Here is a 42,275-nt window from a genome sequence, read left to right as displayed (position 1 = left end):
GGTGTTTCTGGTGTTTCTGGTGTTTCTGGTGTTTCTGGTGTTTCTGGTGTTTCTGGTGTTTCTGGTGTTTCTGGTGTTTCTGGTGTTTCTGGTGTTTCTGGTGTTTCTCCAGAATCGGTCTCGCCGGTTGAATCGTCAAGCTTTTCTGTCGATTTTTCAGCTGGATCGTCAGCTTCCTTTTCAGCAGTCGTTGCTTGTTCGTCGACTTTTTCCGGTTCTTTTTCTGGTTCTAGCGTGAATGCTTTTTTAATGCGATCAAATAATCCCATGTCTTACCTCCTAGGCGGTTTCGTGTTCTTCTAACGAGACGGATACGATCTTCGAGATGCCTGATTCTGCCATTGTTACGCCGTATAACCGGTTGGCTTGGGTCATGGTGCCCTTGCGATGCGTAATAACGATAAATTGCGTCTCACTCTCATAGCGTTTCATAAAACGACCGAAGCGATCGACATTGGCTTCATCCAATGACGCTTCCACTTCGTCCAAAATACAAAACGGTACGGGCCGCACTTTTAAAATGGCAAATAACAACGTAATCGCCGTTAATGCGCGCTCGCCACCTGATAACAGGCTAAGGCGTTGTAGTTTTTTGCCAGGTGGTTGTGCAATGATATCAATCCCACTGGTTAATAAAGCAGATGGGTCCGTCAAGGTTAATGACGCGTGCCCACCACCAAACATCATTGGGAAGATTTCTTCAAAGGCCGCTGCGGTTTGGTCGAAAGTTTGCTTGAAGCGTTTTTCAACTTCTGCATCCATTTCAGCCATTGACGCTAATAATTGTGACTTGGCATCCAATAAATCGGCATCTTGTTGCATTAAGAAATCGTAACGTTCCTTAACCCGTTGATAATCCTCAATAGCCGCTAAATTGACAGTCCCTAAATCAGCTAAGCCTAATTTCAAAAGTTTGAGTTTTGATTTCAATTGGTCATTCGTTAAATCGGAAGCTTGTAAATCCGATTTAGCCGCTTCATAACTCAACTGATAATCTTCGCGCAATGTCGTTAAGCGTTGGTCAATATTAATCTTAACACGGTTTAAAGCAACCGCGTTTTGTTCTTGCTCAGCTAAAGAATTCCGTTGCAATTGGTAGACACGCGTTGCGTTAGCTTGTAACGTTTGTTGCGTGGCCTTCAGCGTTTCTCGTGCCGTCCGTTTTGTTGCCAATTCGGCTGTAAGTTTTTGGATCAGTGCTTTAGTGGCCTTCAGTTGCGTCCGCCGTTCTTTTTGCGTCATCGCATCTTCAGAATCAGCTTGTTGCAATGCGGCGAGCGCTTGTTGGCTTGTCTCAAGTTGTTGCTTTAAATCGTTAGCCAATTGCGTGGCATCGGTGAGCTTTTCTTGTACATTTTTTTGTTCGGACTGCGCAACTGCCAACTTCGTTTCCAAAGCGGTTTGTTGTTGGCGAATCTGTTCTTGGCTTTGATCAAAATGTTGTAGTTGTTCATTGGCCGCACCCAAGTCCGCTTTTAACTGCGTGAGTTGTGCTTCAATCTCGGTAGCTGCTGCTTGTAATTCGCCTTGGCGTTTCAAGTCCACGTCGTAACTTTGTTGTTGTTGTTGGACTTGATAATCGGTCGCTTGTTGTTGGCGTTCGAATTGCGTAAGACGTTCGTTTAATAACGTCAACTCATTTTTTTGTGTTTGGTAATGCGTCTTAGCTGTTTCAAAGGCGCCTTGTTGTTGTTCGAGTTGCGCCTGTTGCTCTGCCAAATCTTGGTGTAAAGTTTGTACCTTGGTTTGCTTTTGGTCCAAGGCCAATTGCATTTTACTAATTTGTTGTTCCAAATCAGTTAATGTTTGCTTCCGAGCCAATAAACCACCATTATTTTGGCGATTATTATGTCCCCCAGTCATTGAACCCCCTGGACTTAAAATATCACCTGCTAAAGTGACAATTCGGTACCGATGTCCTGTCAGACGGCCAATCTTAATTGCTTCTGTCAATTCAGTGGCGATAATTAAATTCCCCATCAAATGCATCATGACTGGGCTAACAGCATCGTCGAACTGAATTAAATCGCTCGCGATCCCGATAAAACCAGGTTCTGTTTGTAGTTGGTTCACCAAACTGCTTGGTAAAGTCCGCGGTTTCACGACATTATTCGGTAAAAAGGTGGCCCGACCCAGTCGATTACGTTTCAAATAATCGATTGCTTGTTGCGCCGTCTTTTCATCTGTCGTAACAATTTGTTGTAATTGTGCCCCTAATGCTAATTCAATCGCTTGTTGATAGTCGTTAGGTACCGTCATTAATTCAGCAACCGCACCCAGTAAACCAGGTAATTGTTGTTTTTGCTTCAAGACCGCTTTGACACCTTGATAAAAGCCGGCGTAATCATCGTTTAATTCAGCTAAACTGGCTTGTTTGGCTTTTGCCTTTTGTAAAATGCCAGAGGCTTGGAACCAATTATTTTGTTCCGTTTGATATTGCTTTTGTGTCGCACTGATTTGTTGTTGTAATTGACTTAGTTGCGTTTCTAAAGCCGCGTAGTCTGTTGCTAATTGGGCAACTTGTGCTTCTTTGGCCGCCTTGTCAGCTTGCATCTGTGTCAATTGCGCACTGGTTTCATTGATTGAGCTATCTTGGCGCGTTAATTGTGTCTTCGTTTGTAGCAAGGCTTTTTCTAGATATTGTTGTTCGTTGCGATTGGTTGTTTGGGCTTGCATTTGATCGATGTAGTCTTGGCGGATTTGTTCAATCTTCGCCTTTAATTCGGCCTCACTACCTGATGCTTGTCGTTTCAAGGTCGCTAACTCATTTTTCAAGTTAGTTAGTGTTGCGACTTTTTCTGTGTACGTTGCCTTAAGTGCGATTTGTTGCTGCTTAGCCGTTGTTGACTGCGTTTCTAATTGGGCGATTCGATCGACCAAGTTTTGGCGATTAGCATCAGTATAGCTAGCCCGTTCCTTAGAAACATTTTCTTGGCCCTGTAAATTTTCAGCCAAGCGACTCTTAACCAACAAGGTTTCATTGGCCGTTTCAATTTCTTGATCCAACGTTGCGACTTCCTGTTGATTATCGGCCAACGCCGTATTGGTTTCTTGAATCTCACTTTCAATCTCGCCTAGTGCCTTAGCGAGTGTCTTGGCTTGGGCTTGATATTGGGTTTGATCTGCTGCTAATTGATCAATTTCAACGACCAATAATTGCTGATGTAAGGCGTTAAATTGCGCTTTTTGTTCCAAATAATCTTGTGCAATACTGCTTTGTTCTTTAAGCGGTTCAACTTGCCCCTTTAGTTCGTAAACAATATCGGCAATCCGACTTAAATTTTCATCGGTTTGATCTAATTCTGATTGGGCCTTTTTCTTTTGTTGTTTATATTTTAAAACACCGGCAGCTTCTTCAATAATATTGCGCCGATCCTCAGGTTTACTGTTAAAGATGGCTTCAACCCGACCTTGCGAAATAATTGAAAAAGATTCTCGCCCTAAGCCAGAATCCATAAATAAGTTGACGATATCCTTTAATCGACAACTTTTTTGATTTAAATAAAACTCACTATCACCGTTACGAAATAGGCGACGCGTTAACGTCACATTATCTAGTTCTTGATTTAAATAGTGGTCACTATTATCGAAATTCAACGTGACTTCGGCGCGGTTCATCTGAGGCCGTAAATCAGTACCGGCAAAAATAATATCGGGCATCTTTTCGCCACGCAAGCTCTTGGCCGATTGTTCGCCCATCGCCCAACGAATTGCTTCTGTGATATTACTCTTACCGCTCCCGTTCGGGCCGACAATGCCGGTTAAGCCGTCTGAAAAATTAATTTCTGTCTTATCAGCAAATGATTTAAAGCCTGATAAGACTAATGATTTTAACTGCATGCACTAAACTCCCTACACTAACTTGATAATCGCAATTATGCTTTAAGTTGTTCCAACGCTTTTTTAGCCGCTGCTTGTTCGGCAGCTTTCTTATTGCGACCCACACCAGAGCCTAATACCCGATCGCCAACTAACACATCCACTTCAAATTGACGGTCATGTGAAGGGCCAACTTCCGCTAACAATTGATAGTCGATTTCGATTTCGCCATCTTGTTGTAAGAATTCTTGTAAGTTCGTTTTGTAATCTGTTTGATCTGAGAATTCACCGGCTTCAATCTTGGGAAAAATGACTTGTGAAACAAAATCAACGACAGCGCCGCGACCTTGGTCTAAGAACAAAGCGCCATTGAAGGCTTCAAATAAATCTTCCAAAAGTGTCGCCCGGGCGCGGGCCCCATTTTTCTCTTCACCTTTCCCTAAGCGAATGTAACGGTCAAAATGAGCTTCTTTTGAAAAGCTACTGAAACTCTTCGTGCAGACAATTGCTGCTCGTAAACGTGTTAACTTACCTTCTGGCCAGTCAGGATACTTTTTGTAGAGGTATTCTGAGACCGTAATTTCCATAACGGCATCGCCAAGAAATTCCAACCGTTCATTGTCCCGCAAGCCTAACTCGCGATGTTCATTAACGTAAGACGAATGTGTGAACGCTTCGTCCAAAAGTGCTAAATTATTAAATTCAATACCATAACGGGCGCGAAGCTCGCTGACTAGTGCTGCATCCAAAATTAAATACCCCATTTCAACTGATTAATCTTTCACTATTATACCGTTTATACGGCTAAAAAAACAGCGCCGAACGCCGGTATTCCGAATTAAAGGCGCATAAAAAAAACGTCTGTTCTGAAATATTTATTTTAACACGCAAACAAATATTTCAAAATAGACGTTTCTCATTTAATTAGCTTGTTGCACAAGTGTCGCTAAAGCTGATTGGTAAGACGCAACTTCCGCTTCAGTCGCATAAACATAGTGTTCAGGCGCGACTTCTCGTAATTGGCGATCACCATCGTCACTTTCAATTGAACTATCGTAAGGCATCCGGCGACGTTGGCGCTCAATCTTAGGATCAGGCAACGGCACAGCCGATAATAAGCTTTGCGTATACGGATGGAGTGGGCGATCGTAAATATCGTCCGCTGATGCCAATTCCATAATCTTACCGTTGTGCATAACGGCGATGCGATCACTAATGTATTTCACCATCGATAAATCATGGGCGATAAAGAGATACGTGAGGTTTTGTTGTTCCTGAATCTCTTTCATCAAGTTGACAACTTGCGCCTGAATCGACACATCCAAAGCTGAGATTGGTTCATCAGCAATGATAAATTTGGGTTTGACGGCTAAAGCGCGGGCAATTCCAATCCGTTGCCGTTGCCCGCCAGAGAATTCATGCGGATAACGCGTTGCGTGATCCTTATTGAGTCCGACTAAATCGAGCAATTCATTGACGCGCGCATCACTTTCGGCTTCATTTTTGACCAAATGATGAATGTGCAATCCTTCAGCAATGATATCTTTGACCTTCATCCGCGGATTAAGCGATGCGTATGGATCTTGGAAAATCATTTGAATTTCTTTGCGGAATTCTTTCATCTGGCGACTGTGTTCCTTGATTTTACTGATATCTTGCCCATCAAAATTAATTTCACCACTAGTTGGGCTGTAAAGCCGGATAATACTGCGACCAGTCGTACTTTTACCCGAACCAGACTCGCCAACTAACCCGAATGTTTCACCTTCGTAAATCTCGAAGGAAATATCATCGATGGCCTTCACTTCGGATTTTTTGCCCGGGTTAAAGTATTGTTTTAAATGTTTGACTTCAACTAAGACTTTACGTTGCTGTTTATCCATCTGACAGGCCTACTTTCTTATTTATAATTTAAAGAACGTTATGTTTTTTCATCAAAGCTTGGATTGCTGCGGGCGGTTCAACCGCTGGTGCATCTGGATGCAATAACCAGGTTGCCGCAAAATGCGTTTTGGAAACTTCAAAGAATGGTGGTTCTTCTTCCACATCGATTTGCAGTGCGTACGGATTCCGAGGTGCAAAAGCATCCCCTTTAGGTGGATCCAACAAATCTGGTGGCGTCCCAGGAATCGCCTCTAACTTACCCGCCGTTTCGAGTGTAGGCATCGAATTTAATAAGCCCCAAGTATACGGATGTTTGGGTTCATAAAAGACTTCGTCCACCAAACCGTATTCGATAATCTTGCCGGCATACATCACCGCTACTCGATCCGCAATCCCGGCCACAACGCCTAAATCATGGGTGATAAAGATGATTGACGTTTCAATTTTACGTTGTAGTTCTTTCATCAAGTCGATAATTTGCGCTTGCACTGTTACATCCAAGGCAGTTGTTGGTTCATCCGCAATCAAGATTTGCGGATAATCAACAATCGCAATCGCAATCACAATCCGTTGCCGCTGCCCACCAGAAAATTGGTGCGGATAATCTTTCATCCGTTCTTTGGCGTTCGGAATGCCGACTAATTCTAACACGGTTTGGGCCCGCTTCATCGCATCTTCTTTGTTCATCGTTTTGTGAACCAATAAGGGTTCCGCCACTTGCTTGCCGATTGTCATGGTTGGATCAAGCGAGGTCATCGGATCTTGGAAGATCATCGAGATGTCGCTCCCGCGAATCGCATCCATTTCACGTTCTGGTTTTTTCAATAAATCATCGCCATGATAGATGACGGTCCCGGCTTTAACGTGGGCGTTACTGGCCAGCAACCCCATAACGCTACGCACGGTTACCGATTTACCTGATCCAGATTCGCCAACAATGGCTAGCGTTTCCCCTTTTTTAAGGTTAAAACTAACATCCCGAATTGCGTGGACGTCACCTGCATAGGTCTTAAAATCAATACTTAAATGATTAACTTCTAAAATATTTGCCATTTGACGACCTCCAACTATGAGACCGCGAACGGTCTTTTTTCGTAATTTGAAACGTGCTTATTGAAACTGACTTCTGCGCTTAACGACCTATTGCAAACAATCGGCTATACCGATTATTCACAACACTAAGTTAATGCTCAAAGTCAAACCGTTCCAAACGCACTCTTTTTGAAACGTGCTTTCATTAACAGCTTTCTGCGCTTTGCTATGAATTGTAAACAACCGACTATGTCGCTCATTCACAACTCTATGCAAATGCTCAAAAGCTATCGTTAATGACACACTCTTTTTGAAACGTGCTTTCAAAAGCATATTCCTGCGGTTAGCGACACAAGGCAAACGATTGCTTGCAGCAATCATTCGCCTTGCTATGCTAATCCTCGAAATATAATCGCTTTTGACGCACTTTATGATTTTGGATCAAATGCGTCTCTTAGGCCGTCTGCTAGTAAGTTGACGGCAATCATGATGACACATAAGACTGCTGCTGGGTACCACATTTGATAGGGTAAGAATCGAAAGGCTTTTTGCCCGTCAGATAATAAAGTCCCTAGCGATGCGTTAGGTGCGGGAATCCCAATCCCGATAAAACTCAAGAATGCTTCGAAGAAGATCGCACTCGGAATGGTAAACATCGTTTGAATAATAATCGTTGATGATAAGTTAGGAATTAAATGTTTCATCGCGATCTTGAACGGTGTCTCGCCTAACGTTCTAGCCGCGAGCACAAATTCTTGTTCCTTCAGTTGGAAGGTCTGCGCCCGAATCAGTCGGGCCATCGTAATCCAGCCGGTAAAGCCGATCGCAATGACGATTGATAAAAGCCCTGGTCGTAAAATTAACATCATCAGCACCACAACAATTAAGTTGGGAATTGAAGAGATAATTTCAATAAACCGTTGCATGAACGTATCAATCCGACCGCCCCGCCAACCGGAGATAATCCCGTATGGAATCCCAATCAACAAATCAACGAGCGTTGCTAGGACCCCAATTAATAGTGATAAACGTGTCCCATAAAGAATTCGTGAGAATAAATCCCGGCCGAGGTAATCAGTGCCTAAAATGAAATACTTGCCTTTAGGGACACCAGCTTGTTGATATTTATCAACTTTAACGCCGGAGACGTCCGTCTCACCCTTAAAGCCTGGTAGTTGACCGTCACCAATTTTAGGTGGGAGGTTGGCATACGCCACATTTTGCGTATTGGGATTGTGCGGTGCAATCACGGGCGCCAATGCGGCTGCGATGATGATGATCAACAGTACGAATAGTGAGACCACCGCCACCTTATTTTGCTTCAAACGCCGAATTGCGTCTTGCATAAACGTTAATGAGGGTGCACTAATTTTTTCTTGTTCTTCATGTGTATCTTTATTAAGTGGTTTAAAAGATCCTGCTGTTAGCTTCGCATCTGCCATTTAACGTGCCCCCTGACCGTCGCTTAATCGAATACGAGGATCGATAATCCCGTATAGAATATCAACGACTAAAATAATAACGGTTAATAAGAATGAGTAGAAAATCGTCAAGCCCATGATGGTTGGATAATCATTGGTCATGATTGATTTAACAAATTGTTCCCCAATACCAGGAATTGAGAAGATATTTTCAACAACCAATGAACCAGTCATTAAGTTGACCGCCATTGGACCGATGATTGTCACAACCGGAATCATCGAATTACGAAGCGCATGTTTGGCAACTGTTTGCCATTTAGAGTTCCCTTTGGCCTTAGCCAATTCGATGTAATCACTACTCAAGACATCGACCATTTCAGTTCGCATAAAGCGGGCTGTATTGGCCAATGGCGCTACTGCTAACGCTAACGATGGTAGGATACTAGATGACCAACCATCCCATAAGGCGATTGGGAACATTTGTAATTTGAAGGCTAAGAAGAATTGGAGTAAAACGGCTAAGACGAAGTTGGGAATCGAAATTCCTAGGATTGAAAAGAACGTCGCCACGCCATCCACCCAAGTATTCTTGCGAATTGCCGCGACTGCCCCTAATAAGACCCCTAAAACGGACCCTAAAAGCATGGCTTGGGCCCCGATTTGAAGTGAGGGTCCTAAACGCGTCATGATGAGGTTGGCAACCGGTTGATTATTAAATTGGAAAGACGTCCCAAAATCACCGTGCAACAAACCACCTAGATAAATAATATATTGTTGGAACAGCGGCTTATTCAAACCGTATTGTTCGTTCATAATTCTTAATTGATCAGCGCTCATCTTTTGTTGATTCGTATATGGCGTCCCAGGCATCAGTTTCATCATGAAGAACGTCACAGAAGCGACAATGAATAGCGTTAATACTAGGTAAAAAATCCGTTTAATCAAATATTTACTCATAAGTTCGCTCCTAACAAAAACGGGCTTCATTGTTTTTCAACGCCGAAACCCATCTTTTATAAAGTCAGTTTATTTTTTTAAATAAAGTGAGACATTATTGTAACTTCCAGAAGGACCGTAATCTAATCCCTTAACACTTGGGTTAGTGAGGTAGGCACGTCCTGATTGATACAATGGAATGACACCAGATTCTTTATTCATAATATCTTGGGCTTTGATGAGATTTTGCCATCTTGCTTTATCGTTATTGGCATTTTCTGTTTTACTTGCTTTGATTTGAGCATCGAATTCAGGATTATTCCACTTACCTTTATTGTTGTCACCACCAGTCACGAATAAGTCTAAGAATGTAATTGGGTCTGGGAAATCAGCATTCCAAGCACTGACAACCATGTCGAAATCACCGTTATCCGAACGTGTTAAACGTGTCTTAAATGGTACGTTGGCAAGGGTTACCTTCAAACCAGGTAAGTTCTTTTCAAGCGTATCTTGAAGATATTCTGCTTGTTTCTTAGCAGTATCCGTATCATCACCTAATAATGTGTAGTTAAACGTCTTACCCGTTTGACCGGTTTCAGCTAGCCCTTCCTTCCAAAGCTTCGTTGCTTCTTTAGGATTATAGGTTGTATTTTTCTTGCCCTCGGCATTTAATTCACTCGTGAAATCTTTTTTAGTCGTTGGGTCAAAACTCATGCCTTTTGGCGTTAATGAAGCTACTGGTGCAGAACCGTCACCTAACACTTGGTTAACCAACTCTTTACGGTTAATCGTCATTGAGATTGCCTGTCTGATCTTGGCATTCTTGAAGATTGGGTTCTTAGCTTGGTTAACTTGCATATAGAATGTAGCAGCTTGTTGTTGTGTTGAATAATGAGAATCATTCTTCATTTGTTTAGCAGTATCGCCACTGATATTTGTGCGATCAAGCTTATTACTTTGGAATAAGTTCAAAGCAGTTGAAGGATCTTTAACCACTTGGTATTTCAAAGTTTTCACTTTAACAGCTTTAGCATTCCAGTAGTTAGTATTTTTAACTTCTTTCCAAGCACTATCTGGGCCGTTCCAACCAGATAACTTGTAAGGGCCGTTGAAGACTAATGTCTTAGCATTTGTCCCATAACTCTTACCGGCTTTCTTAACAGCATCTGGATAAACTGGGAAGAATGTTGAACTGGTCATTAATTGACTGAAGTATGGAATTGGTTTTTCTAAAGTAACTTGTAATGTGTGTTTATCTTTGGCAACTACCCCTAATGAACTAACGGGTTGTTTACCTGAAGTGATGGCTGCTGCATTTTCAATACCTTCATAAATGTAAGCATATTGTGAGCCAACTTTTGGATCAACAACTCGGCGCCATGCATAGACGAAATCTTCCGCTGTCACAGCCTTGCCATTACTCCATTTTGCATCTTTACGTAATGGGAAAGTATATGTTAAGCCATTATTAGTTGGTTTAACCACTTTCGTCGCAATCGCCGGTTTAATGGTCTTACCTTCATAACGGTAAAGACCTTCCATCGTGTCCGTTAACGCCTGCGCCCCAATCACGTCGGTGTTCAATGCAGGATCCATCGTTGAAATCACATCGGTTGTTGAAAAACTAACCGTATCTGCTGAACCTGCATTCTTGCTACTTGAAGAACCACACGCTGCCAATAATAATGTTATCGCCACCGTCGTTACACCTAATACTAAACCCTTTTCTCGTCTCATGTGGACACTCCCTTCAGTTGTTAAAAATAATCATACCTGATTGAAAATGAAAAGTAAATAATAAAGATTAAAATATTCTAATTTAATTTAGTTGAATTACCAACGCTCGTGATTAAAAAATTAGAATCTCTCATAAATAATAACGATTATTATGTGAAAACACTCATTTTAAACCGTCTATTCTTAACCCTGAAAGGATTGACAAGTTTAATCATAGCGCTATTTTGTAACTTCGAAAAGTTTTCTGTCTTGTTTGGGGACAAAAAAATAGGAAGGGTAGCCAAAAGTGACTTTTAGCTACCCTTCCTATACTAAACGTGGGCTATTAGTCATATCCTTGTGGTTAACGTCGCATGTCAAACGATTGCTGCGCAATCATTCACCACTCTTTGTTAATCCGCAGGATATACCCAACTGATAGCACACTCTCAAAAAAAATAGACCGTGAATTATCACGGTCCAATTGACTACTTTATTTGGTCTTCGCTTTAATGTATGCAACGGCATCTGCCACTGTTGCGATTTTTTCAGCTTCTTCATCTGGAATCTCGGCACCAAACGTGTCTTCCAATTCTAAGACGAACTCAACAATATCAATTGAATCAGCATCAAGATCTGCTTTAAAGTTCAATTCATTTGTGACCTGGTCTTGGGTCAATTCAAATCGGTCAGCAATAATTGCTGCAATCTTATCAAAGATTTCTTGTTCACTCATGTTAAAAACCTCCAAATTGAAACACTTTCGCACCTAATTATTTTGGGTATCCAGTGATTATACATAACTTCCACGTTTCTTTCAAGCAATCGATTTTATGCCTGCGAAAGTCATTGTAACGCCTTTGAAAGACATTGTCTAGCTATTTAATTAGAATTCTTTTGCGCAGCTTGGTCACTGAAATAATCGATGACTTTTTGAACCGTTTGATTAGCTAACATCACATGAATTTGTTTAACCGTATAGTAGACTGTACGTGCATCGGCAGCCCCGTGCGCCTTGATAACGGGTGCTTTCAAGCCAAGTAAAACAGCCCCGCCATAAATGGACGTATCAAATCTTTCTCTGATACCCCCGACACTCCCTTTTAATAATAGGCCACCAATTTTTTCTTTGACCCCAGCATCCATAATCGCGTGTTTCACTTGTGACATGACGATTGTGGCAGTACCTTCGATTGCTTTTAACGTTGCATTGCCAGTAAAGCCATCCGTCACAACAACATCAGCAACACCTTTTAATAAATCATTAGCTTCAACGTTCCCGACAAAATTCAAATCTGGATCATCCACTAAAAGTTGGTACGTTGCCTTATGCAATTCGTCACCCTTAGTCGCTTCTGTCCCGTTATTCAACAATGCGATTCGTGGATTTTCGATGCCCCGGACGTCTTTAGCATAGAAATTACCCATTAAACCGTATTGATGCAAGTGTTCTGGCTTAGCTTCAGCATTGGCACCAACGTCTAACATATTGAAACCTTGATCAGAATTAATCGATGGTAAAGTGGGCATTAAACCTGGACGATCGATTCCTTTTACCCGGCCGATAATAAATAACCCGGCTGCTAATAAGGCCCCTGTGTTCCCTAATGAGAAGAGTGCATCTGCTTGGCCATCTTTAACCGCTTGAGCGGCTAAAACCATTGAGGCCTGCTTCTTACGACGAATAGCGCGGACTGGTTCGTCATCACTCGCAATTTTTTCTGTGGTATGCACGATTGTTAAGCGCGTCATATCATCGATTAAGGGTTCAATCTGTGCTTGATCGCCATATAGAATAAAATCTAGGTCCGTAAATTCTGAACGGGCTTGTAAAACCCCTTCGATTACTGATTGAGGCGCGAAATCGCCGCCCATTGCATCAACTGCTACTTTCATGCTACTTCCTCTTCTTTCATTAATCTAATGTTTGATAGTTTTGTTTTTGTTGTGCGAGATACGCTTTTAAAGGCGCGTACGCCGGTTGGCTAAAAGTAGGATCAACCGTGAAGATTTTTTGTACTTCTTGTTGTGCGACCTGTAAGCTGACAAAATCAGCGACTGGATCACCAACCTTGAAGACTGGTAATCCCGATTGCCGATCGCCAAAGACCTCACCAGGGCCTCGTAATTCCAAATCTTTTTGCGCAACAACAAAACCGTTGGTCGTTTCGGTCATGATCGTCATTCGATCTACACCTTGTTGATTCTTAGGATCGGCAATCAATAGACAGTAGGCCTTTTTCTTACCCCGACCAACCCGGCCACGCAATTGATGAAGTTGGGCTAAGCCAAACCGGTCAGCATCAAAAATCATCATCACGGTCGCATTAGGCACATCGACCCCGACTTCAACAACGGTCGTTGAAACCAGTAGTTGAATCTCGTTATTTGAAAAAGCCGTCATAATCCGGTTTTTCTCATCATCCTTCAACTTACCATGTAATAGTGCCACATGGTACTGCGGCTCAAACCGCTCCGCCAAAGTCGCGTATATTTCTTCCGCATTTTTGAGATCCATTTGTTCCGACTCCGCAATTAACGGCGTAATCGCAAAAACTTGCGAGTTGTCAGCTAATTGTTTTTGAACAAACGAGAGCGCTTGTTCAACCTGGTTACTACGCACCCAACTGGTTTCAATTGGAATCCGACCTTTAGGTAACTCATCGATGGTCGAAACATCCATTTCGCCATAGGCGGTAATCGCCAAAGTCCGCGGAATCGGTGTCGCTGTCATTGCCAGCATATCAGGCTGCAAGCCTTTTTCACGTAGCATGCGCCGTTGATTGACCCCAAATCGATGTTGTTCATCAATGACGGCAAAGCCTAACTTATGGTAAACCACGGCATCTTGAATAAGTGCGTGCGTGCCGACAATGATATTGATCCGACCGGATTCAATATCCGCCAACAACGTCCGGCGCTCCTTGGCGGTTGTCGAACCAGTTAGTAACCCAACCGTCACATTCATTGGTGCATAAAGCTTTTGTAGGCTCTGATAATGTTGTTCCGCCAAAATTTCGGTGGGCACCATTAAGGCCGCTTGGAAACCGGCCGTCACCGCAGCAAACATCGCAATCGCCGCGACAATCGTCTTCCCAGACCCAACATCCCCTTGTAAAAGGCGATTCATATGTGCCGGTGCCTTAAGGTCTAAACAAATTTCGTTGACCACCCGCTTTTGAGCATCCGTTAAATCAAACGGTAATGTCTTAATAAATTCCTTGAGGGCTGCGTTTTGATAAGGCAGTGCTAAGCCATTTTCAACATGGCGGTCTGCTTGTTTAATCGCCTGCAACTGCAGTTGATACAAGAAAAACTCGTGGAAAATAGCAGTCCGTCGAGCCTGCTTTGCTTCTGGATAGCTTTCCGGAAAATGCATTCCGGCAATCAGTTCCACTTCAGAAACTAATTTATACCGCTCACGAATATCAGCTGGAATCAAATCCGGAATGACACTTTGATAATTATCAAATGCTTCGCGAATCAATTTCACGAGCGTGCCTTGACGCACGTTTTTATTGGTTGAATAAATCGCCGCGAACGAAGGATTATCAGCCGATTGAACCGCTAAAACCTTCATCCCGGTTAAACTATTCCGTCTAGCATCCCATTTACCATAAACAGCAATATCAACACCGGCTTCAAATTTATCCTTCAAGTAAGGTTGGTTGAAAAAAGTCACCATAATGACATCATGATTAATCAATAACCGGACGTTTAGCCGTGTCTTACCCGGTCCCCAACGACTGACGACTGGATCAGCAACAACGGTTCCTTTTAAGGTAACCTTTTCCTGATCGACCGCTTCTGAGAGATCCTTAACCTTTAAATCCTCGTAACGAAACGGAAAATAATACAATAGATCACTGATTGTTGCGATTCCTAATTGATTGAGGGCTGTCAAACGCTTCGGGCCAACACCCGTTAAAACAGTCACAGAATCCGTTAAACTTAACACTGACAGCACCTCCGTTTTTTGATGACTTAAACGTGCTTTTCAAACCATCCTTCTGTGGCTAGCTATGTCCCGCAAACGAATGACTTCATCACTCATTCACTGGACTAGGCTAGTCCTCGAATGATAACCGGTTTGAACGCACTTCTTTTTTAACGTGCTTTTTGAAACTGACTCTTGCGCTTAACAACATTTGTCAAATCAGCGATTGCATCACCAATTCGCCAAATTAAGTTAATCCTCAGAGTCAAAACGTTTCAAACACACTTCTACTAAAAAACAGGAATCAGGTATTTTTAATAGCCCCATTCCTGTTTTATTTGATTAATTATTCAACTGAAATTAAATATGGATAAACAGGTTGGTCACCTTCGTGAATTTCAACTTCCAATTCATCGTCTTGGGCCATGATTGCATCACTAATTGCTTCAGCTTCTGTCATATCACCGTCTTCACCAACGATAATTGTGACGATTTCACTGTCTTCATCCAACATGGTTTGAACCATTTCGATGGCAGCTGTTTGGCGATCAGCAGTTGAGACCTTAATCTTACCGTCGATAATCCCCATGTAATCGTCTTTTTTAATTTCAAGACCATCAAGCGTTGTATCGCGAATGGCTTGTGTCACTTGACCACTAATTACCGTATCAAGTGCTTCAGTCATTGCTACTTGGTTAGCTTGCAATTCTGCAGAAGGGTCAAATGACAAGAGAGCTGTCATCCCTTGTGCGATTGTCCGACTTTGAACAATTTCAACCGGAATTTCAGCAACTTCGGCAGCTTGTTCCGCCGCTAAGAAGATGTTTTTATTATTTGGTAATAAAATAACTTTCTTCGCGTTAGCTGCTTGAATGGCATCCAAAATATCTTGCGTACTTGGATTCATTGTTTGACCACCACTTAAAATATAAGTGGCCCCTAAACTTCTGAAGAGTTCTGCCACACCAGCACCAGCTGAAATCGCAATAATCCCAGTATCAACTGGTTCCGCTTGAACGGGTGCTGCTTGTTGATCATTTTCAACAATTGTATCATGTTGCAAGCGCATGTTGTCCACTTTGATCTTCATCAATGAACCAAAATGTTGGCCATAAGCCATCACTGTTCCTGGATGTTCTGTATGCACATGGACTTTAACCACTTCATCATCGGCAACGACTAATAATGAATCGCCAATACCATTTAAATGATTTCTGAATTCATCGTAGTCAAATTCGCGATCAACAGTAGTACCATCGCCAAGTGCAACCATGATTTCTGTACAGTAACCATTTTCGATTTCTTCAGTCCCCATTTGTGCTGTTTGGTGATGGTTAGCGTTAACCATTTCATCCATTTCAGCTTCATCGGGTGTATAAAGATCCTTGGCAGGTGCTTGACCTGTTAAACCTTCTAAGAAACCTTCATATATGAAAACTAAGCCTTGGCCACCAGAATCGACGACGCCGACTTCTTTTAAGACGGGTAATAATTCAGGCGTCTTCAATAAAGCCTTCTTAGAACCTTCAACGACCGCTTCAACAACTGCACCAATATCATCTGTTTGTGCAGCGACTTTGGCACCAGCTTTAGCACCTTCACGCGCAACTGTTAAAATAGTCCCTTCAACGGGTTTCATAACTGCTTTGTACGCTGTTTGAACGCCACTTGTAAAAGCATCTGCTAAATCTTGGGCCGTTAAACTTGTTTTTTCTTCCATACTCTTTGAAAAGCCACGGAAAATTTGTGAACTAATCACACCAGAGTTACCGCGGGCACCCATTAATAGACCCTTAGCTAAACTCTTTGATAATTCACCAACTGCTTGCGCATTATTTTCATTAACCGCCTTAGCACCACTTTGAAAAGTTAAACTCATATTAGTTCCTGTATCCCCATCAGGTACCGGGAAAACGTTTAATGAATTCACAAATTCTGCATTTTTAGTTAAGCGATGTGCAGCAACACGCATCATTGCTTGAAACTCGGTTGCTGTAATTTCAGTAACTTTCACGAATGTTCCTCCTCGAACGAAAACAAATAGAACTGGCTTTAACCACCAGCTCCGCTCATTATTTTAGTCTTCTAATACACGTATACCTTGAACATAAACATTAACTGAGTTTGCACTAACACCCAACATTGTTTCAAGATTATATTTCACTTTACTTTGAACATTACGGCAAACTTCTGAGATCTTAATGCCATAACCACAAATAATATAAACGTCGATTGCCACGCCATTTTCTTCTTGACGAACAACAACGCCCCGATTGTAATTTTCACGATTTAAAATTTCATTTAAATTGTCACGAATTTGATTCTTGCTTGCCATACCAACGATGCCATAAATATCAGTTGCAGCACCGCCAACGACAGTGGCAATCACATTATTCGTAATATCGATATCGCCGTATTGGGTCTTAATTTTAACAGCCATTAAAATAGCCTCCTTGTGACATACTTAATGTTATTTTAGCATAGCTCCGATAACTTTCAAAGTACTTTAACGAACCTGTATTGCTTAGTATAACGCATGCTTTTATTAGATACTACCCTTAAAAAATGACCTGTCAAGTAATTTTCCTTGTAAGAGTTCTTGCATTAGCTCAACTATTATGGTAAATTGTTTAAGTGAATTGTGTAAGCCGGTGTGCATGCATGCAACTATTAAGACTAACTGAATCATATTATGTTTCTCGTTAATTCTTCTACCGGCTTTACTAAAAGGAGGAATAGACCATGGCAAAAGACGTTATTACCGGCCGTAAAACATCATTTGGCAACAAGCGTTCACACGCTTTGAACGCATCTCGTCGTTCTTGGAAGCCAAATTTACAAAAAGTACGTATCTTAGTTGATGGCAAACCTAAACGTGTTTGGGTTTCTGCTCGTGCTTTGAAATCAGGCAAAGTTACTCGTGTTTAATTTCGTTTCTTAGATTGTCTTCGGACAATCTATTTTTTTGCGCAAAAATAGAGTGCGTTGCCAGTGGTTAGCTTTTGAGCATTTGCATAACTTGGCGAATTGGCGATGAAATCGCCGGTTTGACAAGTGTAGCAAAGCGCAGAAAGTTACTGGCAAAAGCACGTTTCCATCAAAAAAGGCTCGACAAAATAAATTTGTCGAGCCTTTTTATATTCGAATTTTAATGGCTTAAACGTGCTTTTTGAAACTGACTTCTGTGCTTAGCGTCACTCGTCAAATAACTGCTTGCAGCAGTTATTCGCCGAGCTGTGCTAATGCTCAAAGTCAAACCGTTTCAAACGCACTCTTTTAATCCTTACTTTGAATCACCGCTACGATGCCCGTTTTAAAATTAAAATGCGCTTTTTCGCCGATGAATTCGTTGCTAGCCCACGAAATTGGGACCGTCGTATCAAAATGTGTGAGTGGATATTTCTCATCTACTAAATTTAAATCCGTCGTTGGCACGAGCGGGATAAACGCGAGGTACTTTTTATCAGCCTCTTTTGTCAGCTCATACGTCCCTGGCGCATAGAATTGAATCGTATTTTGCCGGTCACGCATCTCAATGCGATTGAGGACCGTTCTAAAGCGTTCTTCGACCGCCATAAAGAGATTGGCTAAGAAATGGTCAATTCGGCCTCCAGTCGCACCGTAGACCACCACACGGTCAGCCTGTAGTTCTTCAAAGGCAATCGATAACGCTAATTGCGTATCTGTTTCGTCTTTTTCAGCTTGAACCGAACGAATATCACTGACCGCCGCTAGTACCTGTTCTTTTTCAGCCGGGGTAATGGAATCAAAATCACCGACCGCAATCGTAGGTGTCACGCCTTGTTGCAATAGGCGTAACGTCCCACGATCGGCCGTAATCCATTGTCCTGGGACCGTTGTGATTGTTGCTAATTCCGATGCCCACTGATCAACTGGACCACCTGCCAATAAATTAACGCGCTTCATTAGCAGCCTTCTTAAGGGTTTCAATTCGTGTTGCTAAATCACCAGCAAATGTGTATGAACCCGCTACAAAGACATCAGCGCCCGCTTTGGCACAGGCCGCGATTGTTTGGTCGTTAACACCACCGTCAACTTCGATTGTAAAATCAGCATCAGCGTGTGCTTCACGATAAGCCGCTAATTCAGCGACCTTCGTTAACATTGCTGGAATGAATTTTTGACCACCAAAACCAGGATTAACCGTCATTACTAAAACTTGATCAACCAATGGTAAAACAGATTCAATGTAGCTCACTGGAGTCCCTGGATTGATGACCACCCCAGCTTTAACACCAGCATCTTTGATCATTTGAAGACCACGATAAAGATGTTCTGTTGCTTCTGCGTGAATCATGATTAAATCAGAACCAGCTGTTATGAATTGTTCAATGTAGCGTTCTGGTTGTTCAACCATCAAATGAACATCTAAGCCTAGTTGTGTTAGCGGACGAATACCGCTGACCACTTGGGCGCCAAAAGACATGTTAGGTACAAACATGCCATCCATAATATCAATATGCAATAGGTCGGCACCTGCTGCCTCAAGGTTTTGAACATCCCGTTGTAAATTCATAAAATCTGCGCTTAAAATCGAAGGTGCGATTTGTGTCATTTTAAAAACTCCCATCCAATTTCTTATTTTGATTTCTTATAAACAGGCCGGATATCCTTTAATTCGGCCCGGAATTGCAAATAGTTCGTATAGCGACTTTGCATAATTTCACCAGCATCAACGGCCGCTTTAACCGCACATTTAGGTTCCATCACATGTTGGCAAGTTCTAAACTTACAATCTTGTCCAATTTCTCTAAATTCAGGATAACGACTCACTAAAGTTTCACTCGTCACATTTAAAATGCCCAGTGATGAAAATCCTGGTGTATCGCCAACCAATCCATCGTTCAATGGAATTAGTTCGATATGGCGCGTCGTATGCTTCCCACGGTTTAAACTTTGTGAAATTTCAGCCGTTGCTAAGTTCAATTTAGGATCAATGTGATTAAGCAGTGTTGATTTACCAGCCCCTGTTTGTCCCGTAAAGACGGTCGTTTTATCAGGGAATGTGTCTTCAATCGCTTGAATAATCTCTGGTGTAAATGCCGTTCTGGGTGCAAAAGTTGGATAACCCACTTTTTCATAGTAATCCAAATATTGCTTAATCTCTTGATATTTTTCGTCAGAAATCATATCGGTTTTCGTCAAATAAACGAGGCCTTGAATATTCAAACTTTCTAAATAAATCAAGAAACGATCTAATAAGTTTAACGAAAAATCAGGTTCGACTGCCGAAACAATGACAACTGCCTGATCGATATTCGCTACTGGTGGTCGAATCATTTCATTTTTGCGGTCTAAAATTTCTAAGATATAGCCGCTTTCTGTTTGACTTTCACTTTCAAATTCAACGAAATCGCCGACCAATGGCGTAATTTTCCGTTTTCTAAAATTACCTCGAGCCCGTGTTCGATAAATTTTGTGCTCACTTTGTACATCATAAAACCCACTGAGGGCACGAATAATCTGTCCGGTCTGCAATAGGTCACCTCCCATTATTTTCTAACCTGTTCTGTGGTTATCTACTAAAATTGCTTAATCCTCCCGTAAAATACGGTAGTAACTTATTTTATCTAAAGATTACTTTGATTGAACGCTCGATTGACTACTTTGACTAGCTGAACTACTGATCGATTCACTTGCTGATTCGCTTTCCGATTCACTCTCTGATTCGCTCTCTGACTCACTCGCGCTACTTTCACTCGATTGACTTGATTCAGGCGCACTCGACTCGATAACTGAATTTGAACTCGACGTCACAATAGAATGATGTTCAGTTGGTTGCTCGCCTTTTGAAAGGATAACGCTTACGCTATCACCTTCTTGAACCATTGTACCACTTGCAGGCGATTGACTGATTACCATTCCTTCAGAAATACTTGATGAATATTCTTCAGAGAATACGACCGTTAAACCATTTTGTGCAGCATAGTCTTGAATCCCTTGCTTTGTATAGTTGCTTAGATTATGCAATGCAAAACCAGGTTTGCCGCTGCTGACTGTTAAGGTAATCGTCGTTTTACTTGGAACGACCCTTTTGCCAGCCGCAATACTTTGATCGATAATCAACCCAGGACTCACTTCAGATGAACTTTGGTATTTCCGTTTAACGGTCAAGCCCTTATCCTTCAAAGCATCCCGAACATCACTATATGCTTGGTTCGTATAGTCTTTAATCTTATACTTTTGGCGTCCTGAACTGACAATTAAATTAACCGTACTTTTTGATTTTACACTCAGGCCCGCTTTAGGTGTTGTTCGAATGACGTGGCCCTTACTGTATTTCTGACTCGTTGTTTTTTGAACCGTGCCGACTTTCAGTTTTTTATCGGTCAAAGCAGATTCCGCATTTTGTTGTGTCATATCCGTTAAATCAGGGACGGTTACTTCGCTCCCCTGAACTGCAAAAGCAATCACCGTTGCTAATAACAGCAATAAAACAACACCGCCACCTAGTAGCCACCACTTACGCTTAGACTTAGCTGGCTTTTTAACCTTTTTCTGAGTTGATTCTGCTTCTTTAACTTGTTCCTCATCGTTGTTGGTTTGCGTAATGCCTTCTGGATCTAGTGCAGGAATCACCTTAGTCTCACTCAAATCATCCGCTTTTGATGGCACACATTTAGGTTCGTGCGCACGACTAGCTGATAAAGAAGTTGCTAAGTCAGCCATCATGGCATCAACACCACTATAGCGTTCATCCGGATCCTTGGCAGTCGCTTTTAAAACGACATTTTCCAGGGCTTGCGGAATACGTGGATCATAGTTGCGTACTGGTGGGACTTCATCTTGGAAATGCTTAATCGCAATTGAAACAGCGGACTCGCCTTCAAAAGGCACCATCCCCGTCAATAACTCATAAAGCACAATTCCTAACGAGTAAATATCAGACCGTTTCGTCGCCATCGAGCCTCTTGCCTGTTCCGGTGAGAGATAATGCACAGACCCCAACAACGTGTTGGTCTGAGTCATCGCTGTTTCGCTGAGCGCAATCGCAATCCCAAAGTCACTAATCTTAACATTGCCGTCTTCATCAACCAAAATATTTTGTGGTTTTAAATCCCGATGAATAATATTATGCGCATGTGCGTTTTGAACCGCAGATAAAATCTGCGTCATAATATCAATTACACGTTGATAAGGAATTGGAAAGTGTTCCACGATATATTTCTTAAGATCGGTGCCCTTAATATATTCCATAATGATGTACTGCATACTGTTTTCTTCACCAACATCGTAAATACTAACAATATTCGGATGATTTAATTCAGTCGTTGCCAACGCTTCTCGCGTAAACCGTCGGACTGTATCCGGATCATTTCGGAGATCTAATCGTAAAACTTTAACTGCCACTTGCCGGTCTAAAATTAGATCCTGCGCCAAATAAACATTAGCCATGCCGCCTTCACCAATGGGCCGAATAATCTTATAACGCCCCGCTACAGCGTACCCTGTTTCCATCATGGCGTAGGCACCTCACCTTCGTGATGTAAGATGAGTGCCGTAATGTTATCCATGCCGCCAGCTTCGTTCGCTTTTTGGATTAAGGCGGCACATTTTTCTTCCAGCGTCATCTCTGCCATCAAGGTTTGTTGCACTTGATCGTCATCGACCATATTGGTCAACCCATCTGTACATAAAAGTAAGTAGTCATCTGGTTCGAATTCATAAATCGTCACATCTGCATCAACCTCTTGAGAAACACCCAGTGTGCGCGTGATGATATTCTTTTGAGGATGATGCTTAGCGGCTTCTGCCGTTAATTCCCCTTGCTTAACCAGTTCATTGACCAATGAGTGGTCTTCCGTTAATTGACGTAACGTATTGCGTCTGAGACGGTAAACGCGGCTATCGCCGATATTAGCGACTAAATAGTGCGTCCCGGAAATTAAGACTGCCACTAAGGTCGTGCCCATCCCCGATAAATCGTCATATTGATTCGCTTTGGCTAAAATATGTTGGTTTTCTCTTTGTAATTCAAAAATCAACCACTTAACCATCGCTTCAATATCAGTATCATCTGTTTTTTCAAATTCATGTCCGATATGGGAAACAGCCATTTCAGAGGCCACGTCGCCTCCTAAATGACCGCCCATTCCATCGGCAACAATTGCAAATTGAACACCGCGTTGATTAGTATAAAAACCAACATAATCTTGATTATTCTGTCGCTGTTGACCGACATCTGTTTGATATGCAACTTCCATAAAAAATCACCTCAATTGTAGTTATGCCCGTCGTTTCAAACAAGCGATGAAAAAGCCGTCTGTTTGGTAATCATCTGGATAGATTTGGACAAAAGGACTTGCTTGATTCTGCGCTAATGGTAATTCAAGTGGCACTGGTTCAATTTCAAACTCCGGATGGTTAGCAACGAAGGCCGCCACCACTTGTTGATTTTCTTCCGGAACAATCGTGCATGTACTATAAGTTAGGCGTCCGCCGACTTTCAAAGTAGGCGCCACGGCATCTAGAATTGCTAATTGGATTCGTTGTAGATTCATCAAGTCCGCTGGTTGGCGGCTATATTTAATTTCTGGTTTTCGGCGCATTAGTCCTAAACCTGAACAAGGTGCATCGACTAGAATTTTATCGAAATGTGCCTCACCAAACTGTTCGCCCACCTTACGTGCGTCTAGTGCTTGAGCGCTAACAACATCTTCAACATGGAGCCGCTTCGCATTTTGTTCAATCAAGCGGACTTTATGGTCATGAATGTCTAAGGCCGTGATTTGACCGCCTTGTTGCGCATCCAAATAAGTTGCCATATGCGTTGTCTTGCCACCAGGTGCGGCACAAGCGTCTAATACTTGGTCCCCTGGTTGAATGTCTAAACTAGGTGCGACTAACATTGAACTTTCATCTTGAATCGTATAATCGCCCGCTTCAAATAACGCACCACTGGCCAAATGACCGCCTTGTGCGACCAAACCAACCTTAGCAATCTGACTCGGTTGGAGGTCATTAAACTGCGGTTGTAACTCAGCCAATACGGCATCAACCGTATTGATCCGCGTATTAACTCGCAATGAAGCGTTGGCTGGTTGGTTAATTGTTGCGAGCAATGATTCGAGTTTATCATCCCCTAAATCAGCTTGCAGCTTTGCCACCAACCATTGCGGCACGCTGTATTGCACGCTAAGACGTTCAATTGGATCAGCAATCGCATTGAGATCCGGTAAACCACTGCGTTGTAACTGCCGCAAAATCGCCGTCACGAGCTTAGCAACCCCCGCATGCCCCATTTTTTTAGCAATTTCAGTTGCTTCGTAGAAAATAGCATGTTCTGGCACGCGATCCAAATAAACTTGTTGATAAACCGCGGTTCTGAGAACTTGGCGAACCCAGTTGTCCATTTTCTTCGGCTTTTGAATGAAAGGTGCTAGATAATAATCCAACGTGTATTCATGCTGAATAACACCGTAAACAAGCTGCGTTAAAAAACCAGCATCTTGTGGGTTTAATCGATTCTTATTGATTACTTGATCTAATGCCAAGTTTGAATAACTATTTTGTTTGGCAATTGCCGTCAATATTTCAACAGCTAAGTAGCGCGGTGTCTTATTCGGCATCTTGCACCACCACTTGTTGACCGACTGCTAGTTGCTTGCCAACCCCATTTAAATAAGATTGCACTGGCATCTTGGCTTTACCGGCCGGTTGAATTTCAGTGATTTTTAAAACAGTCCCGTTACCGGCAGCTAATTCGAAATCTTTTTTATTTAGCGCGACAACTACGCCGGCGGCTTGATCAGTTGTTGTTTCTGCAACTGTCGCTTGCCAAATCTTAGTCCGTTGGCCATTAACGGCTAACCAAGCCCCTGGTTGAGGCCGTAAAGCGCGAATTTGGTTAACCAACTGTTCAGCAGGTTGGTTGATGTCTAATTGTTCTTGTTCCTTGGTAATGTTATACGCAAAGGTCACTTGCACTTCATCTTGCGGTGTCCGAGGGGCTGTTTGTGCAATAATCCCAGGTAAAGTCTTTAATAAAAGATCCCGACCAACATAGCTTAACTTATCGAATAAACTACCGGTATCGTCTGTGGCTTCAATTGGAATACTAGCTTGTTCGATCATATCACCGGCATCCATTTTCTTAGCCATGTGCATGATGGTAATCCCGATTTCTGAGTCGCCATTTAAAACGGCGTATTGAATTGGGGCGCCACCACGGTATTTAGGCAATAATGAGCCATGAACATTAATCGCAGCGATTTTAGCGGCTTCTAATAATTTTGTTGGTAAGAATTGACCGTAAGCTGCCGTTACAATTAAATCCGGTTGTAAGGCAATCACGTCAGCCAGTTCAGGGCTGCCACTGAGTTTTTCTGGTTGGAATACTGGTAGATCTAGTCGAACCGCTGCTTCTTTAACAGGTGTTTGTTGCAACACTTGTTTACGACCGACTTTCCGATCCGGTTGTGTCACAACTGCCAAGATTTGGTAGTCGTTTGCCACAAGGGCTTCTAAAATTGGTACTGAAAATTGGGGTGTTCCCATAAATACGATGGATGTCATTAATCAATCACGCTCACTTTTAAGTAAATTGTAGAGGTTCATTATCCAGCCCAATCTTAAACCCGTGACGAGTATCGATTTGGGTGGTCTCTAGTATTTCGGCTAATTTAGCCTGAAGTTGTGGTTCCTGTTTATATTTAATCACAATTTGGTAAAAATAACGATTATTAATCCGAGCAATTGATTTCGGGGTGGGCCCGAGAATCAGTGCTTGGTCGGATAAAATCGGTCGCATCTGTTTGGCAATTTGAAAACTCTTCTTTGCGGCAAGTGCTTCTTCAGGGTGGCTAACCGTCACCTTCACCGTAAAGTAATAAGGCGGATAGCCGCCACGGTGGCGCACCGCCATTTCATATTGATAAAAGCCTTCATAATCGTGCTGCTTGGCAAATTGAATCGCGTAATTCTCGGGATTATAAGATTGAACAATCACTTGCCCCACCTTATCTGCACGACCCGCACGACCACTAACCTGCGTTAATAATTGGAAAGTCCGCTCACTCGCCCGAAAATCCGGTAAACCCAAAGCAGTATCAGCGTTGATCACCCCGACTAACGTTACATCTGGGAAATCTAGGCCCTTGGCAATCATCTGCGTCCCTAATAAGATATCAGCTTCGTGATCACCAAATTTTTTCAATAATTTAGCATGCGCGCCTTTTTTCCGAGTCGTATCAACGTCCATCCGCAAGATCCGTGCTTCAGGGATTAATTCTTGTAATTCAGCTTCGACTTTTTGCGTGCCAGTCCCAAAATAGCGAATTTGACGACTCTGACAGCTGGGGCAAATCTTAGGAATGACTTCTTCGTGCCCACAATAATGGCATTTCATCGAATGCGTATCCATGTGTAACGTCAACGAAATATCACAGTTGGGACACTGCAAGACAAACCCGCAATCCCGACACATGATAAATGATGAAAAACCGCGACGATTTAGGAGTAACACACTTTGTTCGCCCTTTTGCATCCGTTCTTTGATGCCGGCTAATAACGCCGGTGAAAAGTTGCTGGCTTTTTGAACCCTCATCGCTTCGCGCATATCAACTAGTTCAACAGCTGGTAAGGCTTGTTGGTTCACCCGTTGCGTCAGGCGAATCAGATGGTAGACATCTTTTTGCGCCCGAGCCCGGGATTCTAACGATGGTGTGGCGCTGCCTAAAATGACCGGGCAGTTATGATACTGACTCCGCCAAATCGCAACGTCGCGTGCATGATAACGGGGACTTTCGTCTTGCTTATAACTGGCTTCATGTTCTTCGTCCATAATAATCACGCCGATATCTTCAAGTGGCGCAAAAACGGCTGAGCGGGCACCGACGACCACGCGCGCTTCTTTGCGTTCAATGCGCCGCCATTCGTCGTATTTCTCACCTTCAGATAAGCCACTATGTAACACAGCGACTAAATCACCAAAGCGGCCCTTCACGCGTTGCACCATCTGCGGCGTCAAGGCAATTTCAGGAACTAACATCAGTGCGGTCTTCCCTTGTTGCAAGACGGCATCAATTGTTTGTAAATAAACTTCGGTCTTCCCACTGCCAGTGACACCTTCAATTAAGAATACTTCTGAGGCATCCGTTGATGCGGATTGAACGACCGCATCAACTGCGGTTTCTTGTTCGCTCGTTAGCGTCATTTTGTGGGTTGGTTGAACAGCATTAGCGTACGGATTCCGGTAAGCTTCCACCTTAACTTGGCGTAACCAGCCTTTTTCCGCACCGATTCGAATATTTTCCCGCGTAAAAGTTGTTTTTTCTAAAATCGTTTTTAATAAAGTCGGTGCCTCTTGATCAATCAGCGTTTGCAGATAACTGATTAATTGGCTTTGCTTCTGGGCTGACTTTCGTAAACCCATCCGTGCTTCTTCCAATTGTTCAAAACTCAGTGCGGGCTCAATCGCCGTTAATTGCTTAACTTGTGCCCGGTTGTCAACGTGATAAGTGACGCTAATTTTACCTTGGCGTTGCAATTGCATGAGTTGTTTTAACTTATCAGGCGCCAGATTCTGATCAAAAGTCAACTCATCATTGCCATTGAACAGACTGGCCTGTAAGTCCGTTGGAATTTCATCAGTTAACGTCGCAGTTTTCGTATATTTAGCCCGCATCACACTGGGTAACATCGTCTGCAGACACGTGATCTGAAAAGCATACGTCTGTTGTGCTAACCAATCCGAAAGTGATAGTAATTCAGGGTTAACCGCTGGTGTTAAATCAACAACTGCCTCGATTGCCTTTAATTGGCCCGTAAAGCTTGGCTGGTCTAAAACTTGCAAGACAAAGCCCTGAATCTTACGATCGCCATTTCCAAACGGAATAATAACCCGCATCCCAGGTTGAATGACATCAACTAAAGTGACCGGTACCTGATAATCATATGGCCGATTAGTTTGCATTGTCGGCACATCAACGATTACTTTAGCAATCTGTGGCATGCTATTCCTCCTTTGAGCTAAGCGCTGTACTGATCCGTTCTAAAATTTGTGTGGCAATCACTTTTTTGGAAGCCAATGGTAATGCTTCTGGTGCCTGATTTGGTCGTAAAAGAGTGACCGCATTTTGGTCAGCGCCAAAGCCCCGGTCGGTTTGGCTGACATCATTGGCCACTAATAAATCGACCTGTTTAGCCGTTAATTTGACTTGCGCATGCGCCATCAAATCATTGGTTTCAGCTGCAAAGCCCACTAGATATTGCTTTTTCTTTTCTTGACCCAACGTCGCTAAAATATCCGGCGTCCGATTGAGTTCAAGCGTCATATCAGTTTGACCAACTTGTTTTTTAATTTTTTGTGAAACGTATTGCGCCGGTTTAAAATCAGCGACAGCGGCTGCCATAATCACGACATCCGCTTCATTATATAGACTAGCAACGGCCCCTTGCAGTTCGGCTGCCGTTCGGACATAGATGACTTGTGCCAGATTAGCAGGGACAGCCAGTTCTGGCCGCGTACTAATCAAAGTAACCTTCGCACCCATTTGAGCCGCCATTCCAGCAATCGCATACCCCATTTTACCAGATGACCGGTTGCCAATATAGCGAACCGGATCCAAAGGTTCCTGCGTCCCACCGGCCGTCACTAAAACCACTTTATCTTGCAAACGATTAGGGGTTAATTGGCGGTAAACATTGCTCATAATCACATCTTCTTCTGGAAAACGCCCTTGGCCTTCATAGCCTTCCGCTAAAAAACCAGTAGCGGGTTGCACAATCGCAATCCCATCTGCTTTTAATTGTGTTAAATTGCGTTGTGTTGCAGGATTTAACCACATATGTTCATTCATAGCGGGCACCAATAATTTAGGCGCCGTAGTTGCCAAAAGTGCCGTGGTCGCGAAATCATCTGCAATGCCGTTCGCTAATTTGCCAACAATATTGGCCGTCGCAGGTGCAACAATTGCCAATTCGGTCCAGTCAGCTAAGTGAATGTGGGCGACTTGTTCTGGGTGATTCATCGTCATTAAATCAGTTAGCACTTCTTGCCGCGTTAATGTCGCAAAGGTCAATGGTGTCACAAATTCGGTGGCAGCCTGCGTCATTGCCACGCGGACAATTGCCCCATTTTTAATCAACTGACGCACTAAACTAGCGACCTTGTACACCGCAATCCCACCGGTTACGTAAACCGTAACGTGTTTGTTTTCTAAACTCACCATTTTAAAAACCTCCTTTAAATAAAAAAACCGCCTCTTAATTTAGACATCCCACGATGAATAAACTAAAAATGCGGTTCGCTAATTATTCTTATTCGCCATCTTTTTGAGAAAGCTTATCCATTTTTTCAGCATCTTTTTCAAGCATCAATGAATCAGGATCAATGGTTACATTGCCAGCAGCAATTTCTTCCATTGCCATCCCTACGGTTTTAGGTGATTTGTATTCTGATAACATTTTCAAATCGCCAGCTTCGATTTGATGTGCTCGCTTGCTTGCTAAAACGGCTAATGAATAGCGTGAGTTAACATTTTCTAGTAACTTATCAATTGAAGGATATACAATCATTTTATTATTCCCCTATCATTTTCTTATATTGATCAATCACACGTGGTACTCGTAAGTGTTCACTCTCAATAATCTTTTCAATCCGTTGAACGGCGTTTGGAATTTCATCATTGACAACAGCGTAATCATAATTTTCCATCATCCGAATTTCATCGGCTGCTTTTTGCATGCGCTTATCAATCGTTGCTTGATCGTCAGTGCCACGTTTTTGGATTCGATTACGTAATTCCAATAAATCAGGCGGTGTTAAAAAGATAAACACGCCATCTGGACACTTCTCACGAACCTGCATCGCACCTTGGACTTCGATTTCTAATAAGACATCGCGGCCTGATTCTAAGGTTTGATTGACATACTTCATCGGTGTGCCGTAATAATTATCAACATACTGTGCATACTCTAGCATACCATCATTTGCAATTTCTTGCTCGAATTCTTCTTTGCTCACAAAATAGTAGTCAACACCATCTTGTTCGCCTGGTCTTGGCTTTCTAGTCGTCATCGAAACTGAATAGTGAAAATCACGAAATTCATCTTCTAGCATTGCTTGACGGACAGTTCCTTTACCAACCCCTGATGGGCCAGATAAAACGATCAACATTCCTCGATTGGACATCTACGTAATTCCCTCTTCTTTTATAAAATAGTTAAGTTCTATTTTATCACTAGATGACTGCCAATTACAAGTCTACTTTAGGTTCATCTCATTTAATATTGTTTGCAATTGTGCAACTTCCTCATTGGTGAGCGTGATGCCCTTGCCCATCTTCGCATGATCGGGTGCCCAGTCCCGTAAATCAAACTTAGGTGCGCGACCATTCCAAGCAATTAAGTTCAATTCTTTCTTCCAGCCCGCCTTATCTTCACTAATGACCCCAATTTCAGCCATTATTTTGTAGTTGATATCACTCATAAAATCACCCTTTCTCATCGTTTAATCTATTATACACGAAAAAAATTTAAATTTGCGCTTGCAGATTAGAACGTTTGTTCGTATAATAGAAATACAAACAAATGTTCGGAGGACAACACGTTATGGAAATCAAACAATCAGCAGTAGTCGGCTTTAGTCATGAATTGGTGAAACGGTATCAACGCTTTTTCGAACTCGATGATGCCCAAGAATTAATCAAACAACCCCAGATGCAACCTAGCCAAATTCAACTTTATATGATGCAAGCTTTTGATCGCCATTACCGTTTGGCTATCCAATTTAACGTGGCCGAGCACATCGAACAAGTCAATGGGCGCTTGATTAAGCAACTCGACGAACAAACTTACTTGTTAAAAGAAAATCACTCTAATCTTTATAAAATCGTTACTTTAAATCAAATCCGCTACATCTCAAAAAATAACTAACAATAGACGATGACCGTTAAAGAAGGGGTTAGGACAACAAGTCCTAACCCCTTCTTTATTAAGCTTGTCTAATCTGTGCTTTAGCAGTTTCTGCGAGGTCCACTAATTCTTGGGCGTGTTCTAGCGTTAATTCCGTCACTTCTGTCCCCGCCAACATACGAGCCAGTTCAGCAACGCGTTTTTTACCGGTTACCTTTTGGATTGATGTTTCTGTGCGGTTTTGTTTAATTTGTTTTTGAATTTGGTATTGATGATCACTCATCGCCGCTACTTGTGGCAAATGCGTAATACAGAGGACTTGTGAATGTTGGGCAATTTCGCTAATTTTATTGGCGATTGCCTGTGCAACACGCCCACTGACCCCAGTATCAACTTCATCGAAAATAATGCTGGTAACGCCTTGTGATTCTGAGAAAATCGTTTTAAGCGCCAACATCAATCGGGATAATTCCCCACCAGAAGCAGTCTTGGCAAGCGGCCGTAGCTTCTCACCCGGATTAGGTTGAATATAAAATTCAACTTTATCCCGACCGCTGCGCATAAATTGCTGATTATCAACCATGGCAAATTCAACTTTGAAAACCGTTTTAGCCATGTAGAGCGCTTTGAGTTGTTGGTGAACAGCCTTTTCCAACTGTTGAGCAGCAGCTTGGCGTTTCTCAGAAAGAACGGCTGCTTCTTCCAGCAATTGGGCTTGTTGTTGTTCAAATTGTTGCTCTAATTCGCTTGCATTGGCTTCGGTGGCCTGCATTGCTTGCAATTCTTTGGTAATTTGCGCCCCATAAGCTAAGATTTCAGGAATTGAATCGCCATATTTATGTTCGAGATTATTGATTGTTTCTAAGCGCTGTTCAATTTCATCCAAGCGTGCTTCGTCCCATTCAAGATTATCGACTTCCCGACTAATATCACTACCGCTGTCTTGCAGTGTGTAATAGCCTGTTTGTAGATTATCAGCAATTCTTTTGAATTCAGGATCTAATTCCGCAATTTCTTGCATCTGATTCATCGCAATCGCGATTTGATCTAGCGCGTTGCCTTCTTCACCAGATAAAATGGCGCGACTAGCTTGCAAGGCCTGATTAATTCGTTGGAAGTTGCTGAGTTTCGCGCGTTCTTCGATTAACTTACTTTCTTCATCTGGTTGTAATTGCGCTGCGTCAATTTCATTAGTTTGAAATTTAAGCATATCAAGGCGTTGGGCCCATTCCTGCTCATTTTGTTGCTTCTTCTTCAATGCTTTTTCCGTTTGCCGGTAAGCCTGATAGGTTTCTTGATAGGCCGCCTTTGCACTCGCCAAAGCTGTGTGGGCAAACTCATCCAACAAGCCTAGATGGCGATCAGGATACATTAATTCTTGATGTTCGTTTTGACCGTGAATATCAACTAATGTTTCTCCAATCTTTTTAAGCGTCGCAGTGTTGACCAGATGGCCATTAACACGGCAAACATTATGCCCGTTTAATGCCAAATCACGTTGTAATAAAATGGTTTGATCATCGTGTTCAATCCCATATTCAGCTAAAAGCGCGGCAGTCGTGGCGTTTTCGGGTGATGTAAACAAGCCCTCTAACGTCGCTTTTTTCGCACCGGTTCGGATAAAATCCTGTGACCCTCGACCACCAGCGAGCAGGCCAACCGCGTCGATAATAATCGATTTCCCGGCCCCTGTTTCACCAGAAAGAACCGTCATCCCTTCATCGAAACTAATGGCCAATTGATCTATAATTGCAAAGTCGTGAATGACTAATTCTTGTAGCATTTGAAAATGCCCCTTTCATCTGGTCCTAATCTTAAAAAAACTTGCTAAATTACTTTAGCAAGTCTTCGATAAATAATCTGAACTGTTTTGCTTGTTCCTCAGATTTACAAATAATAAGGACCGTGTCATCGCCACCAATTGTCCCAAAAATATCTTCGGATTGTAATTGATCTAATAAACTTGCAATTGCTGGCGCATTACCAGGATGCGCCTTAATCACCACAAAATAATCCTGTTGATTATGGGTCACATAGGCATCTCGTAATGTCCGTCGCAATTTTTCTTTAACATCTAATTTTTTTTCAAGCGGTAAGCTATAGTGATAGCCTTCGTCCGTATTAGGGACTTTTACCAGTTGCATTTCTTTGATATCACGCGAAATCGTGGCCTGCGTGACCTCAATTTGTTCCGCCTGCAAGAGTTTAACAAAATCTTCTTGGCGTTCAATTTCATGAGTTTGAATTAAATTTCTCAACAGTCGTTGTCGGTCTACTTTACGCATCAAAAACACCTCTTCTTGTGAATAACAATTCTAACTCACATGATAGCGTATTTATACATAAAACACAAAGATTTATGCATTATTTTCCAGAAGGTCGTTTTAATTCTGCATAAGCTCGTTCTAAAACCGCATCAATATTCACATTTTCAGCAAGTGTGCCCGTCTCGGCTTCTGTATTTCTAAGATGGATCAAGAACTCGATGTTCCCTTCGCCACCTTTAATTGGTGAGAAATCAAGACCTAAAACATCGTAGCCTGTTGCTAAACTAAAGTTGACGATATCTGTCACAACATTTTTATGAACCTTAGGATCACGGACAATCCCGTTTTTACCTACATTAGCTGGACCCGCTTCAAATTGGGGCTTAATTAAAGCCACCGCATCACAATTAGGTTTGAGAATTGGTTTTAAAGGTACCAAAATCTTATGCAACGAAATAAAGGAAACATCGGTCATTGCAAAGTCTGGTAATCCATCAGTAAAGTCCTCTGGTTGGCTATAACGGAAGTTAACCCGTTCCATAACAACTACGCGGGAATCTTCACGCAACTTCCAGGCCAATTGATTATAACCCACATCAAGCGCATAACAGCGCCGTGCGCCATTACGCAACGCAACATCGGTGAACCCACCTGTTGATGAACCGATATCCAGCGTTAATTTATCTTTAAGATCGATATCAAAAACATCGATGGCCTTCGCCAATTTCAAAGCACCGCGACCCACGTATGGGATTTTGTGCCCTTTAACTCTTAATACGGTTTCGGCGTCGATTTTTTCGCCGGGCTTGTCAATTCGTTCATCATTTTTCCCATAAACTTCCCCAGCCATAATTGCCCGCTTGCCTTGTTCCCGTGATTCAAATAAACCTTGTTGTACTAATAGTACGTCTACCCGTTCTTTTTTCATCTGTTCTCCTATTCGTTGAAATAGTCCAAAAAACTATTTAATAAAGTCCGGTCAAAAGTCGTGACTTGCGCCAGTTGTTGTTGTGCTTGTTGGCAAGTCGTGTGAAGTGCTTCTTGCGCACCGGACAACCCCAATAAAATGGGGAAGGTATTCTTTTGTTCTGCGGCATCTTTATGAACAGCTTTGCCCATTTCCACAGTGGTACTGGTGACATCTAAGATATCATCTTGAATCTGAAAGGCCAAACCAAATTGTTGCGCAAAACCGCGTAAAGCAGTTGTTTCAACCTCACCAAGTTGCGCTAAGACAGCGCCCATGGCCACCGCGACTTCAATTAAACAACCTGTTTTAAGATGATGAACTTGTTGCAACTGCGCTAATGTCAACGCTTTGTGCTCGCCTTCAATGTCTTCGACTTGCCCCGCAACCATCCCGTTGGCACCGGCCGCTTGCGCTAACAACCGAACAAGTTCGATTCGTTGTTCTGCGGTCACGTTTAATGTCGCTAACCATTCAAACGCAAGTGTTAATAACCCATCACCAGCCAAAATAGCCTCAGCTTCACCAAAGACCTTATGGTTCGTCGGTTGGCCGCGCCGTAAATCATCGTTGTCCATTGCAGGTAAATCATCGTGGATTAACGAGTAACTATGGATTAATTCAAGCGCACCAGCTGCTCTAAAAGCAGTTTCATCAATGCTTTGACCGGCACTTTCTAAGACCGCAAATAATAAGAGTGGCCGTAATCGTTTACCACCTGTCATGACCGAGTACGTCATCGCTTTTTGCAGCGTTGGTTCTTGAATTTTGGCCAATTCATTTTTTAAATAAGCGTCAAACTGCGGTAATTCACGTGCCGCTAATTGTTTAAAATCAGCCATTACTGTTGCTCCTCAGCATCTAATGGTACTTCTTCGCCGTTATCGGCCATTACTTTAGCCATTGTCTTTTCAGCTTGGCTCAATGTTTCTTCAAGTGTTTGACTGAGTTTGACACCTTCTTGAAAGGCCGTCATTGCTTTTTCAAGCGGGACATCGCCCGTTTCCAACTCGTTAACAATCACTTCTAATTGCGCTAAATTTTCTTCAAACGTTAATTTTTTTTCTGCCATTTTATTCTTCTCCTTTATGGGTTGCGACAACTTCAGCTGTTACTAACCCATCTTGAACGTGTAATTCAATCGGTTGTTGGGCCTTAAAATCTGCCACTTTTTTCAACATTTGTTGCTGATCATCCGTGACATAGGCGAACCCGCGGCCTAAAATCTTCAACGGACTGACTAAATCGAGTGCTGCAATGACTTGTGCGGCCTTTTGCCGGCGATCAGCCATCAAGCGGTTCATCGCTTGGTTTAAACGTCGTTGTTGTTCAGTAACGTCTTTTTGTGCTTGTCGCACCGCCATCAATGGTGATTGTGCCGATAACCGTTGTTGCAACAATTGAACCTGTTGGCGCCGATCCTTTAAGAGTTGCTGTTGTGCAGTCAATAAGCGCCGTTGTAGTTGGTCAACATTTTGGAGATAGCCATCATACAAACGTTTAGGCTGTTTCAAGACATAACTATTTTGTAAATGATCGAGTTGTTTTTTATTAAGCGCAACGGTTTTTGAAAAGGCTTGATATAACCGTAAACGCTGTTGTTGTAATTTTAAAATTTCATCCGTTAAAACGGGTGTTGCTAATTCGGCTGCCGCAGTTGGTGTGGCAGCTCGAACATCCGCGACCAAATCAGCAATCGTCGTATCGGTTTCATGACCCACTGATGAGATGACCGGAATCTGACTGGCCACAATCGCCCGTGCAACACGTTCTTCATTAAACGGCCATAGATCTTCAATCGAGCCACCACCCCGACCGATAATAATCGTATCAAAGTCGCCGTGTTCATTAACCTGTTTAAGTCGCTCAACTAAAACATCAGCCGCACCGTCACCTTGAACAACTGCTGGGAACAACACTAACTGTGCAATTGGATAGCGTCGTTGGGTAGTCGTAATAATGTCGCGAATCACTGCCCCGGAAGGACTAGTAATGACCGCAATTCTTTTAGGGAAACGGACTAAAGGTTGCTTAGGGGCATCGAATAAGCCTTCGGTTGCTAACTTCGCCTTTAATTGTTCGTAGGCTTGATACAGGGCACCTAAGCCATCAGGTTCCATGCGTTCAACGTAGATTTGATAGTTACCAGAGGCTTCGTATAGCGAAATCCGGCCGACTATGAGGACTTTCATCCCTTCTTCCGGCGTAAACTTCACTTTTTCGAAGGCCGACTTAAACATAATGGCACTAATTTTAGCTTTATTATCCTTCAAACTAAAATATTGATGCGCATTGGGCCGCAAGCGGAAGTTGGAAATTTCACCAGTCAAATAAACCCGATCCAAATACGGATCGCGTTCAAATTTAGCTTTCAAATATTGCGTTAAAGCGGTGACTGTTAAATAATCAGTTGGTTTAACCACGTTTGACACGTTCCTTTGCAATTTCAATCGTTTGTTCCATTAACATCGTAATCGTCATTGGTCCGACACCTCGTGGCACTGGCGTCATTGCGCTGACGTGTGTTTGAAGGGCTTCGAAATCAACGTCGCCAGTGACTGAACCGTCTTCAAGGCGATTAATGCCGACATCGATAACAACCGCGCCTTCTTTGACAGCATCAATTCCGAAAAAGTGTGGTTTACCAATGGCTGCTACCAAAATATCGGCCGTTTTAGTTAAGGCTTTTAGATTTGCTGTGCGACTGTGGGCAATCGTTACGGTTGCGTTAGCATTGAGCATCAACGCTGCTAAAGGTCGGCCGACAATATTACTCCGACCGACAATCACAACATTTTTACCAGCCACATCAATCTTGTGGGCCGCTAATAAGCGCATAATCCCATTAGGGGTGCAGGCCACTAATCCTTGTTGGTTGAGCCATAATTGCCCAATATTAACGGGACTAAAACCATCAACGTCTTTTTTGGCATCGATTGCTTGGATGACATGATCTTCATTAATTTGTTTTGGCAATGGCAATTGCACCAAAATACCATCAACGGTGCGATCGTCATTCAGCGTTTTCACCAAGGCCAACAATTCAGCTTCGGTCGTTTCAGCTGATAGACGCTTCAATTCTGAAGCCATTCCAATTTTGGTTGCTCTTTTTTGCTTACTTTGCGTATAAATCGCACTCGCTGGATCATCACCGACCATGATGACCACTAATTTAGGCGTTACACCTTGTTCTTTAAGTGTTTCAACCGCTGTTTGTTGTGCGTGTGTCAATTCATTTGCAAGTGCTCTACCGTCTAGTAATTCCAAAATTCACAGCCCCTATATATCGATATTTGATGATTCCATTTTAACATAAGTAGTCATTTTTTTAGCGTTTTGGGTTGATAAATGATCATTAAACCTAAAAAAACACGCTAAAAAAATACTTTTAACGTGTTTTAAGGAATTTCGTTCGTATTTTACTAGTTAACCAATTTACTTTTATTTTGTCATTTTATGACTAAGCTTCAACGAATTTAGATAAAACGCCGTTGATGAAGCCTTTTGCTTGATCATCTGTAAATTGTTTTGCAAGTTCAAGTGCTTCATTCAAAGCGACTTTAGCAGGTGCTTCGGTTGAGTTTTGCATTTCAAACAAACCTAATCGTAAAATAATAAGGTCTGGTTTTGCCAACCGAGAAAGTTGCCAACCTTTTTTCAAATAAGGGGTTAATGCTGCATCAAGAGCGGCTTGATTTTCAGTTACACCTGATACTAAGAAAGCCAAGTAAGCAGGCACTTCAACTGGTGTCACTTCTTCAGCATCAAATTGATCCATCGTTAAGACGGCTTGATAAGCATCCTCTAATTCTAAAGATTGATTCGCATTGAGTGTAAACAGCACTTGAAAAGCTGCTTGTCGAATTTGGTGTCGATTAAAATTAGGCATTAAGATTGGTCTCCATTTAGATCAGGTGTTTCATCGTTAAATAAATCATCTGGATCAATAATATTTTGTGTTTTTTCGGTTACGACGCCAACAACATGTACGTTGACTTCCGCTAATTCTAAGTCAGTCATAAATAACAACTGTTCCTTCAAGGCTTCTTGCATGGCAAGGGCCACCTTAGGGACAGAAACGCCATAATTAAGGTAGACATAAACGTCCGCATTAACTTTGCCATCAATCACTTTTAAAGTGACACCCTTACCATGATTTGAACGACCAAATAATTCATTAATCGATGATGAAATTGTTCCACGCATCTGATGAACGCCTTCAATTTGGCTTGCGGCAATGCCTAAAATGACTTCCACCACTTCAGGTGCCATTTGGATCTTCCCCAATGAATTTTCTTGCGTATCTAGTACAATATTTGTTTCTTCAGCCATCAATAACCCTCCTAACAAATTCTTACCAGCAGTTAAACGCTGCTGTTAGGCACGCGAAATGTAAGTACTATCTGATGTATTAATTGTTAATTCATCGCCTGCGTTAATGAAGAATGGTACTTGAACCACTAAGCCTGTTTCTAGTGTTGCTGGTTTTGTACCACCCGAAGATGTATCGCCACGCACACCAGGTTCTGTTGCAGCAACTGCCAAATCAACTGTCTTAGGTAGTTCAACCCCTAAGGTTTCGCTCCCAAACATCATGATTGAAACTTGCATGTTTTCCTTCAAGAATTTTAATTCATCTTGAATTTGTGCTGCTGGTAATTCTAATTGTTCATAAGTATCTGTATCCATGAAGACGTGATTGTCACCATCTGCATAAAGATATTGCATTGATTTTGTATCAATGATTGCTCTTTCAACTTTTTCAGTTGAACGGAATGTTTTTTCTTGGTTAGCGCCGGTTCTTAAATTCTTAAGTTTTGAGCGGACAAAAGCGCCACCCTTACCAGGTTTAACATGTTGGAATTCAACCACTCGCCATAGGTTGTTGTCAAATTCGATTGTTAAGCCGTTTTTAAAATCGTTAACTGATAACATTAATATTTCCTCCGTACTTTTTTAAAAGGATGCCATTGCCCTAATCATAGCAAGAAATCAGGTTTAAAAGCAAGTCTTTCCAGTCGTTTAAACTGATTGTATGTAAAAAAGGGATTGGCCAAAGCCAATCCCTTTAGTTATGCTAAATCGCTTCTTGTTAGCGATCCGCACTCACAGTTAGATTGTCAATGGTTTGTTGCTTGAGTTACAAGTATACCAGTTATGACCGATTTATACAAATCAGCCTGACAAATCTTAAGCAAATAAAAAACACTCACGAAATGTGAGTGTTTTTAAAGCATTATTTAGCTTCTGCTGTATAAACAGAAACTTTCTTCTTGTTTTTACCGAAACGTTCGAAACGAACGACACCTTCGACAAGAGCAAATAATGTGTCATCGCCACCGCGACCAACATTTTCACCTGGATGAATCTTTGTACCGCGTTGACGGTAAAGGATTGAACCAGCTGTAACAGTTTGGCCATCAGCACGTTTAGAACCTAAACGACGACCTGCAGAGTTACGGCCGTTAGTTGTTGAACCGCCACCCTTATGGTGAGAGAAGAATTGTAAATTCATTTGTAACATCTAAATGCACCTCCTGTTTATTAACTGTCTATTTACGTTTTGTTTGTACTTGAATGTACTGCCCGTATTGTTGCGTAATATCTTCGAGCGTCAGTTGCAAATTCTGCAAGAGAATCTGCGCCGTTGCCAAAGCTTGTCCCGTAACCGTTGCCGGCACTTGACAGGTTAACAAACCACCATTTAGGTTATCTGCTTCTACCTCTGGTTCAAAACCAGCGAGCTTTTGCAAACTGTTAATCGTCCCAATTGAGACGGCTGAAACAGCTGCACAAACGATATCACTCCCGTAAGGACCCGAGTCAGCATGACCCGTAATTTGAAAAGAAATAATTTGCGAATCCGCATTGACGATAAAGTCAGCCTTAATCATCTTATTTCCCTCAATTAAGCGTTGATAGCGTCGATCATCACTTTAGTATATGGTTGACGATGCCCCTTCTTTTGATGACTGTGTTTCTTAGGTTTGTATTTGAAAGTAACAACTTTCTTTTCGCGCCCTTGTTTTTCAACAGTACCATCAACAGTAACACCATCAATGTTTGGTGTACCAACCTTAGTTGTTTCACCACCAACTAAAATAACTTGATCAAAAGTTACTTTTTCGCCAGCTTCTGCGGTTAACTTTTCAACGTAGATTGCTTGACCAGCTTCTACCTTATATTGTTTGCCACCTGTTTTGATAATTGCGTACATGTGTGCACCTCCTATTTTTTCTTAGACTCGCCAACTAAGGTGACTAATAATAGTACTTAATGCCTTAGTATGCGCGGTTGCAGCTGTGGAGCTCACAATTACAACGTTCATATGATATCAAATATTTGCGATTGAGTCAATAGCTATTTACGCTTCAACGAAGAATCCAGCCACATTAAAAGCCATGTTTGGCATCTGAACGAGTTGATAAAGCATCTTAGCCATGTAGCGTGGTGAATAGACTAACCCATCTTCAATCCACTTGAATACGAGCACTAAACTCGCGCCAGCAAGATAATCTGCTATGATACTCAATTCAATCTGATCAGACTGGGTTGCCTCTTGAAATAAATTATTGAGATAGGCTTCAATTAGCCGCCGCATTTCGGTCGTTAATTGCTGTTTAAAGGCCAAACTCGTATCGTTTTTATGAAACACCTTAAAGGCATCTTGGCGCCGCTCAACATATTCAAATAATGCTAATAGATTGATTTGTTGATAGGGTTGCGCTAGTTTATCATTTTGAATCGTAATTGTTTGGTATAAATCTTGAGTTAAATCCTGAACTGCTTTTTGAATAAAATCAGTTTTATCTTCATAATGCAGGTAAAAAGTGCCTCGCGTAATCTGCGCTTGCTTGGTAATTGCTTGAATTGAAATTTCTTTAGTGGTCGCTGTTTTTAATAGTTCAACCAGTGCTCGGCGTAACTGTTGTTTTGTACGTTGCACACGTGGATCGGTCGTTTCAGGATTAATTTCACGAACCATTTTGGTTCCCCCATTCTTTGGCTACTTCGCGTCTAGTATAGCCTGTTTTTTTAATAACTGTCTAGCATTTGCTTTTAAAGTACGCTTTTTTTAATCGGACCCTTTTAGATTCACCAACTCGCACCTAAATTTAATTGTCGTCGGCTATTTCTTATAGTAGAATGAAACAAGTATCTTAAATCGGACAGTGTTAGGTGGTCGTTATTTTGATTTCTGCATTCTTTACTATTTTTCTTTCAATCGTATTATTCGCTGTAGTTGCTAGCCAATTAACATTTCGAATCGGACTAGTACTTAATTGCCTTATTTTCATCATCTTAGTCGGTATCGACGCTAGCCTCTTTGGTTGGGGGAGCGGCGCCCACTGGATTTACTTTATTTTAAGTTTAATCGGCTTAGTCGCAAGCGAACTATTCTTAGCGGACTTACCGACTGTCAACCGGCATTAATTTTAAACAACAAAAGGCGGACTTTCAGGCAAATTTACATTTGTCCTGAAGTCCGCCTCTTTTTGTGCTGTTTGTGCCCCTGCCAAGGACTTTTAGTATATCATTAATGACCACTGGATTAAACCGTTGTTGCATCCGCCGTTGATTGACTTTCACTTGTTTGCGGCTGATTTTCCGTTGGGCCTTCATCACTATTTTGATCAGGTTGTATGTTATTGGTTTGGCTACTTTGCGATGTTTCGGTCGTCGTTGGCAATTTTTCTTGCGTCACTGTCTTAGTTCCTAAAACTTGCCAGCCAACAACCACTCCGACCTCAAATGTCACAACCAAACTCATAAACACGCCCATTTTATTCATAATCCACACCACGCTTTCTATTAACACGATAGCCCTAGTTTAGTGGTTAAATATGAATAATTATTGATCGTTTTTCAAAAGAAAGGGGAAGATTTCCTGACCAAAAAAGTGCCCCAGACAAAAGTCCTAGCGCTCTTAAATCCAAATTAATCAAGCAATGTTGTTTCTTTAACGGCATCGATTGTCTTGGTACCAGCTAATTGCATTGTAATTGACAATTCATGGTTCATATGATCGATCACAGAGGTGACACCTTGTGCGCCACCTAAGTTCAATCCATAGATAATTGGGCGACCAATCGCGACCAAATCAGCCCCGCTAGCAAGTGCTTTAAAGACGTGTTCACCACGACGAACACCACTATCAAAGATGATTGGCACCCGTTTAGCAACTTGTTGCGCCACTAATGGTAACACTTCAAAAGAAGCAGACCCACCGTCTAATTGACGACCGCCATGATTTGATACCCAGATGCCATCAGCGCCAGCTTGGACGGTCAACTCAGCATCAACGGGTGATTGAATCCCTTTGATAATGACGGGTAAGTGCGTGATTTCTTTAATCTTTTGAATATCTTCTGGAACAATCCCTTGTTTAGCAGTAGCATAGGTTTCTGAAATGCCTTTGC

43 protein-coding genes, 1 pseudogene and 1 other annotated feature (1 of these 45 cut by a window edge) are annotated in these 42,275 nt (G+C 42.2%); of the genes and pseudogenes, 3 read left to right on the top strand and 41 right to left on the bottom strand.

What is annotated here, in order from left to right; genetic code table 11:
• The 13 genes and pseudogenes from NDN60_RS02545 to NDN60_RS02485 form a co-directional block, all read right to left on the bottom strand.
• Positions 1–269: pseudogene (locus NDN60_RS02545) on the bottom strand (signal recognition particle-docking protein FtsY); the annotation flags it as partial.
• Between the two features lie 10 nt (positions 270–279).
• The gene (gene smc / locus NDN60_RS02540; protein WP_076647405.1) at positions 280–3,840 is read right to left on the bottom strand and encodes a chromosome segregation protein SMC; all 3,561 of its coding nucleotides are present in this window, start codon (positions 3,838–3,840) and stop codon (positions 280–282) included.
• Between the two features lie 35 nt (positions 3,841–3,875).
• Entirely contained in the window at positions 3,876–4,583 is a 708-nt protein-coding gene (gene rnc, locus NDN60_RS02535; protein WP_016264875.1) for a ribonuclease III, read from the bottom strand.
• Positions 4,584–4,739: 156 nt separating this feature from the next.
• Positions 4,740–5,702, bottom strand: a complete 963-nt coding sequence (locus tag NDN60_RS02530; protein WP_011374414.1) for an ABC transporter ATP-binding protein — start codon at positions 5,700–5,702, stop codon at positions 4,740–4,742.
• A gap of 28 nt (positions 5,703–5,730) precedes the next feature.
• Positions 5,731–6,756 carry an ABC transporter ATP-binding protein gene (locus tag NDN60_RS02525; RefSeq protein ID WP_011374413.1) on the bottom strand — a complete coding sequence of 342 codons (1,026 nt, stop codon included), beginning with the start codon at positions 6,754–6,756 and terminating at the stop codon, positions 5,731–5,733.
• A gap of 407 nt (positions 6,757–7,163) precedes the next feature.
• Positions 7,164–8,177, bottom strand: coding sequence for an ABC transporter permease (locus tag NDN60_RS02520; protein WP_011374412.1), 1,014 nt, complete (start codon positions 8,175–8,177; stop codon positions 7,164–7,166).
• On the bottom strand, positions 8,178–9,113 hold the full coding sequence (opp3b, locus tag NDN60_RS02515; protein ID WP_011374411.1) for an oligopeptide ABC transporter permease: 936 nt from the start codon (positions 9,111–9,113) through the stop codon (positions 8,178–8,180).
• 69 nt (positions 9,114–9,182) lie between these two features.
• The gene (locus NDN60_RS02510) at positions 9,183–10,829 is read right to left on the bottom strand and encodes a peptide ABC transporter substrate-binding protein (RefSeq protein ID WP_056948344.1); all 1,647 of its coding nucleotides are present in this window, start codon (positions 10,827–10,829) and stop codon (positions 9,183–9,185) included.
• A gap of 472 nt (positions 10,830–11,301) precedes the next feature.
• Positions 11,302–11,544, bottom strand: coding sequence for an acyl carrier protein (acpP, locus tag NDN60_RS02505; protein ID WP_011374409.1), 243 nt, complete (start codon positions 11,542–11,544; stop codon positions 11,302–11,304).
• Positions 11,545–11,690: 146 nt separating this feature from the next.
• Entirely contained in the window at positions 11,691–12,704 is a 1,014-nt protein-coding gene (plsX, locus tag NDN60_RS02500; protein ID WP_056948342.1) for a phosphate acyltransferase PlsX, read from the bottom strand.
• A 19-nt stretch (positions 12,705–12,723) separates the two neighbouring features.
• A complete protein-coding gene (gene recG / locus NDN60_RS02495; protein ID WP_056948552.1) occupies positions 12,724–14,772 on the bottom strand; it encodes an ATP-dependent DNA helicase RecG in 2,049 nt (682 codons plus the stop codon).
• Positions 14,773–15,091: 319 nt separating this feature from the next.
• A complete protein-coding gene (locus tag NDN60_RS02490) occupies positions 15,092–16,759 on the bottom strand; it encodes a DAK2 domain-containing protein (RefSeq protein ID WP_056948340.1) in 1,668 nt (555 codons plus the stop codon).
• Positions 16,760–16,822: 63 nt separating this feature from the next.
• Positions 16,823–17,185: an Asp23/Gls24 family envelope stress response protein gene (locus NDN60_RS02485; RefSeq protein ID WP_011374405.1), complete on the bottom strand. Its 363-nt coding sequence runs from the start codon at positions 17,183–17,185 to the stop codon at positions 16,823–16,825.
• Positions 17,186–17,487: 302 nt separating this feature from the next.
• Here NDN60_RS02485 and rpmB point away from each other — a divergent pair, with 302 nt between their 5' ends.
• Positions 17,488–17,673 (top strand): 50S ribosomal protein L28, encoded by a 186-nt coding sequence (rpmB, locus tag NDN60_RS02480; RefSeq protein ID WP_004265581.1) that lies wholly within the window; start codon positions 17,488–17,490, stop codon positions 17,671–17,673.
• 348 nt (positions 17,674–18,021) lie between these two features.
• On the opposite strand, the gene NDN60_RS02475 is transcribed toward rpmB, so the two are convergent.
• The 12 genes from NDN60_RS02475 to NDN60_RS02420 all read right to left on the bottom strand — a co-directional run bounded on the left by NDN60_RS02475 (position 18,022) and on the right by NDN60_RS02420 (position 30,196).
• Positions 18,022–18,672: a thiamine diphosphokinase gene (locus NDN60_RS02475; protein ID WP_011374404.1), complete on the bottom strand. Its 651-nt coding sequence runs from the start codon at positions 18,670–18,672 to the stop codon at positions 18,022–18,024.
• A complete protein-coding gene (gene rpe, locus NDN60_RS02470; protein ID WP_011374403.1) occupies positions 18,659–19,321 on the bottom strand; it encodes a ribulose-phosphate 3-epimerase in 663 nt (220 codons plus the stop codon). The genes NDN60_RS02475 and rpe overlap by 14 nt, the downstream gene beginning before the upstream one ends.
• A gap of 23 nt (positions 19,322–19,344) precedes the next feature.
• Positions 19,345–20,244: a ribosome small subunit-dependent GTPase A gene (rsgA, locus tag NDN60_RS02465; RefSeq protein ID WP_011374402.1), complete on the bottom strand. Its 900-nt coding sequence runs from the start codon at positions 20,242–20,244 to the stop codon at positions 19,345–19,347.
• Between the two features lie 99 nt (positions 20,245–20,343).
• Complete coding sequence (gene pknB / locus NDN60_RS02460; RefSeq protein WP_099947639.1) at positions 20,344–22,227, bottom strand: Stk1 family PASTA domain-containing Ser/Thr kinase; 1,884 nt, start codon at positions 22,225–22,227, stop codon at positions 20,344–20,346.
• Positions 22,224–22,970, bottom strand: coding sequence for a Stp1/IreP family PP2C-type Ser/Thr phosphatase (locus NDN60_RS02455; RefSeq protein WP_056948338.1), 747 nt, complete (start codon positions 22,968–22,970; stop codon positions 22,224–22,226). The genes pknB and NDN60_RS02455 overlap by 4 nt, the downstream gene beginning before the upstream one ends.
• 21 nt (positions 22,971–22,991) lie before the next feature.
• Positions 22,992–24,335, bottom strand: a complete 1,344-nt coding sequence (rsmB, locus tag NDN60_RS02450) for a 16S rRNA (cytosine(967)-C(5))-methyltransferase RsmB (RefSeq protein WP_056948336.1) — start codon at positions 24,333–24,335, stop codon at positions 22,992–22,994.
• The gene (gene fmt, locus NDN60_RS02445) at positions 24,325–25,281 is read right to left on the bottom strand and encodes a methionyl-tRNA formyltransferase (protein ID WP_099947313.1); all 957 of its coding nucleotides are present in this window, start codon (positions 25,279–25,281) and stop codon (positions 24,325–24,327) included. Before fmt ends, rsmB begins: the two co-directional genes overlap by 11 nt.
• A 19-nt stretch (positions 25,282–25,300) precedes the next feature.
• Positions 25,301–27,718, bottom strand: coding sequence for a primosomal protein N' (gene priA, locus NDN60_RS02440; protein ID WP_099947638.1), 2,418 nt, complete (start codon positions 27,716–27,718; stop codon positions 25,301–25,303).
• A 1-nt stretch (position 27,719) separates the two neighbouring features.
• Positions 27,720–28,937 carry a bifunctional phosphopantothenoylcysteine decarboxylase/phosphopantothenate--cysteine ligase CoaBC gene (coaBC, locus tag NDN60_RS02435; RefSeq protein ID WP_011374396.1) on the bottom strand — a complete coding sequence of 406 codons (1,218 nt, stop codon included), beginning with the start codon at positions 28,935–28,937 and terminating at the stop codon, positions 27,720–27,722.
• Between the two features lie 88 nt (positions 28,938–29,025).
• Positions 29,026–29,283 carry a DNA-directed RNA polymerase subunit omega gene (rpoZ, locus tag NDN60_RS02430; protein WP_011374395.1) on the bottom strand — a complete coding sequence of 86 codons (258 nt, stop codon included), beginning with the start codon at positions 29,281–29,283 and terminating at the stop codon, positions 29,026–29,028.
• 4 nt (positions 29,284–29,287) lie between these two features.
• Positions 29,288–29,899 (bottom strand): guanylate kinase, encoded by a 612-nt coding sequence (gene gmk / locus NDN60_RS02425; RefSeq protein WP_011374394.1) that lies wholly within the window; start codon positions 29,897–29,899, stop codon positions 29,288–29,290.
• 72 nt (positions 29,900–29,971) lie between these two features.
• Positions 29,972–30,196: a YdbC family protein gene (locus tag NDN60_RS02420; protein WP_011374393.1), complete on the bottom strand. Its 225-nt coding sequence runs from the start codon at positions 30,194–30,196 to the stop codon at positions 29,972–29,974.
• A 122-nt stretch (positions 30,197–30,318) separates the two neighbouring features.
• Here NDN60_RS02420 and NDN60_RS02415 point away from each other — a divergent pair, with 122 nt between their 5' ends.
• The gene (locus NDN60_RS02415) at positions 30,319–30,642 is read left to right on the top strand and encodes a hypothetical protein (RefSeq protein ID WP_056948330.1); all 324 of its coding nucleotides are present in this window, start codon (positions 30,319–30,321) and stop codon (positions 30,640–30,642) included.
• Between the two features lie 58 nt (positions 30,643–30,700).
• On the opposite strand, the gene recN is transcribed toward NDN60_RS02415, so the two are convergent.
• The 14 genes from recN to NDN60_RS02345 form a co-directional block, all read right to left on the bottom strand.
• The gene (recN, locus tag NDN60_RS02410) at positions 30,701–32,404 is read right to left on the bottom strand and encodes a DNA repair protein RecN (RefSeq protein WP_056948329.1); all 1,704 of its coding nucleotides are present in this window, start codon (positions 32,402–32,404) and stop codon (positions 30,701–30,703) included.
• Between the two features lie 49 nt (positions 32,405–32,453).
• Positions 32,454–32,906 carry an arginine repressor gene (gene argR, locus NDN60_RS02405; RefSeq protein WP_025015872.1) on the bottom strand — a complete coding sequence of 151 codons (453 nt, stop codon included), beginning with the start codon at positions 32,904–32,906 and terminating at the stop codon, positions 32,454–32,456.
• A 79-nt stretch (positions 32,907–32,985) separates the two neighbouring features.
• Positions 32,986–33,816, bottom strand: a complete 831-nt coding sequence (locus NDN60_RS02400; RefSeq protein ID WP_056948327.1) for a TlyA family RNA methyltransferase — start codon at positions 33,814–33,816, stop codon at positions 32,986–32,988.
• Between the two features lie 8 nt (positions 33,817–33,824).
• Positions 33,825–34,697, bottom strand: coding sequence for a polyprenyl synthetase family protein (locus NDN60_RS02395; RefSeq protein ID WP_056948325.1), 873 nt, complete (start codon positions 34,695–34,697; stop codon positions 33,825–33,827).
• Complete coding sequence (locus NDN60_RS02390; protein ID WP_011374387.1) at positions 34,697–34,927, bottom strand: exodeoxyribonuclease VII small subunit; 231 nt, start codon at positions 34,925–34,927, stop codon at positions 34,697–34,699. The genes NDN60_RS02395 and NDN60_RS02390 overlap by 1 nt, the downstream gene beginning before the upstream one ends.
• A gap of 1 nt (position 34,928) precedes the next feature.
• Positions 34,929–36,278: an exodeoxyribonuclease VII large subunit gene (gene xseA, locus NDN60_RS02385; RefSeq protein WP_056948323.1), complete on the bottom strand. Its 1,350-nt coding sequence runs from the start codon at positions 36,276–36,278 to the stop codon at positions 34,929–34,931.
• A complete protein-coding gene (gene folD, locus NDN60_RS02380) occupies positions 36,271–37,122 on the bottom strand; it encodes a bifunctional methylenetetrahydrofolate dehydrogenase/methenyltetrahydrofolate cyclohydrolase FolD (protein WP_056948321.1) in 852 nt (283 codons plus the stop codon). Before folD ends, xseA begins: the two co-directional genes overlap by 8 nt.
• Before the next feature lie 193 nt (positions 37,123–37,315).
• Positions 37,316–37,744 carry a transcription antitermination factor NusB gene (nusB, locus tag NDN60_RS02375; RefSeq protein ID WP_011374384.1) on the bottom strand — a complete coding sequence of 143 codons (429 nt, stop codon included), beginning with the start codon at positions 37,742–37,744 and terminating at the stop codon, positions 37,316–37,318.
• Complete coding sequence (locus NDN60_RS02370) at positions 37,744–38,187, bottom strand: Asp23/Gls24 family envelope stress response protein (RefSeq protein WP_011374383.1); 444 nt, start codon at positions 38,185–38,187, stop codon at positions 37,744–37,746. The genes nusB and NDN60_RS02370 overlap by 1 nt, the downstream gene beginning before the upstream one ends.
• 45 nt (positions 38,188–38,232) lie before the next feature.
• Positions 38,233–38,790 (bottom strand): elongation factor P, encoded by a 558-nt coding sequence (gene efp / locus NDN60_RS02365; protein WP_011374382.1) that lies wholly within the window; start codon positions 38,788–38,790, stop codon positions 38,233–38,235.
• A 301-nt stretch (positions 38,791–39,091) separates the two neighbouring features.
• Positions 39,092–39,379, bottom strand: a complete 288-nt coding sequence (rpmA, locus tag NDN60_RS02360) for a 50S ribosomal protein L27 (protein ID WP_011374381.1) — start codon at positions 39,377–39,379, stop codon at positions 39,092–39,094.
• Positions 39,380–39,407: 28 nt separating this feature from the next.
• Complete coding sequence (locus NDN60_RS02355) at positions 39,408–39,749, bottom strand: ribosomal-processing cysteine protease Prp (RefSeq protein ID WP_011374380.1); 342 nt, start codon at positions 39,747–39,749, stop codon at positions 39,408–39,410.
• Positions 39,750–39,763: 14 nt separating this feature from the next.
• Complete coding sequence (gene rplU / locus NDN60_RS02350) at positions 39,764–40,072, bottom strand: 50S ribosomal protein L21 (protein WP_011374379.1); 309 nt, start codon at positions 40,070–40,072, stop codon at positions 39,764–39,766.
• Positions 40,073–40,085: 13 nt separating this feature from the next.
• Positions 40,086–40,161: a sequence feature (ribosomal protein L21 leader region), on the bottom strand.
• A gap of 58 nt (positions 40,162–40,219) precedes the next feature.
• Positions 40,220–40,840, bottom strand: a complete 621-nt coding sequence (locus NDN60_RS02345; RefSeq protein ID WP_011374378.1) for a TetR/AcrR family transcriptional regulator — start codon at positions 40,838–40,840, stop codon at positions 40,220–40,222.
• 206 nt (positions 40,841–41,046) lie between these two features.
• Here NDN60_RS02345 and NDN60_RS02340 point away from each other — a divergent pair, with 206 nt between their 5' ends.
• Complete coding sequence (locus NDN60_RS02340) at positions 41,047–41,289, top strand: hypothetical protein (protein WP_011374377.1); 243 nt, start codon at positions 41,047–41,049, stop codon at positions 41,287–41,289.
• 118 nt (positions 41,290–41,407) lie between these two features.
• On the opposite strand, the gene NDN60_RS02335 is transcribed toward NDN60_RS02340, so the two are convergent.
• Positions 41,408–41,647 (bottom strand): hypothetical protein, encoded by a 240-nt coding sequence (locus tag NDN60_RS02335; protein ID WP_011374376.1) that lies wholly within the window; start codon positions 41,645–41,647, stop codon positions 41,408–41,410.
• Positions 41,648–41,793: 146 nt separating this feature from the next.
• A protein-coding gene (locus tag NDN60_RS02330) for a lactate oxidase (RefSeq protein ID WP_056948319.1) crosses the window boundary here: on the bottom strand, positions 41,794–42,275 show its 3' end. The gene runs 607 nt beyond the window's last position; the window shows 482 of its 1,089 coding nt (coding positions 608–1,089); the start codon falls outside the window, past its right edge; it ends in the stop codon at positions 41,794–41,796.

The organism is Latilactobacillus sp., assembly GCF_033176295.1.
Classification (GTDB): Bacteria; Bacillota; Bacilli; order Lactobacillales; family Lactobacillaceae; genus Latilactobacillus; species Latilactobacillus sakei.
Note: the sequence above shows the minus strand (reverse complement) of the source record. Positions and strands in the feature narration are given on the sequence as shown.

Excerpts from the sequence above, each read along its gene's own strand:
- NDN60_RS02415 (WP_056948330.1), top strand. The coding sequence starts at position 30,319 with ATGGAAATCAAACAATCAGCAGTAGTCGGCTTTAGTCATGAATTGGTG.
- fmt (WP_099947313.1), bottom strand. The coding sequence starts at position 25,281 with ATGACATCCATCGTATTTATGGGAACACCCCAATTTTCAGTACCAATT.
- NDN60_RS02520 (WP_011374412.1), bottom strand. The coding sequence starts at position 8,177 with ATGGCAGATGCGAAGCTAACAGCAGGATCTTTTAAACCACTTAATAAA.
- coaBC (WP_011374396.1), bottom strand. The coding sequence starts at position 28,937 with ATGGTGAGTTTAGAAAACAAACACGTTACGGTTTACGTAACCGGTGGG.
- NDN60_RS02345 (WP_011374378.1), bottom strand. The coding sequence starts at position 40,840 with ATGGTTCGTGAAATTAATCCTGAAACGACCGATCCACGTGTGCAACGT.
- NDN60_RS02355 (WP_011374380.1), bottom strand. The coding sequence starts at position 39,749 with ATGATTAAGGCTGACTTTATCGTCAATGCGGATTCGCAAATTATTTCT.
- NDN60_RS02455 (WP_056948338.1), bottom strand. The coding sequence starts at position 22,970 with ATGGAAGTTGCATATCAAACAGATGTCGGTCAACAGCGACAGAATAAT.
- priA (WP_099947638.1), bottom strand. The coding sequence starts at position 27,718 with ATGCCACAGATTGCTAAAGTAATCGTTGATGTGCCGACAATGCAAACT.
- recN (WP_056948329.1), bottom strand. The coding sequence starts at position 32,404 with ATGCTACAAGAATTAGTCATTCACGACTTTGCAATTATAGATCAATTG.
- NDN60_RS02525 (WP_011374413.1), bottom strand. The coding sequence starts at position 6,756 with ATGGCAAATATTTTAGAAGTTAATCATTTAAGTATTGATTTTAAGACC.
- rpmA (WP_011374381.1), bottom strand. The coding sequence starts at position 39,379 with ATGTTACAAATGAATTTACAATTCTTCTCTCACCATAAGGGTGGCGGT.
- rsmB (WP_056948336.1), bottom strand. The coding sequence starts at position 24,335 with ATGCCGAATAAGACACCGCGCTACTTAGCTGTTGAAATATTGACGGCA.
- rpmB (WP_004265581.1), top strand. The coding sequence starts at position 17,488 with ATGGCAAAAGACGTTATTACCGGCCGTAAAACATCATTTGGCAACAAG.
- NDN60_RS02400 (WP_056948327.1), bottom strand. The coding sequence starts at position 33,816 with ATGAAAAAAGAACGGGTAGACGTACTATTAGTACAACAAGGTTTATTT.
- acpP (WP_011374409.1), bottom strand. The coding sequence starts at position 11,544 with ATGAGTGAACAAGAAATCTTTGATAAGATTGCAGCAATTATTGCTGAC.
- NDN60_RS02485 (WP_011374405.1), bottom strand. The coding sequence starts at position 17,185 with ATGGCTGTTAAAATTAAGACCCAATACGGCGATATCGATATTACGAAT.
- NDN60_RS02420 (WP_011374393.1), bottom strand. The coding sequence starts at position 30,196 with ATGAGTGATATCAACTACAAAATAATGGCTGAAATTGGGGTCATTAGT.
- rnc (WP_016264875.1), bottom strand. The coding sequence starts at position 4,583 with ATGGGGTATTTAATTTTGGATGCAGCACTAGTCAGCGAGCTTCGCGCC.
- gmk (WP_011374394.1), bottom strand. The coding sequence starts at position 29,899 with ATGTCCAATCGAGGAATGTTGATCGTTTTATCTGGCCCATCAGGGGTT.
- rplU (WP_011374379.1), bottom strand. The coding sequence starts at position 40,072 with ATGTACGCAATTATCAAAACAGGTGGCAAACAATATAAGGTAGAAGCT.
- nusB (WP_011374384.1), bottom strand. The coding sequence starts at position 37,744 with ATGCCTAATTTTAATCGACACCAAATTCGACAAGCAGCTTTTCAAGTG.
- NDN60_RS02395 (WP_056948325.1), bottom strand. The coding sequence starts at position 34,697 with ATGGCTGATTTTAAACAATTAGCGGCACGTGAATTACCGCAGTTTGAC.
- rpoZ (WP_011374395.1), bottom strand. The coding sequence starts at position 29,283 with ATGATTGTATATCCTTCAATTGATAAGTTACTAGAAAATGTTAACTCA.
- pknB (WP_099947639.1), bottom strand. The coding sequence starts at position 22,227 with ATGATGGAAACAGGGTACGCTGTAGCGGGGCGTTATAAGATTATTCGG.
- smc (WP_076647405.1), bottom strand. The coding sequence starts at position 3,840 with ATGCAGTTAAAATCATTAGTCTTATCAGGCTTTAAATCATTTGCTGAT.
- NDN60_RS02510 (WP_056948344.1), bottom strand. The coding sequence starts at position 10,829 with ATGAGACGAGAAAAGGGTTTAGTATTAGGTGTAACGACGGTGGCGATA.
- efp (WP_011374382.1), bottom strand. The coding sequence starts at position 38,790 with ATGTTATCAGTTAACGATTTTAAAAACGGCTTAACAATCGAATTTGAC.
- NDN60_RS02475 (WP_011374404.1), bottom strand. The coding sequence starts at position 18,672 with ATGAAGCGCGTTAATTTATTGGCAGGTGGTCCAGTTGATCAGTGGGCA.
- opp3b (WP_011374411.1), bottom strand. The coding sequence starts at position 9,113 with ATGAGTAAATATTTGATTAAACGGATTTTTTACCTAGTATTAACGCTA.
- NDN60_RS02530 (WP_011374414.1), bottom strand. The coding sequence starts at position 5,702 with ATGGATAAACAGCAACGTAAAGTCTTAGTTGAAGTCAAACATTTAAAA.
- argR (WP_025015872.1), bottom strand. The coding sequence starts at position 32,906 with ATGCGTAAAGTAGACCGACAACGACTGTTGAGAAATTTAATTCAAACT.
- NDN60_RS02335 (WP_011374376.1), bottom strand. The coding sequence starts at position 41,647 with ATGAATAAAATGGGCGTGTTTATGAGTTTGGTTGTGACATTTGAGGTC.
- NDN60_RS02390 (WP_011374387.1), bottom strand. The coding sequence starts at position 34,927 with ATGGCAGAAAAAAAATTAACGTTTGAAGAAAATTTAGCGCAATTAGAA.
- plsX (WP_056948342.1), bottom strand. The coding sequence starts at position 12,704 with ATGAAAGTAGCAGTTGATGCAATGGGCGGCGATTTCGCGCCTCAATCA.
- NDN60_RS02370 (WP_011374383.1), bottom strand. The coding sequence starts at position 38,187 with ATGGCTGAAGAAACAAATATTGTACTAGATACGCAAGAAAATTCATTG.
- rpe (WP_011374403.1), bottom strand. The coding sequence starts at position 19,321 with ATGACACAAATCGCACCTTCGATTTTAAGCGCAGATTTTATGAATTTA.